The organism is Streptomyces sp. NPDC096176 (genome assembly GCF_044763255.1).
Classification (GTDB): domain Bacteria; phylum Actinomycetota; class Actinomycetes; order Streptomycetales; family Streptomycetaceae; genus Streptomyces.
Genome location: NZ_JBIWFV010000021.1, coordinates 1 through 57,671 on the forward strand (window position 1 = coordinate 1; position 57,671 = coordinate 57,671).

General features: G+C 69.3%; 46 protein-coding genes and 1 CRISPR repeat array (1 of these 47 running past the window's edge). Of the genes, 20 read left to right on the top strand and 26 right to left on the bottom strand.

What is annotated here, in order from left to right:
* Positions 1 to 126: 126 nt before the first annotated feature.
* Positions 127 to 648, bottom strand: coding sequence for an ATP-binding protein (locus tag ACIQ7Q_RS33575; protein ID WP_403870799.1), 522 nt, complete (start codon positions 646 to 648; stop codon positions 127 to 129).
* A gap of 253 nt (positions 649 to 901) precedes the next feature.
* Positions 902 to 1,225, bottom strand: coding sequence for a Uma2 family endonuclease (locus tag ACIQ7Q_RS33580; protein ID WP_403870802.1), 324 nt, complete (start codon positions 1,223 to 1,225; stop codon positions 902 to 904).
* Between ACIQ7Q_RS33580 and ACIQ7Q_RS33585 the strand changes: the two genes are divergently transcribed.
* Positions 1,218 to 3,896 carry an ATP-dependent RecD-like DNA helicase gene (locus tag ACIQ7Q_RS33585; protein WP_403870804.1) on the top strand — a complete coding sequence of 893 codons (2,679 nt, stop codon included), beginning with the start codon at positions 1,218 to 1,220 and terminating at the stop codon, positions 3,894 to 3,896. The genes ACIQ7Q_RS33580 and ACIQ7Q_RS33585 overlap by 8 nt on opposite strands.
* A gap of 754 nt (positions 3,897 to 4,650) precedes the next feature.
* On the opposite strand, the gene ACIQ7Q_RS33590 is transcribed toward ACIQ7Q_RS33585, so the two are convergent.
* Both ACIQ7Q_RS33590 and ACIQ7Q_RS33595 read right to left on the bottom strand, forming a co-directional pair.
* The gene (locus ACIQ7Q_RS33590; RefSeq protein ID WP_403870807.1) at positions 4,651 to 5,193 is read right to left on the bottom strand and encodes a hypothetical protein; all 543 of its coding nucleotides are present in this window, start codon (positions 5,191 to 5,193) and stop codon (positions 4,651 to 4,653) included.
* Between the two features lie 52 nt (positions 5,194 to 5,245).
* The gene (locus tag ACIQ7Q_RS33595) at positions 5,246 to 6,283 is read right to left on the bottom strand and encodes a peptidoglycan DD-metalloendopeptidase family protein (RefSeq protein WP_403870810.1); all 1,038 of its coding nucleotides are present in this window, start codon (positions 6,281 to 6,283) and stop codon (positions 5,246 to 5,248) included.
* 203 nt (positions 6,284 to 6,486) lie between these two features.
* Between ACIQ7Q_RS33595 and ACIQ7Q_RS33600 the strand changes: the two genes are divergently transcribed.
* The 11 genes from ACIQ7Q_RS33600 to ACIQ7Q_RS33650 all read left to right on the top strand — a co-directional run bounded on the left by ACIQ7Q_RS33600 (position 6,487) and on the right by ACIQ7Q_RS33650 (position 26,782).
* Positions 6,487 to 7,431, top strand: coding sequence for a hypothetical protein (locus ACIQ7Q_RS33600; protein WP_403870813.1), 945 nt, complete (start codon positions 6,487 to 6,489; stop codon positions 7,429 to 7,431).
* A gap of 13 nt (positions 7,432 to 7,444) precedes the next feature.
* Complete coding sequence (locus ACIQ7Q_RS33605; protein WP_403870816.1) at positions 7,445 to 7,825, top strand: hypothetical protein; 381 nt, start codon at positions 7,445 to 7,447, stop codon at positions 7,823 to 7,825.
* Complete coding sequence (locus ACIQ7Q_RS33610; protein ID WP_403870819.1) at positions 7,822 to 8,613, top strand: hypothetical protein; 792 nt, start codon at positions 7,822 to 7,824, stop codon at positions 8,611 to 8,613. Before ACIQ7Q_RS33605 ends, ACIQ7Q_RS33610 begins: the two co-directional genes overlap by 4 nt.
* Positions 8,614 to 8,932: 319 nt before the next feature.
* A complete protein-coding gene (locus ACIQ7Q_RS33615) occupies positions 8,933 to 10,462 on the top strand; it encodes a hypothetical protein (RefSeq protein ID WP_403870822.1) in 1,530 nt (509 codons plus the stop codon).
* Positions 10,463 to 10,465: 3 nt separating this feature from the next.
* The gene (locus tag ACIQ7Q_RS33620; protein WP_403870825.1) at positions 10,466 to 11,995 is read left to right on the top strand and encodes an SCO6880 family protein; all 1,530 of its coding nucleotides are present in this window, start codon (positions 10,466 to 10,468) and stop codon (positions 11,993 to 11,995) included.
* A complete protein-coding gene (locus tag ACIQ7Q_RS33625) occupies positions 11,995 to 13,548 on the top strand; it encodes a type VI secretion protein (RefSeq protein WP_403870828.1) in 1,554 nt (517 codons plus the stop codon). The genes ACIQ7Q_RS33620 and ACIQ7Q_RS33625 overlap by 1 nt, the downstream gene beginning before the upstream one ends.
* Before the next feature lies 1 nt (position 13,549).
* Entirely contained in the window at positions 13,550 to 15,307 is a 1,758-nt protein-coding gene (locus tag ACIQ7Q_RS33630; RefSeq protein WP_403870831.1) for a type IV secretory system conjugative DNA transfer family protein, read from the top strand.
* Positions 15,304 to 15,822, top strand: a complete 519-nt coding sequence (locus ACIQ7Q_RS33635; protein WP_403870834.1) for a hypothetical protein — start codon at positions 15,304 to 15,306, stop codon at positions 15,820 to 15,822. The genes ACIQ7Q_RS33630 and ACIQ7Q_RS33635 overlap by 4 nt, the downstream gene beginning before the upstream one ends.
* An 81-nt stretch (positions 15,823 to 15,903) precedes the next feature.
* Positions 15,904 to 16,320: a DUF6292 family protein gene (locus ACIQ7Q_RS33640; RefSeq protein ID WP_403870836.1), complete on the top strand. Its 417-nt coding sequence runs from the start codon at positions 15,904 to 15,906 to the stop codon at positions 16,318 to 16,320.
* Positions 16,321 to 16,397: 77 nt separating this feature from the next.
* On the top strand, positions 16,398 to 26,288 hold the full coding sequence (locus tag ACIQ7Q_RS33645) for a hypothetical protein (protein WP_403870838.1): 9,891 nt from the start codon (positions 16,398 to 16,400) through the stop codon (positions 26,286 to 26,288).
* A gap of 5 nt (positions 26,289 to 26,293) precedes the next feature.
* On the top strand, positions 26,294 to 26,782 hold the full coding sequence (locus ACIQ7Q_RS33650; RefSeq protein WP_403870841.1) for a hypothetical protein: 489 nt from the start codon (positions 26,294 to 26,296) through the stop codon (positions 26,780 to 26,782).
* Positions 26,783 to 26,831: 49 nt separating this feature from the next.
* On the opposite strand, the gene ACIQ7Q_RS33655 is transcribed toward ACIQ7Q_RS33650, so the two are convergent.
* On the bottom strand, positions 26,832 to 28,184 hold the full coding sequence (locus ACIQ7Q_RS33655; RefSeq protein ID WP_403870844.1) for a zeta toxin family protein: 1,353 nt from the start codon (positions 28,182 to 28,184) through the stop codon (positions 26,832 to 26,834).
* Positions 28,181 to 28,450 (bottom strand): hypothetical protein, encoded by a 270-nt coding sequence (locus tag ACIQ7Q_RS33660; RefSeq protein ID WP_403870847.1) that lies wholly within the window; start codon positions 28,448 to 28,450, stop codon positions 28,181 to 28,183. Before ACIQ7Q_RS33660 ends, ACIQ7Q_RS33655 begins: the two co-directional genes overlap by 4 nt.
* 100 nt (positions 28,451 to 28,550) lie before the next feature.
* Between ACIQ7Q_RS33660 and ACIQ7Q_RS33665 the strand changes: the two genes are divergently transcribed.
* Complete coding sequence (locus ACIQ7Q_RS33665) at positions 28,551 to 28,748, top strand: DUF397 domain-containing protein (protein ID WP_403870850.1); 198 nt, start codon at positions 28,551 to 28,553, stop codon at positions 28,746 to 28,748.
* A gap of 72 nt (positions 28,749 to 28,820) precedes the next feature.
* On the opposite strand, the gene ACIQ7Q_RS33670 is transcribed toward ACIQ7Q_RS33665, so the two are convergent.
* Together ACIQ7Q_RS33670 and ACIQ7Q_RS33675 are read right to left on the bottom strand one after the other, a co-directional pair.
* Positions 28,821 to 30,395, bottom strand: a complete 1,575-nt coding sequence (locus ACIQ7Q_RS33670) for a hypothetical protein (RefSeq protein ID WP_403870853.1) — start codon at positions 30,393 to 30,395, stop codon at positions 28,821 to 28,823.
* 3 nt (positions 30,396 to 30,398) lie between these two features.
* The gene (locus ACIQ7Q_RS33675) at positions 30,399 to 30,809 is read right to left on the bottom strand and encodes a hypothetical protein (protein WP_403870856.1); all 411 of its coding nucleotides are present in this window, start codon (positions 30,807 to 30,809) and stop codon (positions 30,399 to 30,401) included.
* A gap of 144 nt (positions 30,810 to 30,953) precedes the next feature.
* On the opposite strand from ACIQ7Q_RS33675, the gene ACIQ7Q_RS33680 reads away from it, so the two are divergent.
* Both ACIQ7Q_RS33680 and ACIQ7Q_RS33685 read left to right on the top strand, forming a co-directional pair.
* On the top strand, positions 30,954 to 31,325 hold the full coding sequence (locus tag ACIQ7Q_RS33680) for a hypothetical protein (RefSeq protein ID WP_403870859.1): 372 nt from the start codon (positions 30,954 to 30,956) through the stop codon (positions 31,323 to 31,325).
* Positions 31,326 to 31,332: 7 nt separating this feature from the next.
* Positions 31,333 to 31,680 (top strand): DUF6233 domain-containing protein, encoded by a 348-nt coding sequence (locus tag ACIQ7Q_RS33685; protein ID WP_403870862.1) that lies wholly within the window; start codon positions 31,333 to 31,335, stop codon positions 31,678 to 31,680.
* Positions 31,681 to 31,723: 43 nt separating this feature from the next.
* On the opposite strand, the gene ACIQ7Q_RS33690 is transcribed toward ACIQ7Q_RS33685, so the two are convergent.
* Positions 31,724 to 33,046, bottom strand: coding sequence for an XRE family transcriptional regulator (locus ACIQ7Q_RS33690; RefSeq protein ID WP_403870865.1), 1,323 nt, complete (start codon positions 33,044 to 33,046; stop codon positions 31,724 to 31,726).
* A 224-nt stretch (positions 33,047 to 33,270) separates the two neighbouring features.
* Here ACIQ7Q_RS33690 and ACIQ7Q_RS33695 point away from each other — a divergent pair, with 224 nt between their 5' ends.
* The 4 genes from ACIQ7Q_RS33695 to ACIQ7Q_RS33710 are packed head-to-tail and all read left to right on the top strand — an operon-like array spanning position 33,271 to position 37,125.
* On the top strand, positions 33,271 to 34,473 hold the full coding sequence (locus ACIQ7Q_RS33695) for a radical SAM protein (protein ID WP_403870868.1): 1,203 nt from the start codon (positions 33,271 to 33,273) through the stop codon (positions 34,471 to 34,473).
* The gene (locus ACIQ7Q_RS33700; RefSeq protein ID WP_403870871.1) at positions 34,470 to 34,751 is read left to right on the top strand and encodes an acyl carrier protein; all 282 of its coding nucleotides are present in this window, start codon (positions 34,470 to 34,472) and stop codon (positions 34,749 to 34,751) included. The genes ACIQ7Q_RS33695 and ACIQ7Q_RS33700 overlap by 4 nt, the downstream gene beginning before the upstream one ends.
* The gene (gene fabV, locus ACIQ7Q_RS33705; protein ID WP_403870874.1) at positions 34,748 to 35,962 is read left to right on the top strand and encodes an enoyl-[acyl-carrier-protein] reductase FabV; all 1,215 of its coding nucleotides are present in this window, start codon (positions 34,748 to 34,750) and stop codon (positions 35,960 to 35,962) included. The genes ACIQ7Q_RS33700 and fabV overlap by 4 nt, the downstream gene beginning before the upstream one ends.
* 17 nt (positions 35,963 to 35,979) lie before the next feature.
* Positions 35,980 to 37,125, top strand: coding sequence for a polyprenyl synthetase family protein (locus ACIQ7Q_RS33710; RefSeq protein ID WP_403870877.1), 1,146 nt, complete (start codon positions 35,980 to 35,982; stop codon positions 37,123 to 37,125).
* 201 nt (positions 37,126 to 37,326) lie between these two features.
* Here the strand turns inward: ACIQ7Q_RS33710 and ACIQ7Q_RS33715 are convergent, their stop codons facing one another.
* From ACIQ7Q_RS33715 to ACIQ7Q_RS33740, 6 genes are all read right to left on the bottom strand, one after another.
* Positions 37,327 to 37,923 (bottom strand): hypothetical protein, encoded by a 597-nt coding sequence (locus ACIQ7Q_RS33715; protein ID WP_403870881.1) that lies wholly within the window; start codon positions 37,921 to 37,923, stop codon positions 37,327 to 37,329.
* Between the two features lie 283 nt (positions 37,924 to 38,206).
* A complete protein-coding gene (locus ACIQ7Q_RS33720; RefSeq protein WP_403870883.1) occupies positions 38,207 to 39,097 on the bottom strand; it encodes a hypothetical protein in 891 nt (296 codons plus the stop codon).
* 103 nt (positions 39,098 to 39,200) lie between these two features.
* Positions 39,201 to 40,064 (bottom strand): S1 family peptidase, encoded by an 864-nt coding sequence (locus ACIQ7Q_RS33725; RefSeq protein ID WP_403870886.1) that lies wholly within the window; start codon positions 40,062 to 40,064, stop codon positions 39,201 to 39,203.
* Positions 40,065 to 40,851: 787 nt separating this feature from the next.
* The gene (locus ACIQ7Q_RS33730) at positions 40,852 to 41,067 is read right to left on the bottom strand and encodes a hypothetical protein (RefSeq protein WP_403870889.1); all 216 of its coding nucleotides are present in this window, start codon (positions 41,065 to 41,067) and stop codon (positions 40,852 to 40,854) included.
* Between the two features lie 499 nt (positions 41,068 to 41,566).
* Positions 41,567 to 41,935, bottom strand: coding sequence for a hypothetical protein (locus tag ACIQ7Q_RS33735; RefSeq protein ID WP_403870892.1), 369 nt, complete (start codon positions 41,933 to 41,935; stop codon positions 41,567 to 41,569).
* Between the two features lie 465 nt (positions 41,936 to 42,400).
* Positions 42,401 to 43,294 carry a hypothetical protein gene (locus tag ACIQ7Q_RS33740; protein WP_403870894.1) on the bottom strand — a complete coding sequence of 298 codons (894 nt, stop codon included), beginning with the start codon at positions 43,292 to 43,294 and terminating at the stop codon, positions 42,401 to 42,403.
* Positions 43,295 to 43,542: 248 nt separating this feature from the next.
* Here ACIQ7Q_RS33740 and ACIQ7Q_RS33745 point away from each other — a divergent pair, with 248 nt between their 5' ends.
* Entirely contained in the window at positions 43,543 to 44,472 is a 930-nt protein-coding gene (locus ACIQ7Q_RS33745; RefSeq protein WP_403870896.1) for an ADP-ribosylglycohydrolase family protein, read from the top strand.
* Between the two features lie 176 nt (positions 44,473 to 44,648).
* Here ACIQ7Q_RS33745 and ACIQ7Q_RS33750 read toward each other — a convergent pair whose 3' ends face one another.
* From ACIQ7Q_RS33750 to cas7e, 11 genes are all read right to left on the bottom strand, one after another.
* On the bottom strand, positions 44,649 to 45,986 hold the full coding sequence (locus tag ACIQ7Q_RS33750) for a hypothetical protein (protein WP_403870900.1): 1,338 nt from the start codon (positions 45,984 to 45,986) through the stop codon (positions 44,649 to 44,651).
* Between the two features lie 73 nt (positions 45,987 to 46,059).
* Positions 46,060 to 46,275, bottom strand: a complete 216-nt coding sequence (locus ACIQ7Q_RS33755; protein ID WP_403870936.1) for a recombinase family protein — start codon at positions 46,273 to 46,275, stop codon at positions 46,060 to 46,062.
* Positions 46,276 to 46,388: 113 nt separating this feature from the next.
* A complete protein-coding gene (locus ACIQ7Q_RS33760) occupies positions 46,389 to 47,006 on the bottom strand; it encodes a recombinase family protein (protein WP_403870939.1) in 618 nt (205 codons plus the stop codon).
* Between the two features lie 305 nt (positions 47,007 to 47,311).
* Positions 47,312 to 48,688, bottom strand: coding sequence for an MFS transporter (locus ACIQ7Q_RS33765; protein WP_403870903.1), 1,377 nt, complete (start codon positions 48,686 to 48,688; stop codon positions 47,312 to 47,314).
* A complete protein-coding gene (locus tag ACIQ7Q_RS33770) occupies positions 48,685 to 49,329 on the bottom strand; it encodes an ArsR/SmtB family transcription factor (protein ID WP_403870906.1) in 645 nt (214 codons plus the stop codon). The genes ACIQ7Q_RS33765 and ACIQ7Q_RS33770 overlap by 4 nt, the downstream gene beginning before the upstream one ends.
* A 115-nt stretch (positions 49,330 to 49,444) precedes the next feature.
* A complete protein-coding gene (locus tag ACIQ7Q_RS33775; protein WP_403870909.1) occupies positions 49,445 to 52,486 on the bottom strand; it encodes a Tn3 family transposase in 3,042 nt (1,013 codons plus the stop codon).
* A gap of 141 nt (positions 52,487 to 52,627) precedes the next feature.
* A CRISPR array of direct repeats spans positions 52,628 to 54,121; the repeat unit is 29 nt; unit sequence GGGACCATCCCCGCGGGCGCGGGGAGCAG.
* 92 nt (positions 54,122 to 54,213) lie between these two features.
* Positions 54,214 to 54,570 (bottom strand): type I-E CRISPR-associated endoribonuclease Cas2e, encoded by a 357-nt coding sequence (cas2e, locus tag ACIQ7Q_RS33780; RefSeq protein WP_403870912.1) that lies wholly within the window; start codon positions 54,568 to 54,570, stop codon positions 54,214 to 54,216.
* Positions 54,567 to 55,535 (bottom strand): type I-E CRISPR-associated endonuclease Cas1e, encoded by a 969-nt coding sequence (gene cas1e, locus ACIQ7Q_RS33785; RefSeq protein ID WP_403870915.1) that lies wholly within the window; start codon positions 55,533 to 55,535, stop codon positions 54,567 to 54,569. The genes cas2e and cas1e overlap by 4 nt, the downstream gene beginning before the upstream one ends.
* 4 nt (positions 55,536 to 55,539) lie before the next feature.
* Positions 55,540 to 56,319: a type I-E CRISPR-associated protein Cas6/Cse3/CasE gene (gene cas6e, locus ACIQ7Q_RS33790; protein WP_403870918.1), complete on the bottom strand. Its 780-nt coding sequence runs from the start codon at positions 56,317 to 56,319 to the stop codon at positions 55,540 to 55,542.
* The gene (gene cas5e / locus ACIQ7Q_RS33795) at positions 56,319 to 57,038 is read right to left on the bottom strand and encodes a type I-E CRISPR-associated protein Cas5/CasD (RefSeq protein WP_403870920.1); all 720 of its coding nucleotides are present in this window, start codon (positions 57,036 to 57,038) and stop codon (positions 56,319 to 56,321) included. Before cas5e ends, cas6e begins: the two co-directional genes overlap by 1 nt.
* A protein-coding gene (gene cas7e, locus ACIQ7Q_RS33800) for a type I-E CRISPR-associated protein Cas7/Cse4/CasC (RefSeq protein WP_403870923.1) crosses the window boundary here: on the bottom strand, positions 57,035 to 57,671 show its 3' portion. It continues 557 nt past the right edge of the window; 637 of the gene's 1,194 nt are visible here — the last part of the coding sequence; its start codon lies off the right edge, out of view — the gene reads right to left on this strand; the stop codon is at positions 57,035 to 57,037. The genes cas5e and cas7e overlap by 4 nt, the downstream gene beginning before the upstream one ends.

Below are 57,671 nucleotides of genomic sequence, written 5' to 3' on the forward strand. Positions count from 1 at the left end.
GGTCGAGAACCCGTCTACCAGGAGCTTCGTCGTTCCGTACAACCCAAGCCCACCAACGCCCCCGCACTGCAGTCAGGTTGGAAAGGGCTCCATGTGTCACCGGTAGCGAAGATCGACGGGCGGACCTCAACTGTCGAGGGTCTCCGCGATCTGCAGGGCGACCGCGGCGGGCGTGAGGTGCGTAGTGTCGACGACCTCGGCCTCACCGTGCAGCCACGTGCGGGCCGCCTCGGCGTACGCCTCGAGGTGTGCGAGACGGAACGGGGAAGGACCAAGGTCCGTATCCCCCTTGATGCGCCCGCGGAGGGTGTCCTGGTCAGCATGGAGAACGAAATGCCGTACCGGAATCGCATGTTGCGCGAGGCCCGAGCTGATCTCGCGCCAGTACTGCTCGACCAGGACAGTCATGGGCATCACCAGAGTGCCACCGGTGTAGTCGAGTACGCGGCGGGCGGTCTCGACCACGAGCGGCCGCCACGGCGACCAGTCCTGGAAGTTACCCGTCCAGGGCAGCCCCGGCTTGATGTCCATGAGCGTCTCGCCGACCTTTTCGGCATCGAACACCCGTGAATCCGGGATCAGCTGCTGCACGAGTGCACTGGTCGTCGTCTTGCCTGCACCGTGCGTGCCGTTGAGCCATACGATCATGGAACCAACGCTATCGCCGTGCGAGACGCAAGCGGTCTCAACCGCCAAGATCAGGTGCCGCCTGTCACGAAACGGTCGCATTGGCTGGGCATGCCTCCCAGTCGGTGACAAAAAGCCTGCCCCAGTGCCAACTATCGCGCTTCGGCTCAGAAGACGCCCTCGCAGCCAACCTGAGCAACGAGGGCACATGCTGCCGCTGCCCAGCACCGAGAACTCCCCTGCTGTCGCTGGAAAGAAGCAGCGGGGGTGCTAGCTAGCGGGTCAGGTGGCCGGGGTCGAGCGTGATCTGGAACGGGGCTGCCAAATCGGCGGATCGGCCAGCCTGGACAACGCGTTCCTCATAACCAACGCCCGCGCGGGTGCCGAGGTAGAGGCAGGGAGCGGGTTCCAGATCCAGGCGCCAGTAGTGGGCGATCCCGGCCGCCGCGTACAGAGACGGCTTCATCGTGCGGTCCGTGACCCGCGTGGAGGGGGAGGCGATCTCGACGACCAGGAGCACGTCGTGCGCGTCGATCGCGAGACCCGCCTCGGCGGCGGCCCACTGGCGCCGGCGCGCCGAAGCCCTCGGCATGGACATCGACGCCATGGTCGCGGCCGCCGCCCCCGGGCCCGGGCCGGACGCAGGCCTCGCCGCCGGCGGACCGACCGGACCGCAGATCCCGCCGCCGGACGCGATCGCCCGGGAGGTCTTCGACCCGGAGCGCGGACTCACGAGCAGCGAGAAGGAGTTCCACCGCGCCCAACTGCTGGCCGCCGTCGCCAACTCCTGCCCGTACGGCCTGAACACGGACGCGCTCGACCAGCTCGCCGACCAGGTCCTGGCCGTACCCGGCTTCGCGCGGGCGCTTCCCCATCGCGGCTCGGTCGCCATGAGCAACACCGACCGCTACACCACCCAGGACATCCTGGATGCCGAGCAGGTCATCGTCGACCAGGCCCGCTTCCGCTACGCGGACGGTTCGGCGCAGCTGACCGCAGACCAGGCCGCGGCCGCGCTCGGGGTCTTCGAGGTCGCCTCCGGCTTCGCGCTCGGTGACGAGCAGCGCGCCACCGTCCAGCGGCTGCTGACCGCCGGTCACGGCGTGGACGCGGTCATCGGCGTCGCCGGATCGGGCAAGACCTCGCTCATGGAGGCCTGCCGCACCGGCTGGGACGCCGTCGGCATGACCTACGCGGGCGCCTCCCTGTCCGCCGTGGCCGCGCAGAACCTGTTCGAGGGATCCGGCATCCCCGTGCGCACGGTGGCGTCCTGGCTGCAGCGCATCGAGAGCGGCGCCGGGCTGCGGGGCATCGACGTCCTGGTCCTCGACGAAGCGGTCATGACCGACGACCGTTCCCTGGCGCGCCTGCTGACCGCCGCCGCCGCCACGGGCACCAAGGTCATCGGTGTCGGCGACCCGCAGCAGCTGCAGGCGATCGGCCCCGGCGGCGGATTCGAGGAGATCCACCGGCTGATCCGCGGCACCGTCCTGCACACCAACCGGCGCCAAAAGGACGCCGCCGAGCGCCTGGCCCTGGAGGTCTGGCGCGACGGCGCCCGCGAGCAGGCCCTGCGGCTGCTCGCCGACGGCGGCCGCGTCCACGCCACCGACACCGCCGAGCAGGCGCATGCGCAGATCCTGACCGCGTGGAACGAGGCACGCAGCCGCTGGCCCGACGCGCACGACACGGTCGCGAACCTCGTGGTGCTGGCCGCCCGCAACGCGGACGTCGATGTGCTCAACGCCGGAGCCCAGGCCATCCGGCGCGCCGCCGGCGAACTCGGCACCACCCACACCTACGCCCGCCCCCGGGGCGAGAAGCTCACCCTGGCCGTCGGCGACATCGTGCGCGTGCGGCAGAACGACTACCGAAGCCGACGCGGCGCCGGACCCGACGTCCTCAACGGCTACCGCGCCGTCGTCACCGCGATCGACGACGCCCGCAACGTACAGATCACCTGGCGGCGCGAGAGCGGCACCTACGGACAGGCCTGGCTGAACCCCGGCCAGATCGCCCACGGCGCCCTCTCCCTGGGCTACGCGATGACCATCGCCGCCTCCCAAGGACTCACCACGGACACCGCCCTGCTGTACGGGCTCGGAGCGAACGCGTTCGCCCTCTACCCCGGCATCACCCGGGCCCGCACCGAGAACCACCTGTGGCTGCCCACCGCCGTCCTCGAGGACGAAGAGACCCGCGCCCATCTCGGAGACCCAGGCAGCGAGGCCGAGCGCCTGGACCGGGCTCTGCACGCCTACGCGAAACTGCTCAAGCAGGACCAGCCGGACGGCATGGTCAGCGACCAGCTGCGCGCCGCTCCCGAACCCGTCGCCCCTGCACCGAGCGACGAGCCGGAGTTCCCGTCGTGGGACGACAAGACCGCCCGCCCATGCGGCGGCTGGGCCTATTCACAGCTGACGGCGAAGCTCACCGAGCTGACCCGTCGTGCCGCCCATGCCGAGCAGGCCGCAGGCGAACGGGCACGCGAAGTCACCGCAGGGGCGGTCGAGCTCGCACGCCAGCCCTCCCCCGGCCGCCGCATCGCGACCGAGACCTCAGTTCTGATCGACAGCGCGGAGCAGCTGAACAAGCTCGCCCAGCAGCACGCCGACACCGCGGCTCGGGCGGGCGCCGATGCCGCACGCGCCCGCGAGATTCTCGATACGGTCCAACGTGCATCAGAGCGCAGCAGGATCGCGCTGCGCCTGGCCGGCACATCGCGTGCGGAACAGCAGCAGTTGATCGCTCAGTACACAGCCCAGACCGACACCGCCGAACAGGCACACCAGCAGGCCGTTCAGGCGGCCCGAGAGGCGCAGCACCAGGCATGGGAGACGATCAGCGCCTCTCCGCTCGCGAGCGCCATTCGTGGCTCCATCGCCGACGGGCAGGTGCCCACCGCTGCCGTGCAGCTCGAGCTGCTGGCGCGGATGCGCACCCAGTTGCCCGCCCTCGAGGAGCGCATCAACGCCGACCGTGCCGAGACGGTCCGGCGAGCTCGTGCGCAAGTGGTCGAACTTCGGGCAAGCGTGGAGACGTTCCGCGCGGACGCGGACGTGATCAAGGCGGAGCAGGAGCTCCGCCGGCGCATCGCCGAGCAGGCTCCCGGCCAGCATCAGCGGGAAGCCGCAGCCCGCGATGAGGCCCTCCAGCATCAGGCCCGGCGCATGACGGCACAGCGACGGGCAGTCGAACCGCTCCACCGTCAGCCTGTGCTGAGCGACCGCTCTGGTCCCCAAGTTCCCCCTTGGGGCGCTTCAGTCTGACATCCCCGGTTTCACAACCCATGGTGAAACCGGACCTGTTCGCGAGAGAGCCGCTCACCTGCGTAGACGTGGAGCACATACCTCCATCGAGGGAAGTCTTCGATGGGTCGGCCTGCCTGGTTTGCTGTGGTATCGGCCTTGTGACTTGACCCCGACCGGATCGGCTGTCGGTAGGGCACCGGTAGGCTTTGGCCCGTCTTCTTCGAGCGTGTTGTCGCAGCCGTCAATTGGGGTTGTCGACAAGGTGGTCCCTCGTCTGACGGTCCGATCCCGCAGACGCCGCTGGACTCCCGTCCGGGAGCTCAGGAAGGAGGTGGACCTTGACGTTCCTACGGGAGCTGATGGGTCGTTGGAGGAAGCGCGTGAAGCCTCCTGCGATCACGCCCGAGTGGATTTCGGCGGCGGCTGGTGTCGCCGGCCTTACCGCCTGGATGGTGGATCGCTGGAGCTAGCGTGCCGAAGCAAAAGGTCCCAGCCGAGGATTCGACTAGGACCTGATGCGCTTCGACGGACGAGGCCCCATCCCTACAGCTGGCCAGCATCGCGGGGTGGGGTTTCGTGCTGTTGTCTAGCCTTCACTGACTGAAGTGGAAAGGTAGTTTCCCTTCGGCCGGTGAGTAGCTGCGTCCACGGTACCGACTCTTAAGACATGCCTCCACAACCGGGAGGCGTCTGAACACCCCGACTTCGCGTATCTGCCCTGGTCAGGGCAATGTAAAACGGGTACACAAGGCTCTTGTGCACCCCTTTCGCGTCAGGTGGACGCGGGTTCGGTGAGTGAGGCCAGTCGGTGTCGTGTGCGGATGGCTGCGGGCGAGTCCGGGCCGTGAATCTCCGTGAGTGCCGTGAGGAGCTCCGCGCCCAGACGCTGGGCGTCTGCCGATGGCAGCGTTCGCCACAGGCTGTAGACGAGCTTGGTGGCGTGAGCAGTATCGGCGTGTCCGCGGCCTTGCACGGTGGCGCGCAGCCGCGCGGTGTGCAGGTACCAGCCGACCGCACCGGCATGGTCGCCGGCCAGGTGTGCCAGGTGTGCGCGCACTTCGCGGATCTGGATCGTGTGGAGATGGGCCTCGCCGTGCTGCGCGGTGATCTGAACGTCGAGGCGGTGCGCGCTCGCTGAGGCCTCCGCAAGGTGCCCGGCCGCCCCGGCGGCCGCAATGGCGGCGAGCTCCTGGCGTACGGCTTCCGGTACCGGAGGCGGCTCCGCAGCAGGGAGAGAGGGCTTCGGCGAGCCGCCCGTCTCCCAGAAGGTCGGAGTGACGGTGCCCCACGGGAGGTAGAGGTCTTGCTCGGACACTGCTGATCTCCCTTGGGGCGAGGTCTGTGCGATGTGCTGCTCATGGCGGTGGTCAGATGTTCAGGCCATGCTGCCGCAGGTACGGGATCGGGCTGATGTCCGAGCCGTAGTCGGGGCCGGTGCGCACTTCGAAGTGCAGGTGGGGTCCGGACACGTTGCCGGTGGCGCCCGACAGGCCGATGCGGGTCCCGCCCTCCACCTTCTGCCCCGCCCTGACCTCGAGCCGGGAGAGGTGGGCGTACTGGCTGTACATGCCGTCAGGGTGGCGGATGACGACCTGGGTGCCATAGGGGCCGCCCGGGCCGGCCGTCACGACGGTGCCGGGCCCGATGGACCTGAGCGGTGACCCGACGGGGACGACGAAGTCGATGCCGGTGTGGTAGCCGCTGGACCACATCGGCCCGCGCTGACGGTACGGGGTGCCTGCGGGACCGTCGGTCGGCAAGGTCCAGCCGCCGGAGGCGTCCGCGCCGCTCGCCGCCATGTCGGCAGACATCGCCATGATGTTCTTGACGTAGTTGTACGTCTCGCCGTTGGCGAACGTGACGGGCGGCACGCCGCGGTACTGGTCGACGCGGCCCCATCCGGCGTTGTAGCCGGCCAGTGCCTGCTCTATCGGGCTGCCTCGATACTCGGGGTGCTTCTTGCCCTTCTTCAGCAGCGAGCACATGAAGTTGGCCTGGGCTGGGATGGCGTCCTCGGGGTCCCAGACGCTGGCCTTGCCGTCGCCGTTGCCATCCACCTTCCAGGTCTCCCACGTACCGGGCATGAACTGCGCGATGCCCTGCGCGCCCACGGGAGATCCCGCGTCGGGCCTGAAACCCGACTCCTGCTTCAGCTGCGCCGCCAAGATCGCGGGTGGCAGGCCCTGGTCACACGACGCGGAGGCGTCCAGAACCAACTGCGCGTACTGCGGCGGAACCCCGTTCTTGCCGATCCTGAGCCCGCTGCCGGTCGGCTGCTGAATACTGCCGCCCCCACCGTCTTCGTCATCGAACACGGCGATCAGCATGACCACTCCGAGCCCGAGCGCCACGGGGGTCATGACCGCTCCGGCTCCCACGAGCGCGACCACGCGCTTGAACCCCACCAGTCCCCCCTCTGGCTTGTTTCGTTTGCTCACTGAAAAGGCGCTCTCCCCAGCGCCAGCCCTATGCCCTACCAGGCGAATGACCTGTGAGCTCGCGTGACACTATGCCATCTGGGCACGCCAATAAGGATGGTGATAATCCGTCTGCTGGGCTCAAGAGGCAACGTGTAGGGTTTCGATGCGCTCTGCATGCGCTCGCGAAAGTGCGACGAATTAACGCGCGCGAATATTTGCAGCATTATTTCGGGGGAATAGTGGCGAAACGGGGTAATTCGGCGACGCCGAAACTGCCGGAAGCTGCTCGCTTGATGGTGCCGGTCATGGCGGCCACCGGCGGCAGCGGGCGGTCGACGGTGGCCAATCTGCTGGCCTGTGGTTTGGCGCTCTCCGGCCGGACGGCGGTACTGGACACCGGGCCTCGACTGTCGTCGCCGTGGCCGGCCTGGACACACGGGCAGCCGGTACAGGGCTTGTCGTCATTGCCTTCCGACCGTCCGCTGTCGCGTGCCCTGGTGCGCCAGGCTGCAGCACAGCGGCCGGGCTTGGCGGCGGAGACGTCGTGGCAGGTCCTCACCGACGCCCGCGAGTGGCACAGTGCACCCCTCTCACTTCCGCAGGACCCTGCCGCATGGCACCAGTTGGCAGCGATCGGCGGCTGGCAGTCTGTCGTCGCCGACACCTCGCACCCGGTCGCCCACGACGTCCTTGCTGCCCGCTGTGAGGACCGCGTGGGCCTGACGCGTGGCTGGTGCAACCTGCCGTTCGCCATACCGGTTCTGTGCGCGGCCGCCACCGCGAGCGGAGTCCAAGCACTTCAGCAGGCCGTGATGGCCATGCACGCCGAAGGCCTGCCGCTGCAGCGCACGGTCGCGGTACTGGTGAGCAGCTCCGACGGACGTCCGCCGGCGGTCGTGCGGGCCGGAGCCACCATGCTCGACCCCCGAGTTTCCGCCGTGGTGCAGCTTCCTCACGATCCGAGCATCCGCGCCCACGGGCTGCGCGAACCCTCTCGGCTGCGCTCCCGCACCCGCCAAGCGGCCACCGCACTCGCGGACGCCGTCCTGGCCGCGGCGCACTCCACCTGGGGAGAGCCACTACCCCATGCGCCGCGACCCCGCCCGCTTTCCCCTTCTGTCCCCACATTTTGACGAGGTGTCCGCTATGAGCCAGATCATGGAAGCCCTGACCAACATCGCCGCCGACCCTCATTGGCAGGTCCTCGCCGCTGACGATCCGAAGAAGGACGGCGGCACTGGTGGCGGTGGCGGCCCCGTGCCGGGGGTGACGCCGGCTCTGCCGCCCTCGGTCTCGAACCCGGTCAACACCATCCTCGCGTGGACGGCCGGGCTCGGTCTGGCCGGTGCCGTCCTCGGTGGTCTGCTCGGCTGGGCTTTCGTGGCCGTCGGCCACAACACCGAACGCGCACAGCTCGCCGCCCGCGGTAAGCAGGGCATCCTCTGGAGCCTGATCGGGGCGGGCGGTATCGGTGTGACCAGCGCTCTTGTCCTGGCCTTCTACAACATGACGAAGGGCGGGGCGTGACCGTGGATGCCCATGACCGCAAGGCCCGCCGGGCGAAACTCACTCTGATCGGGCTCGGAACGCTGGTCGGCGCGGCCCTTGTCGGCGGCGGAGTCACTGCGTTCCTCCTGTTGGGGGGCGATGAGTCGTCCGGGACGTCGGGGAAGCCGTCCGCAACGGCCAAGCCCTCTCCCTCCAGCTCTGCCGGCAACGGGGCAGGGAAGGCGATGACCCCGGAGAAGGCGCAGAAGATGAAGCTGGTCGCTCCGACCGGCCAGAAGAACGGCGTATCCACCGGCTTCCCGCACACGGCGATGGGCGCCATGTCGGCGGCGGTGTACTTCCACGAGGAGTACGCCTGGCTGGATGACCAGAAGGCCCGGCAGCAGCTCGAGGTGGTCACCTCGCCGGACGCCCCCGGCTTCATCGACGAGCAGATCTCCGAAGTCCGCAAGCTGCGCGAGGGCGTGGGGCTTCCGCCGTCCGGGCCGGCGCCCGTCGGTCTGACCTTCACCACCACCGTCGAAGCCGTCCGCGGCAGAAGCATCAGGGCGTCGGGTGTTCCGTTGGGCGACGTGGTCCATGTGTGGCTGAACTTTGACCGCTATGCCACGAGCCCGGACGGCGGCCCGGACAAGGACCCGCTCAAGGGGGACGCCACCGACTACATCCTGAAGTGGCAGGACGGGGCGTGGCGGCTGACCAACGAGCCGCAGTACTGGAGCAAGCGCACGTTCCCGGTGGCCTACGACAAGGACAGCCCCTACGCCTGGGACGATGGCTGGTGGCAGGTGCGGCGTGCGGACTGAACGGGTCGTGAGACCTGCGGGTCAGGCGCTGTCCCTGCTACTGGTTCTGATCTTTTCCTTCGGCCTGAGCGCTGCCGGGGCATCTGCGGCAACAGTGGCCAAGCCTGACCCGCGCACGAATGCCGACTACGGTCCGCCCAAGCCTCCCCCAAAGGAATGGGGGGAAGGCGGCCAGGTTGCTGGCATCAACGACGAGGGCAACTGGTGCATCGTCGGCGAAGCCGACAACTGCACCCTCGTGCCTGGCGACGTCCCCGGCACGTGGGATCGGTGCCACGAGAATCCTGACTGCTCCAACGAAGACCGGCACGCCTATGAGATGCGCGAGCTGGAGAAGTGGCGCAAGGGCTACCACGACAAGACCGCGCCGGAGTTCAAAAAGCTGAACGAGTACGTCACCGAGTGCGTCGAGAAGGGCGGCATCTTCCGTGACTGCTTGGCGAAGGGCCACAAGCTCTACCCGCCACCGTCCAAAGGGCCACTGGAATGGGTGGGCGGCAAGATCTCCGAGATGGCATCGGACGCCCTGAAGGAAGCGGCGAACTACATCGGCAAGGCCGTCGTCTGGCTCCTGTCCGAGTTCGCGCAGATCTTCAACTCCTCGTCCACCATCAAACTCGACGAGACCGGCATCGGGTCGGTCACCGGCATCATGACCGCGCTGTCCGCCGTGATCGCCACGTTCCTGCTGTTGCTGCAGTTCGGCAAGGTCGGCCTCAGCCAGAAGGGCGAGCCGGCCGCCACTGCGTTCGTCGGCCTGGCGAAGTGGGCCGTCATCTCCTCCGTGTACTGGATCGCGACCCAGACGGCACTGAGCTGGTCGGACGCCGTGAGCAGCTGGATCATCAACTACACCTTCGAAGGCGGCGGCAGCGGCGAAGCCGACGCCACCAAGGCCATGCAGCAGCAGCTCGGCACCCTTTTCGGCAGTCTGATCGGCGGCGGTGGCGCCGCGTCCGTCGGCGGGGCCGTGCTCGCTGGCGAAAGCATCACGGCCGCCGCGGTGGGCGCCATCATCGTGATCGGCATCGTGTGCATCCTTGCCATCGGCGCCCTGTGGATCGAGGTCCTGCTGCGCCAGGCGGGAATCATGATCCTCGTCGCGACCATGCCGGTCGTACTGGCGGGACAGCTCTCGGACGCCACCTCGGACTGGTGGCCCAAGGCCCGCAATGCCCTGATCGCGCTCATTCTGATGAAGCCGATGATCGTGGTCTGCTTCGCGATCGGCTTCGGAGCGATGGCCGAGGGCAAGGGCGCGCAGAACATGTTCGTCGGCCTGGTCATCTTCCTGCTGGCCTGCTTCGCCTGGCCGGTGATCGCCAAGTTCATGACCTTCTCCACCGTCGGCGGCGGCAGCTCGGTCGCGTCCGGCCTGATGAGCTCCATCGGATCGTCTGCCGCGTCCGCGGGTGGCTATCGGCCCGAGATGGCCGGAGCCGGCACGGTCGGCGACGGCAGCGGCTACACCCGAGCGCTGGAGCAGGACACTGCCCAGACGATGTCCAGCGGCTCCAACGCGGCCGGACGCAGCTTCGGCGCCAAGGTCAGGGGCTCGATCGGCCTGCCCCTGCAGGTCCTGGCCGCCGGCAAGGACGTCATGGAATCGGGCATGGCCAACACCGCAGCGCACGCAGGGCTGGACAGCGGATCCCCCGGCGGCCGCCACGCCGTCATCGCCCCCCGCCGCAGCGGGAGCCCCAGTGCCGCTTCGGCACCTGCCGAGGACGACGTGCCCGCCCCCGCGGGCCCGGCCGCGCCGCCACCCGTGCGGGAATCGGTTCCGCCGCCCGCCCCACGACCGTCCGCTCCCAGCGACGGCGCAACACCCAACCGGAATGGGGGCTGATCCGTGGCGAATTCACAACCCGTCACCTACGGCGGCTGGCAATCGGAGAAGTCCGGCTTCATCGGACGGTTGTCCGGACCCGGCTTCGCCCTGGTGGCTGCCGCGTCGGTCCTCGCGCTCATCCCGATCAACATGGGCAGCTGGAGCGCCGCTCTGCTGTGCGTGCCGATGTCCCTGCTCCTGCTCCTGCTCGCCTTCGGGCGGGTCATGGGCCTGAGCGCCGATGAATGGATCGTCCTCGCAGTAAGGCATCAGATCGCCGTGGCAAAGAAGCAGAACCTGTTCTTCAGCGGGGCGTTCGCTCCCGCCTCCAAGACGACGGGCGAGCAGCCCATGGACCTGCCCGGCGTTCTGGCCCGGCTGCGGATCCTTCAGGCCCCGGACGGGCTCGGCGGGCAGCTCGGCGTCGTGCACGACCCGGTCGCCGGCGTCTACACCGCCGTAGCCCGCATCACCTTCCCCGGCCTGGCGCTGGTCGACACCGACAAGCAGAACGCCCGGGTCGCCGCCTGGGCCGGGCTGCTCCGCTCGTTCTGCACCGAGGACTCCCCCATCGTGCGGATCTCGGTGCACCAGCGGTGCCTGCCCGACGACGGGGCCGCACTGCGGTCATGGACCGCACGCCATGTCACCCCCGACGCCCCGGCGGCGGCGGTCACCGCACTGGCGGAGGTCATGGAGGGAGCCGGCCCGGCCGCCACCTCCAGGGAGACCTACCTGTCGGTGACGATGTCCGCCGCCCGCGCTCGGCTCGCCATCAAGGGCGCCGGCGGCGGCCAGGTCGGCGCAGCCGCCGTCCTGGTGCGCGAAACCACCGCCATGCTCGGCGCCTTGAGCACCGCGAGCCTGCAGGTCGTCGAATGGCTCTCGCCGCGTGCCGTCGCCCAGACCGTGCGCACCGCCTACGACCCCGATGCCCAGCTCGAGCTCGCCACCCGCAACGCGGCCGCCGAGGAAGAAGGCTGGACCGGCACCCCGCCCGGCGTCGACCCGGCACTCGCCGGACCGGCGGCCGCCGAGAACGCCTGGGGCACCTACCGCCACGACGGAGCCTGGACCGTCAGCTACCAGGTCCGGACCTGGCCGCAGGCCGAGGTCTACGCCACCTTCCTGCAGCCCCTGCTGCGCCCCCGGCAGAACGCTCGCCGCTCCATGAGCCTCGTCTACGAGCCCATCGGCCCCCGCCGTGCCCGCCAGGAGCTGGCGCGCGAGAAGGCCAAGCGCAGCTCCGCCCGCCACCTGCGGGCCAAGACCGGCCGCGACGAGAGCGAGGACGAGCGGCGCGAGGCGCTCATCGCCCGGACCCAGGACGCTGCCCGGGCCGCCGGCCAAGGTGTGGTGCGGATGACCGCGGTCCTCGCCGTCACCGTCACCAGCGTCGACGAGCTGGAGACGGCGTGCGCCGAGCTCCAGGCCGATGCCGCCTCCGCCGGGCTGGAGCTGCGGCGCATGTGGGGCGCCCAGGACGTCGGCTTCGCAGCCGCCGCGCTGCCCCTCGGCCAGGGCCTGCCCGATCGACGAATGGGCTTCTGATGGGACTGCTCTCACGCCGCCGCACCGGCGGCGACACCCTCCTGGAGGCTGCCGGGCTCGGCGAGGCCACCGGACTGAAGAACCGCAGCGTTCCCGCGCAAGCGGCGCAGTCCGCCCGCGAACAGCGCCGGGCACGGCTGTTGGAGAACCCCGACACCGTCATGCGGATCGCCCCGCGCAAGGGATGGCCGCAGCCGTTTGCCGGCCGGGCCGCCGCTCTGCCGCGCACCGAGGTCGTCCGCGCGGACACCACGACGGCGGCCGGGGCCTACCCCTTCCTGCACGCCGCCACCCTGCCGCCGGTCGGCGCCTACATCGGCCAGAACACCCTGACCACTCAAGCCTTCTCCGCTCACCCCGCGGTGTGGGTCAGTGAAGGGCTGTGCACCAACCCGAACGTGATGATCACCGGTATCCCGGGGTCGGGGAAGTCCGCGCACGTCAAGGCACTGGCGTTCCGGCTGATGGCGTTCGGGCACCGCACCCTGATCGCCGGGGACGTGAAGGGAGAGTACGCCGGACTCTGCCGCCACCTCGGTGTCGAGCCGGTGAGGCTCGGTCCCGGGCTGCCCGGCCGGCTCAACCCGCTGGACGCAGGCCCGCTCGGTGTGGGGCTCGAAGACGTACACGATCCGGCGGAGTTCCGCAGCCGCCTGCAGGAGATCCACCGCCGTCGCCTCACTCTGCTCAAGGCCCTGCTCGAGCTCCAGCTCAAGCGCACGCTGCAGCCGCAGGAGGAGGAGGCGCTCGACGTCGCGGTGCGCGAGGTGACCGGCGAGCTGTACGGGCAGTCCCGCCTCGCCGTGCCGACACTGCCGCTGGTCTACGACAAGCTGCGCGACCCGAGCGAGGCCATGGCCCGCGAACTGCGGGTGCGCGACGGCGAGGTGCAGCTCGCGCGCGAGCAGATGGTCTCCATCCGCTCCGCGCTCGGCGGCATGGTCAACGGCCACCTGGGCGGCCTGTTCGACCAGGAGACATCGATCGGCCTGGACTGGGACGCCCCGATCCAGTCCGTCGACATCAGCGCCCTCGAGGGGTACGGCGACGAGACCGTGGCCATGGTCCTGTCCTGCGTCTCCTCCTGGGCCCAGTCCGCCATCGACCGGCCCGGCAACCGCCCCTGGGTCGTCGTCCGCGACGAGCTGTGGCGCCAGATGCGCTCCGGCGGCGCCTCTATGGTCAAGAAGATCGACGCCGACCTGCGCCTGTCCCGCGCCACCGGCACCATCCAGGTCCTGGCCACCCACCGGCTCTCCGACTTCGAGTCGGTCGGCGCGGCCGGCTCGGAGGCGGTCGCCGTCGCCAAAGACCTGATCTCCTCCTGCGAAACCCGCATCCAGCTCGCCCAGGACACCCGGCCCCTGCAGATCACCCGCGAGGCCATCGGGCTGACCGACGCCGAATGCGACCTGATCGGCTCATGGGGCGCCGGGCAGCGCGGCCGCGCCCTGTGGAAGGTCGGCCGCGGCGGCGGCTCCCACGCCGTCCAACTCGTCCTGTCCCACACCGAGGAGAAGCTCTTCGAGACCGACGAGAAGATGGTGATCTGACATGGCCGCCGAGAAGACCGGCCGGGGCGCCGGCGGCGCGGCCCTGGACGACAACAGCCTGCTCGCCGCCTACGGCGCGGGCCTGGTCCTCACCGTCGGCATCGCAGTCCTGACGGCCGCCCCGCTTGCCGCACTGCTGTCCGGCCGCGGCTGGGCCACCAGTGACAGCCAGATCCCCACCACCGTGCTCAGCGCCGTCGTACGAGGGCCGGCCTCCGTCTACGAACCCGCCCCGCCGAGCTGGCTGTTCTACCTGCTCCTGGTCCCACTGGTCGTAGTCATCTTCGCCCTGGTGCTCAAAGCGGTCTCCGCGCTCAACGGCTTCGGCCGCACCGGCGGGGCCCAGTGGGGTGGCGCGAAGGTCGAGAGGAAGCTCGCCGCCCCCCAGGACCCCAAGGCCCGGGCCAACCGCCTCACCGCCGGGCGCGGACTGCGCACAAAGAAGATCGTGGCCGCGAAACCCAACATCTCCGCCACGGTCTTCGGCGTGCCCGGCTCGTCGAAGACGACCGGCCTGGTGCTGCCGAACGCGGCCGAGTGGCAAGGGCCGCTGGTGGTCACCACCACCAAGGCCGCCGACCTGGACATCATCTACGCCCGCCGCCGGACGCTCGGACCGGTCTGGGTGATCGCCCCGGCCGGCATCCCCGGCCGGACGTCCAACAAGTGGTCCCCGGTCGACTACTGCAGCGACGCCAAGGCCGCCGACCGGATGGCCGCCTGGATGGCCGAGGCTTCCTCATCGAGCGACGACAAGCGCGCCGCCCCCTGGATCGACCAGGCCAAGAACGTCCTCAAGGGCGTGCTGCTGGCCGCGAACCTCTCCGGCGGCGGCGTCGCCGCGATGCGCCGCTGGCTCGGGCTCGGCAAGGACGCCGTCGACCACGTCCGCGCCGTCCTGCTGCAGCACGGCTACACCGAAGTCGCCGACGACTACGCCTCCCCCTGGCTGCGCCTGCACGAGGACGGCGTCGGCTCCATCCAGTTCAGCCTCAACGTGCTGGCCCGCGTCTACGCCGACGAAGAGGTCCGCGAGACCTGCTCCGGCACCGACTTCACCGTGGAACAGCTGCTGGAGAAGAACGGCACCGTCTGCCTGATCGCGTCCGAGGCGGACGCCGAGCGGTTCGCCCCGCTGCTGACCTCGATCATCGCGTCGATCATTCACGGCGCCGAGGTCCGCTACAACGCCACCGGCAAGCCGCTCGACCCCTCGCTGGGCGTGCTGGTCGACGAGGCCGGCAACATGCTGCGCTACCCGCGGCTGCCGAACATCCTCACCACCGGCCGGGGCATGGGCATCGACGTCCTGACCGTGTGGCACGACCTGTCCCAACTGCGTGACCGGCTCGGCACCCAGAAGGCCAACACCGTTCTGAGTGCCTCCGGTCTGCGGATGCTGCTGCCCGGCTGCGGCGACCTGGAGACCCTGCGCTACTTCTCCGGCCTGTACGGCCGCACCGAGATCGAGCGGACCTCCCACGGCCGCTCCGGCGGGTCCTTCTCCACCAACTCCTCGCCGACTGAGACCGACCTCGCCCCTGTCCACTCGCTGCAGCAGCTTCCCGACTTCACCGCGATCGCCCAGTACTCCAACCTGCCGCCGATCAAGGTGAAGATGCGGCTCACGTTCCGGGACAAGGACCTCAAGAAGCTGCTCGCCGCCGCCCCGCCCGCCCCCGCGGCCGCAGCCGTCGAGGCCGAGGTCCCTGCCGCCCGGCGCGCAGCGGTCCCGCTGGACAAGGAGGTCCGGCCGTGACGGATCCCCTGGACAACCCGGCAGCTCTGTGGCCCGACATGCCTGCGGCCGCCGATGCTCCGGAGCCGCGGCGCTGGGTGTGGGCGGCCATGTCCCCGCCCGATCGGCGCGCGCGGCTGCGGGAGATGGCCGTCTGGGTCGACTGGTTGCGCCGCGCCTTCGAGCTCCACAACGTCATCCCGCACTGCTGGTACCGGCACTCCGCCGTCGTCGAGCACCTCACCGCCCTCTACGTGGGCTGGGTACGCACCTACGCCGGCGAACAGGGGCCCGGACGGGACCTCGCCGAAGCCGACTGGATCAACACCCTGCACGCCCTCACCCCACGCCTGCAGCTGGCCGCCTGCGCCACCGGCCGCCACGAAGAACCACCGCTACCCCCACCGGCGCGCCCCGAAGAGGCCGAGGAGTTCGAGGCCTACCTCCTCACCTCACCGGCCACGACCGATCCCGCCCAGCACCCGGCCGCGGCCGAGGTCAACCGGGCGATAGCGCAGCTCGACGCACCGCTGTAGCCACTTACAGGCCCTGTTGGTCCAACAGGGGCGCCCGGGTCGACCAGGCGTGATGGAACCACCACAGAAGGAGTAGTGCTCATGACGATCCGCACCGATCACCAGCCCTACGTCCAAGCCGCGGTCGCCGAGATCGAAGACATCGGCTTGACCGTCGCGGGACACGCCGTGACCGGCCGCCCGCCGGCGGTGCGCACGGCCGTCGTCACGCTGGAGGTGCCGGACGGCGGTCCGTACGCCGACGAGGACGATGACCTCGAACTCGTCTGGGACGAGGCATACGGCTGGGTGCTCCACCTGCCCGCCGAGGCAGGTACGAGCGACTGGTTCATGGGCGAGGACCTGGTGCCCGCGCCCGCCCGGGTCGCCCGCTGGGTCGACATGGTCCTGTCGAACCCCGGGCTGACGCCGAGCCGGGAGGACGGGCCGCAGCGGCTGCCCGAGAGCGACGACGACGCGTTCGAGGCGCGTCTGTCGGCCTACGCCCCGTCGGCCTGACGCGCTCGCTGTCCTCCCGACCGCCCTCGGGACGTCGGCGCTGAGGCTGCGCCGGGCCCGCCGCTTTGGAGAACGACATGTCCGTCACTCCGGTTGCCCCTGCCCCCGAAACGCCCGAGTCGGAAGCCCGTCTGGGGCCGATCGGACGCGCCCGCGCGAGCCTGACGGCGATCGAGACCCTGCTCCGGCTGCGCGAGGACCAGACCGCGCCCACCGCCGAAGACCTCGCCGCCCTGCGTCAGTGGCCCGGCTGGGGGCCGCTCGCCCCCGCCCTGTCGGACGGCCGCGAAGGAACCTGGGCGGAGATCGGCGAGCAACTGCAACGTCTGCTGTCCCCACGCGAGTACCGGCAGGCCGAACAGGGCACGCCGACCGCCTACTACACCCCCGACCGGATCGCAGAGGCCTGCTGGACGGCCCTGCGCGATCTGGGCTTCCGCGGCGGCCGCATCCTCGAACCCGGCTGCGGCGCCGGAACCTTCATCAACCACACCCCCGACCGGATGCCGGTCGAGTGGTTCGGTGTCGAGCGCGACCCGACCACCGCGGGCATCGCCGCCCTGCTGCACCCGGACGCGCAGATCATCAACGCCCGGCTCCAGGACGCAGGACTCCAGTCGAACAGCGTGGACGCCGTCCTGGGCAACGTGCCATACGGCAACTTCCAGGTCCACGACAAGACCGCGCCGAAGGCGGTCACCGACTCGATCCACAACTACTTCATCTGGCGCTCGGTGCAGGCCTTGCGGCCCGGCGGCGTCGCCATCCTGCTGACCTCCCGCTACACGATGGACGCCGCGGACGACACCGCCCGCCGCGCCATCGCCAAGCACGCCGACCTGCTGGGCGCCGTCCGGCTGCCCAACGGTGCCCTCGCCGAGGGCGGCACCGGCGTCTTGGCCGACATCCTCATCGTCCGCCGGCGCGACACCGACGGCCCGCTGGACGACAGCTGGATGGAGGTCAGCGAGGTCCCGACGATCTCCGGCCAGTACGCCAACAACTACTTCCTTCAGCACCCGGAGAACGTGCTCGGCACGTTCGAGCAGAGGCGGGCCGCCCAGTTCGGCCACACCCTGGCGGTGAAGCCCCCGGAGGGCCAGGACCTCGCGGCCGCGCTCGGCGAGGCCTTCGACGGCATCACCGCGGCGGCCCGCGACGCGGGTCGCGACTGGCGGGTCGCGATCGGCGCGCAGCCGTTCACGGAGGACACGCTGCCCTTCCCCGTCCGTGAGGACGGTCGGAAGGAGGGCTCGTTCCATCTCGTGGACGGCAAGCCGCACGAGGTGGTCGACGGCGAGCTGGTCGCCGTTGAGCGCGCGGGCAAGGAACTGCCCAAGCTCATCGCGCTGCGCGACGCCACGCTCAAACTGATTGAGGCGGAGACCGACCACGACACCCCCGACGAGCAGCTCGACCCGCTGCGCGCCGAGGTGAACCGGCTGTACGACGCCTACGTCAAGGCGCACGGCCCGATCAACCGCTTCACCCTCACCGAGGGCCAGGTCGATGAGGAGACGGGCGAGAAGGCGGTCAGCCGCCGCTACCCGCGTCTGGGCGGGTTCCGCCGCGACCCGGACGTCGTCTCGGTCCTCGCCCTGGAGGACTTTGACGACGAGACGCAGAAGGCGGACAAGGCCCCGCTGCTCCTGCGCCGGGTCAACCGCCGTATCGAGCGGCCCACGGCGGCGGAGACACCGGAAGAGGCGCTGTCGCTCTGCCTCAACTTCAAGAACAAGATCGACGTCCCCACCATCGCGCAGCTCCTGGGGATCGAAGAGGACCAGGTGCCCGGGGCGCTCGGGGAGTTGGTCTTCCCCGACCCGGACAGTGGCGAGCTGCTGACCCGGGGCGCGTACCTGTCCGGGCCGGTCGTGGACAAGCTGGAGCGCGCCGAGTTCCTGCTGTCGCAGGGCCGCGAGGACCTCCAGCGGCACGTCGATGCCCTGCGCGAGGTGCAGCCCGAACCGCTGCCGCCGGAGGACATCAAGGCCAAGCTCGGCGCCCCGTGGATTCCGGTGGAGGACGTCACCGCGTTCGCCGAGGAGATGCTGGGCGTACGGGTCGACATCATCCACGTGGCCAAGACGGCGACGTGGAACGTCGACATGCCGATGACGATCCCGGAGGCCGCGACCAGCGAGTGGGGCACGTCCCGCGTCAACGCCTTCGAGCTGCTCGACCTTGCGCTGAACGGGCAGGCCCCGAAGGTCTACGACACCTTCCGCACGGCCGACGGCGGATCGCGGCGGGTGCGCAACGACAAGGAGACGATGCTCGCGGAGTCGAAGATGACGGCGCTGATGCGCCGCTTCGCGAGCTGGGTGTGGGAGGACCCCGACCGGGCGGACCGTCTGGCCGCCGACTACAACCGCACCTTCAACAGCACGGTCCTGCCCAAGCACGATGGCTCCCACCTGACGGTCGACGGCATGGACCCGGAGTTCAAGCCGTACGAGCACCAGTGGGACTTCGTCCAGCGCGTGCTGAGCGCGGAAGAGGGCTCGCTGTGCCCGTACCCGGTTGGCGCCGGTAAGACGGCCACGATGTTCATGACGGCGGTCAAGCTGAAACAGCTCGGCCTGGTCAACAAGCCGATGATCGTCGTCCCGAACCACCTGCTGGAGCAGATCTCCCGGGATGGCAAGAAGCTGTTCCCGAACGCCAAGATCCTCATGGCAGGTAAGAAGGACCTCGCCGACGCCCGCTCGCGCATGCTGTTCGCGGCCCGGTGCGCCACCGGCGACTGGGACGCCATCGTGATGACGCACAACAGCTTCGGCCGCCTCGGGGTCCACCCCGTCACCGAGGCCACCTACCTGGAGGAGCTGGCCAACGAGTACCGCGTGGCGCTGAGCGCGATCGACGGCGACGACGCCAACCAGCGGCGGATCAAAGAGATCGCCAAGATGGTCGACCGGTTCGACGCCCGCGCGTCCGACCTGCGCTCGAAGGCCACCGACGCGGGTGTCACGTACGAGAACCTGGGCGTCGACTTCCTCCAGGTCGACGAAGCGCACCTGTTCAAGAACCTCGCCCTGCCGGCCACGACCGAGGGCATGTCGCTCGGCAAGCCGTCCAAGCGGGCCACCGACCTCGACCTGAAGCTCATCGTCACCCGCGAGCGCACCGGCCGGGACAACGTCGCCGCCCTCTACAGCGGCACGTTCATCTCGAACTCGGTGCGCGAGATGTACGTCTTCAAGCACTACACGATGCCCAAGCGGCTGGAGAAGCTGGGACTGGGCAGTCCCGACGCCTGGGCGGCGAACTTCATCCAGTTCGAGTCCCGGCCGGAGGTCGGGGTCGACGGTGTCAGCTTCCGCCTCAAGCGACGCCCGGTGGAGTACACCAACGCCGACGAGGCCCTGGCCATGTTCGCGGAGGTCGCGGAGCTGCGGCCCCGCGAAGCGTTCAAGATCAAGCGGCCCAAGCGCGTCGACCGCTTCGTGGAGGTCGACGCCACCCCGAACCTGGTCCAGTACGTCAGCTCGATCTCCGACCGCATCGACCTGATCCAGCAGGGCAAGGTCAAGCCGTTCGAAGACAACATGCTCAACGTCATCACGGACGGCCGCAAAGCCGCCCTGGACCTTGAGCTGGTCGGGATGGAGCCGGACGGCCCGGGCAAGGTCGGGGCCGTCATCAGGAACGTCCTGGAGATTCACGAGCGCACCAAGGACCTGAAGTTCCCCGGCTATCCGGACGACGTCTCCGGCGGCCTCCAGCTCCTCTTCTGCGACCTGGGCACCCCGAGCAAGGAGCGCGGTAGTCAGGTCTACGGCAAGATCCGCCGGGGGTTGATCGACGGCCTGCCGGAGGAAGGGCTGCCGGGCATCCCCCGCGAGCGCATCCGCCTCATCCACGACTACAACAGTGACCTCGCCAAGGAACAACTGTTCAGCGACGCCCGCGCGGGCAAGGTCAGCGTCCTGTTCATGTCCTCGGAGAAGGGCGGGACGGGCGTCAACGTCCAGACCCTCGGCATCGCGCTGCACCACGTCGACCCGCCGCACAAGCCCGCCGAGTGGGAACAACGCGAAGGCCGACTCGACCGGCCCGGCAACCTGCTCATCGACCTCGACATGGAAGTCGAGTTCCTGCGCTACATCGCGCTGAACAGCTTCGACAGCTACATGTTCCAGCAACTGGAGCGCAAGCAGCGGCCCATCGTGCAGATCATGTCCGGCCGCAAGGTCGGCCGTGTCATCCAGGAGATCGACCCCGTCGGGGCGGGCTTCGGGCAGGCCAAGGCCGTCGCCACGGGCAACCCGATGCTGCTGGAGCTGGCCGACGTCAACGGCGAGCTGACCATGCTCCTCAACGAGGCCGACGGCCACCGGCAGGCGCAGGCCCGCATGAAGCGCAAGGTCGAAGTCCTCTCCGACCAGATCCGCGACGCGGAGCGCACCCTGCCCGCCATGCGCGCCATGGCCGACGCGATCACCGCCGCCGGGGACGACGACACATGGCGCACCGCCGACGGCCGCCTCATCGACCCCGACGACGTCGCCGGCGTCCTCGCGCAGACCGCACAGGGCTCCAAGCCCACCCTCGACCTGGACGCGGGCTACCTCTGGCGCGGCCTGAACGTCGGCTTCACCTGGCACCGGCGCCAACAGTTCGGCGGGATGTCGTACGAGGGGTGGGCGCACCTGGTCGCGGGCGGCCACCAGGTCGACGTCCGCCTGAACCTGAGCTGGTTCGGCAAGGGCCAGTCCTGGCGCATCGTCAAGGCGCTGGGGGAGGCCGCCGACGAAGCTGTGACCGCCCCGGTCGAGATCGAGCAGAGGGTCGTCAAGCAGCGTGCGGCGCTGGAGGACACCCGGTCCCACATCGGGCGCCCCTTCGAGAAGCACACCGAGCTGGAAGCGGTCCGCGAGCGCAAGGCCGCCCTGGAGGAGCAGATCTCGGGGGCCGCCATCGCCTCCGGCCGCGAGAGCGGGTCGGGCCCGCAGTTCGATCCCGGCGCCGCCGCTGACGGCGGCCGCGAGATGACCGAGGCGGAGATGGCGATGCACGACGCCACCGCCATGGCCGGGATGCTCGGCGGCACCGCCGTCGTCGTCAGCGAGGGTCAGACCATCGGTGGCGCCCGCGTAGTCGACCACACGGACGTGGACCTGCGGACCCCTGATCTGACCGATCCGCGCCAGTGGGACGAGGCTGTCCGTGCCTTCACCACGGCTGCGGCCGCCGACGCTGACGTGCAGGCATGGGCGCAGATCGACACCAACGGGGGTGAGCCGTTCCGCGAGGGCTTCGCCGGATGGGCACAGGAGTGGGCCCTGGAGCGCGCCAACCTTCCCGAGGACCGTCCGGCGTGGCTGCGCGCCTGGCTCGACCCCGAAGGGGCCGACACGCGCCAAGCGATCCTCGCCGAGGCGGCAGGGATCGCCTGGCGGCAGGCCCGGGCCGCCACTGATCCAGACCCGGCGCCCGCCCCGGAGATGTTGCAGGTCGCTGCGGTCCTGCGGTACTACGAGCCGCTGTTCCGGCGGCACGGCCTGTTCGGCACGGCCGCGGCCGCCGTCTACATCTCCCGTCCCGGCTACGGCTACGAGTACGACGCCGACAATCCGCTGCCCAACCTGGTCGCGCGCATGGGCGAGATGGCGAACCGACTCGGGGGCATCTACCGCGACGGGCCCGCCGTCGATGACTGGGTCATGTACCACGTCGGCCTGCCGCGCTTGCAGGCAGCGAACCAGCTCAGCGACGTCGCGATCAGCCTGACGAACCTGATGACCGAATCCGGGTCGGCCGTCGGCAGCGTCGACCTGGAGGCCATCCTCGCCGCCCCGCCCGGCACGGTCATCGACCTTCCGCCACTGCCGGATCGCAACTCCGGGCAGCCCGCTCCCGGCCCCGAGGCGAACCCGTACGCCGACGCTGAGCAGATGCCACCGGACCCGGGCCTTGCCTCGGAGCCGGTACCGGAGCCCGCGGAGTCCGCCACGCCTCTCGCGCCCCCGCAGGCCGGGCCGGAGGCCCCGCAGGCGCCCGCCGAGGACACGGCGGAACCTGCCCCCGCCCCGGCGGACCCGTCGACCGACGCCGCCGGACAGGCACCCTTGCAGGACCTGGTCGACGCCTTGGGCGACCGCGTCATGGTCGGCCACATCGGCGGACCGCAGCCCGCCCGCACGCACCAGTCCGCCGGGTGGGCCATCATGGCGATCCTCAGCGACGACCAGGTGCACGGGCTGGTCAGCGCCGTCGCGGTCGACGGCCAGCCGGTCAGCACGGAGCCCGGCGTCATGCCCACCGACCGCGTACGGGAGTGGATCACCGAGCAGCAGCAGACGCCGACGACCGCCTTCTACGCCTCGACCAGCAGCGAGCTGCCGCCCGCCCTACGCGGCGACGGCGATGTCCACCTGTCGACCCGCGCGGACGGGCTGACCATCGAACAGGGCGATGTCACCACCACGATCCTTTGGGAGGAACTCCCGGCCTGGATCGACGCCGCGGTGGCGCACAACACCGCCAACCGCGACCCGTACAAGCCGTGGTGGCAGTACGGGAACCTGTCCGCAGAGATCCACTTCCGGCGCGACGAACGCAACCAGGCCATCCGCACCGCGATGGACGCCCTGGCCGACGCGCTGCGCGAGACCGTGCCCCCGACCGACGAACAGCTCGCCGAGGCACGCGACCGGTACGCCCCGCCGCCGGCGGCCGCGCCCGCCACGACCACGGACCCCGTGGTCGACGCCGAGCACACCTACGCCGAGGAGAGCGTGCCGGAGGAGTCCGCGCAGCTCCCCGAGGATGCCTCGCTGGTCCCGGGCGCCGAGGGCTACCACTACACCGAGGAAGGCCGCACCGTCCGCCTCTACACCGAGGTGGGCGAAGAGGTCGGCACGGCGAAGTGGAGCTACAGCAAGTACCGCTACCTGGGCGACGTCCAGGGTGACATCGTCCGGGGCACCGAGGATGGCGCCACCGTGGCCAAGCGCATGGCCAACCACCATGCGGTCGTCTACGGCAACCGGGTCCACCGGCCGACGCTCGATGACCAGGGCCGTGACCCGGTCTGGATCTTGCACAACGGTGCCGACACCCTCGTCTTTGGCGTACGGCCAGAGGATGACACCGCCCGGGCGGCGATGTGGACCGGCGGCGGCTTCAAGGAGTCCCGGAAGGTCGGAGGCTGGTACCTGCCCCGGACCTGGAAGGAGCCGACGCGGCGGGCCCGCGTCGATACCGCGGTGCGGGTCCTTGCGGCCGCCGGCCGGACCGTCGTCGTGCACGCCACCCGCGACGAGCGGCAGCGGGCCGAGCAACCCGTGCGTCTGCCGGTCCTCGACGTCACCCCTCCGAACCTGGAGGAGCTGCCGACGTTCTTCGACGCCCCGCCGTACACCGACGACAACGACATGGAGCAGGGCATCGACCGGCTGAACACCGCCTTCGAGCAGTGGAGCCAACTGCCCACCGTCCAGGCCTACAACGCCCAGGACCGCGACGCCCGCCCCGACGGCTTCGGCACCCCGGAGAACCCGATCGCCGAGCTGCGCGTGGCTCACGCGCAAACCGCGGGCGCGCTACGGGGTGACGCACTGGGCGGCCCGGAGGAGATCCTGCGCCGAATCTATGCGGTGGCTGCCTGGAGTCAGGCCCTCGAGTCGGCTGTCGACGACGAACTGCTCCACCCGCTGCAAGAGGTCTACGAGGCGGCTCACCTCCTGGCCGCCCGTACCCAGGCAACGGTCGCCGAGCTCGCCCGAGCGGCGGAGCAGTCCGCGGCCGCCGAAGGGGCCTCCGTGACCGAGTCGGCTCAGACGCCGCCCGTCGTACCAGAGCAGCAGGAGAGCGCCGCGCAACAGCCGCTCGCCCCTGCCGCCGAGCCCGCGGCGGAGCCTGCCGAGGCTCCCGTGTCCCCGCAGGCGTCACCTGCGGGTCCGGACACGGCTGCGGAGCTCGACGGAGGGGAAACGCCCGCGGCCGCCGCCCCGGTCGAACCATCCCTGCCGGCGGCCGACGCCGACGACGAACAGCCCGACCTGACTGCCTCCTCCGACGGCCCGCCCGCGCCGAGCGAGCCGCTGCCGCCGCAGTCCACGCCTTCCCACGACGGGCAGCTCGATCTGTTCGGAGCCACCGGCGACTCCTCCCCAGACCAGCCCGCGCCCGCAGCCTCCGCCGAAGCTGACCGGGCGTCGACGGCCGAGGAGACTCCGGCAGCGCAGAACGTGGTGGACACCGCGGGAGTCGCGGAACGTAAGCCGAGGGCAGTCGACGACGGCGCGCCCCCAGTGGGGAAGGCCGCGCCGGAAGCCGATGCCAGCGAGCGCGAGGACCAGGACGCCGCCGCCCCCTCACCCGAACCGGCCGAGGCCACAACCGCAGAGGCCGCACCTAAGGCGGCCGAACTGGCTGGCGAGCCGGAGGCATCCCCCGCCCCCACAATCCCGCCAGAGCCCACCCCGGGCGAGCTCGATCTGTCGGATGTGCCGACCGAGTCAGCCGGGGGGCCGCCGGGGGAGGCAGTTGAGCAGTACGCCCGCACCGGACGCATCCCCCCTCGATTCGAGTCCCTGGAGGCATGGCTGGGCAGCGCAGCCGAGGAGGCGCGCAACCAGCGCGAGGAGTACCTCGAAGCTCTCGTCACCGAAGAAGCAGAACGCCAGCAGACCCAATCCCCTTCGCCGGCGCTGGTGGAGCCCCCTCGTCATGCCCCTGCTGAACCGTCGCACGAGGAGCCGGCCAACCTTTCATCCGCCGACGGCACGACCACCGACAGACCACCCCTAAGCAGGGAGAAGCCGATGACTGTCCAGCCAGAAGAGGCCGCGCGGGCCTCCCGTCCCGACCCCGCCGCGTCCCCGGGCCAGCCGCATGATGACGTCTTCCCGTGGTGGATCGGCTTCGAGTCTGCCGACCCGATCGAGCCGTCCGACCTGGATGCAGCAGGAGCCGAGCTCCGAGAGGCTTTCGACGACCACGTTCCGGACGATCAGGCCATGGCGGACGAGATGTGGGAGTCCGTCAAGCCATTCCTGGACTTCCCCACGCCCGAAGATGCAAAGGAATGGCGAGCAGCGGAGAGCGCTCCACCCGTCGACCAGCCCGATGGTGCAGAACCGACCCACCCGGTGCCCGATCGCCAGGAGGCGGCAGAAGCGCTCAACGAGGCGATCGCAGGAGCCGAGCGCCACGAGGACGTCAGGAGCCTCCCGGAGTGGCAGAAACTCCAGACACTGCGAGGCGCCGCAGGCCACGTATGGAATGTCCTGCGGGAGAAGGCCGGCGCCTACTTCGAACAACTCCGCGATGACGTGCGTGTCCAGGGCTTCATGCGCGCCCTGTCTGTCCGGGCCTGCGAAGCGATCGCCCGCGTCGCGCAGGCGGCCGCCGACCGGCTGCGGGCCGGAGCCACCACGCAGGAGCTGCCCAGCGCCGAAGCCCTGCTGAAGGTCAGCAAGGCAGCGCTCACCTACAGCAACCCCCAGCACCAGAGCCCGGAAGCGGCCACGGCCGCACAGCCGGCCAGCGATGTCCGGGACCGCCAGATCCTGACGGGCTACACCTCCCGTGAGGATGCGGTCAGCGCCTCACGAGAGATCGCCCAGCAGTTCCATACCTGGGCCACCACGCCCATGGGCGAGGAACTCGCGCGCTCTGCGCACCCCCTGGTGAGCGACTTCCGTCGATCGTGGCAGCAGCTGCCGACTGCGGATCTGCCGGACGGCCCCGGTCCGGCCGCAGGCCCCTATGGCGCGGTCGCCGAGCAAGCCAACGCGGTCGTCATGAAAGCCCTGGAGCAGCAGGGCCGCTTCGCCCCGGCCGACGTCGCCGCGTTGAAGACCCTGGCTGACCTCGCTGCCGTCCACGGCGGTCGCCTTGCCGTCACTCTGCCGCCGGGTGTTACGCAGGCGGCCGTGCCGCAGCAGATGGCACCTGCGCCCAGCGTGGCCGTACCGGCCGCGGCTGCGGCCAAGGGGCCCAGGGCGTCGCTGTAGTGAGCATGGGAGCCCCGGAACCGCAGCGCGTGGCGCCTCTGGCCCTGGAGACGCCGCTGCCTCTGCGGCTGCTGACCGAGCAGGAGATAGCGGAGCGGGCGGCACGTCTGGCACGTGCGCAGGAGGCCACCCGCCGCATGGCGAGCATGCCGCCAGTGCCAAGCGGGACGTTCGACATCGTCCAGAGACTGATTCAGCAGGGAGCCCCTCCCGAGGCGATCGACCGGGCCCGCCGCGCGATTCAGGAGGATCAGCAGTTCGCCCGCGAACAGACAGGCCGCGCCGGGGGCCATGCGGCCCAGCTACGCAAGCACGTCGAACAGGTCAGTACCGAGCGGCAGCGACGTCAACAGCTCAGCCCTGCCGAGCAGCAAGCCGAGGACGCCGAGCGCGCTCGGCGCTCCTTCACGCCGCCGCCTCACCGCCACTCGCCCCCGCCGATGGTGGCACTACCACTCGCGGAAGCGCCGCGTCAGTCCGGCCGCACCCGCTAGCCACGGGGTTGGCCCTTTGGCCCCAACAGAGCCAACCCCGCCCGCGTGACTACAGCGACTGGCCGCTGCTGGGATGCTTCGGCTGCGGGAGACTGATCCGCATGCCAGCCGCCGGAGACTGCGAGCGTGTCGGTGCTGGAACGGTACGCAACTGCTGCCGGACGACGGCTTCCGCAGTACGACGCGCGGGCGGGAGGCTGGCACGGCGGCCGATCTCCGCAACCGTTGCCTCTTGCTGGCCCTGAAGCCGGGGCGCCTGCTCGCGGCCGCGGGCAGCCTCGCTCTGGGCATGGTGGAGATCCTCACGGGCCGACGCTTTCGCCCGCGCGACAACCTCGTCCGGCGCACCCTGTTCCGCGAGCCTGCGGATCACGTCCTCCGTACCGAGTGACGGCGGCGCAGGATCGGGACGGCGCGCACTGCCCAGCGCACGGCCGAGTTGTCCCGACCACTCCGTCAACTCGGGGTCCGTCAGCATCTGCAGGAGCGGCCCTTGCCCGGAGGTCCCGCGCCACTGGGCCCTCTCGAACGCCTGCGCGGCAGCCGCATCCGCCCGTGCCAGGCGATCTCCCCACTCCGGCCACCTCGCCATCTCCAGCTCGGTGCGCTGCTCGAAAAAGAAGGACATCGTCTTCCGGTCCCAGGGCCGCTCCCGCGCCTCGAGGAAGGCCTCGCGGACGCTTGCGCCAGGGTGCCAGACCCCGTCCTGATCCCGTTCCTTGCTGAACACGACACCGTCCCTGGTGATCACGTGGAGCGCGTCAGCCAATCCAGTGCGCTCCAGGTTCTCCAGGATGTTCGGCACCTCCTCGATCCCCATGTCGTGGAACTCGAGCGGCGGCAGGAGAGCGTGGCCCGCCCCGCCCGGCTGGAGAGCGCCATGATGCCGAGAGACCATGGACAGCTGACTGATCGCAGAGTGCACAGCCAGGTAGGCGAACTGCACACGGTAGGGCCGCACATCGTCGTTCCAGTCACGGATGGAGGGCTCGATGTGGTCTGGGCCGACGAACGGGCCGATGACGACAGCGTCCATGCCCTCGGCGCGTAGATGTTCGCGCAGCAGGCCTCTGATCACTGCCACGTCCTTCGCACACATCTTCATGGCGAGCGACACGTCTCCATCGTGCTCTCGCACGAGGTCCTGATAGTGCGGGTGGAAGTCGTAGAGATCATCGCCCTCGAGTTGGAAGGCATCCCGCAAGCCCAGCTGTTCCGCGACGACGTTCTTGGCCGAGGACTTTCCCGATCCCTGCGGACCTCCTAGGAACAGGACGGTGGGCGTCTCCGAGCTGGACCCGGCAACGGTCGGCAGCACCGACTCCATGAAGAGTTCGTCGATCCCCCCTGTGCCTTCCGTGGGCAGGCGCCGCGGGAACGGGTCTTCTGAGGGCTGGCTCACTGCTCCCCTTCCCGGACACGCCGCAGCAGAGGGGGATAGTCGTCCAGGATCCGCTGGATCTGGGCCCGGTCATGGACGCCGAGTTGGCCTCGCTCCAGAACATAGGTTCGTTGCTGGTTCCTCAAGATGGCAGCGTCCTCGCGGGAGGCCTTTCCAATGCGGGACGAGTACGCGGCGATCACCGCGCTGACGAGGGCACGCGCACGCTCGTACCGGTTGGCCTCTTCCAAGGTCCAGCCACTCCGGCCTTGGGTCGGTTCAGTCATGGTTCCCCCTTCTCGGATGTCCTCTTGATCAAGTCGCCGCACTCCTAGACTCCCGACGAGCCGTCATGGATCCCTGAGCCCACGAGAGAGCAGGTGCGAAATGCAGCGAGACATTCAGCAGCCATCGGGGTGGCTGAAGAGCTCCTACTGCGACAACCACAACGACGCATGCGTTGAGGTCTCGTTCACCGAACGCGGCGTACACGTCCGGGACTCCAAGGACAGCGCCATCCCGAGCGCCGCCATCAGCAAATCCGGTTGGATGGCATTCCTCGACCACATTGCCGCACGCCGCTGAACGTCGGCGCGGGACCACCGTCGCCCACCGGCGACGGCCTGGTGCCGGTGGTCACTCCCACCGTGTCGCCGGCTACAGGCTCCGTCCTCGCGGCCTGCGCACCGGCGGCTCCACATGCCGCACTGCCTCGCGCTGCTGACGTACCGCGGGCCGAGAGGCCTGCTGTGCCCAACCGCCGCGCTCCGAAAGGAGACGGTGCGCCGAAAGGTCGAGAAGAGCACGGGGTACCGGCGTCCCGGCTGCTTTGGCGACTTCCAGGAGGGCTGCGGCCGCCGCCTGCTCGGTCGTCAGCACCTTGCGGTACGCACTGTTCAGCTCCTCCAGCTGACGGGGGCGGACGGGATAGAAACGCATCCGGGGATCGAGCTCGCGCGGGCGGTGGTCGATGGAGTCGGTGACGAGGCCGGCCTGGCTTCGGCGCACCATCACCGGGGCCGCTGTGGCAATCTGCCAGCCCGTCGCCGGCAACCGGTACAGCGAAGCGGCGATGCCCCCGACCTCCCGCGCGTCGTCGAGGATCGCCTGGGGTGGCCGGGCCTCGCCCGGCTTCTGTTCGGGTCGCCACTGAGCCCCGTACAGCAACTGGCCCACCCGGACGACGGAGGTGTGCGCGATGATCGTGGCCGGATGCGGCATGACGCTGGGCAGCTTCACCACCTGGCCCAGTCGGACGATCTCGTAGCTCGGCGGCGGCAGCTTTGGATGTGCTCGCGGATCGGAGACGTCGACCACGCGGTGCCAGGCGGCCGCGGCTTCCTGCCAGGCCTTCGCCGAGCCTCTCAGTGCTTCCGCAGCCCCCTGCAGAGCTTGTGTCGCCGGCGCATCGTGGCTCTGCTCGGCAACGCGGAGCAGTACCCGACCCGACAGCAGCCGGGCCATCGCCGTCCAACGGGACAGCTGCTGAAGATCTGATCCGCTCATACGGTGCTCGGACCGGTCGTGAAGTGTCTCGAAGGCCACCCGGCTCAGGCGATCGCAGTCCTCGCCGAGGCGAGCGGTAACGGCGCTGGTCGCATCCGACGAACTGGCCTGCACCGGTTCGACCGGCAGTGCGAGCGGCATGGCCCCCACCCCTTGGTCGGCCTCGCGCGTCTCTGCCCGGCCGAGCACGCTGGCCTTGGCGAGGAAGCCGCGGGCATCCTCAAGTGCGGCGACCACGCCCGGGTCTGCGACATCTTGCGTCAGGGCGTGTGCGACCTGGCCGGCCTCCCATGCCAGTTCCGCAGACCGCTGAGCCAGATAGTCGTGAGCTGTCCGCGTGCTGAGGGTGTAGGCGTAGGCCGTCACCGGCGCCCCGTCTGCCCCCCGATGGCTCTCGATCAAGTCCCGCACGGCGGCCACCGCCTGCCCGGCACCGATCAGTTGCTCCTGGCCGGCGCCGAGGTTCCCCTCGGATTGCCCAGGTAGCAGGCGATCCGCCGTTCGCAGTGCTTCACGTGCCCATTTGAGATTCAGCATGAGGTCCGCCGCGTTGGGCGACGCGGCAGTCCCGTCGGGCCCGGCCAGGTTGCTGTGCAGATCGCCGAGGAAGCGATCAAGTTCCTGAACGGCCCGGCGGTGCACCGGTTCTGCATCGGTGAACGACGTACCTGCCGCAGCTCGAAGCCGCACGCCGGCGACGTCGAACAATTCCCCCAGAGTCGTCATGTCCTACCGCCCCCATACGAGAGCCAGGGCGTTCGCGGCCGCCAGGGCGTGGTCGGCCGCCTTCCGCAGGGAGTCCTGTGCTGCTGCGTCTCCTTCGGCCGAGTCGGCCATTGTGATCAGCGCCGCGTGCGTGCGAGACATCAGCGCCACGAAGGGCTCGAGCGCTTCGGCATCGGCGGGAAGCGTTGGCACCTCCCGTGGACTGCCAGTGGCCGGCAGGGGAAGCAGGGCACGTCCGGCAGAGCCGGCCGCAGCTGCTGCCAGCGCCTGCAGCTCGTCTCCTCCCTGCCACGTGATCGCGTCCGCGACACGCGTGGCCAGATCGAAAGCGTCCCAGGCTGCCGTGAGGACGGTTGAGTCGTCGACGGCGTCGAGCGCAGATTCCAGGTCCTGTACAGGCGTGGATTTGACCACCGATCGCTCCCTTCTCGATGTGAGGACTTGATCGTTGCACCGCCGTCCGGGACGGCCTAACGGGTTGTGCACAAGGCCGCCCCTGTGGATAACCGGCGTGGCGCGACTCGCCTCGCTAAATCGAACAGGAGTATGATTCTGGCCATGGCCGATACCGATTTCCCCGACGACCTGCATGCCGCGCAGACCCGCCTCCACCAGGCACTCTCCAAGTACGCCGCCCTGTGCCGCACCCTGCCCTGGTCCGTCGACCCGATGGCTGGGTGGGCAGGCGAGGAGCACCCGCACACCGGTGTCGTCACCGGCGGCCGCGAAGACTCTCCCGGCTACACCAAGCCGCAGAAGGCAGACGAGGCCCAGCTCCGCGCCGAGTGCGTCGACCTGTCCGTCGCCGTCACCACACATCCGTACTGGGAGAGCGTGGACCGGGAGAAGCTGGTCGCCGAGCGGCAGCGGCTGAAGACCGTCACCAGGCTCACGGCCGCGCCTGCCCTGAGCGTCGTCCAGGCCGCATAACCGTGCCATGGCCGATCCTCGTTCCGACCTGTCCCGCCTCGACAAGCTCCGCATCGTGGCCGAGTACCAGGCCTACCAGCTCGAGCGCACCCAGCAGGCCATCAAGGACGAGGAGGCCGCGCTGGAGCAGCGTCGGCGGCGGGAGAAGGTCGCTCGGGAACAATCGTCATGGAAGCTCGAGCCGAAGCGCGCCCAATCGGATGAGGCGTTCGCTGTGCTGCACCGCGGCGGCTGCACCTTGTACCGGGGCTTCGGCGCGTTCTTGAACCGGGAGGAGGCGCTGATCGCCTCGTTGGAGCCGGACATCAAGCCCTGTGAGATCTGCCGGCCGGACACGGGTCTGCGGACCGACTGACGGGCAGCGTCGGCACTGATAGCGGCGGACTCGCCGGCCTTGGTCATCGACCGGCGTGGGCATAGAGGCTGGCGACCGCTGGGTGGGCCCGGTGCCGTGAGAAGCCGTCGAGGGTCGTGCTCACGAGACCGATGCATCGGGTGGCCTGGGTGGCCCGGGCAGTGTCGAAGGCCTCTCGGGCGTCGGCTGCCGCGGCGTCGACGTCACGGCGGGCGAGCGCTCCCTCCGCTCGGTAGGCGAGGACGACGGAACGGGTCCGCTCGCGGGCCGGGTCGAGGAGGCTGAGGCCCTCGGCAAGGGCAACGTCCGCTCGTTGTGGCCGGTCGAGGTCGAGCCAGCAGCGGCCGGCGTCGACGGCGAGGTCGGCGGGCGACATCCAGGACACCCACGCCGGCGTGGATCCCGAGCGGGCGCGGTCGAGGTGCCGCTCGGCCGAGACGAGGGCACGGCCGGTGGCGTGCTGGTCACCGATGACGGCCAGTGCACGGCCCCGACGCAGGTCGAGCAGGGAGCGAGCGGCCGGAGCGTGCGTGCGCGTGGCTGCGTGCTCCAGGATCTCGACGGCGATGCCTGGCTCGTTCAACCAGGTGGCGGCGTATGCCAGATCGGACAGCACTCCAGCGCCCTGATCGCGATCGTCCGCGGTGTGGGCGGCGTGCAGTGCGGTCCTCCAGTGGCGCTGACAAGCGCCGTGCTCGCCCTGGTCGAAGTGGAGCCAGCCGGCGCACTGAGCGGCAGAGGCAGCGACCTGGAGCAGTCTGCGGCCGGTTGGCTCGTCGTACACGCCGGTGCGGATCAGTTGGATGCTGGTCTTCAGAAGTGCGTGGACGAGCGTGGTGCACTCGGGTGCGCTGGTGTTGGTCAGCGCCCGTAGCTCGATGGTCTGGGTCTCCAACCAGGCGAGCAGGGTCTTGTCGACGCGGCGGCCGGCGAGCGCGCCGGTGAGGCGCTCGGGTTCGATGGTGGCCCAGTCGGCGGCGAGTCCGGCGAGCCCGCCGGTGGTCAGGACGAGGAAGCCGCGGCGATCGGGGTGGTCCAGGGCCACGAGTACCTCCGTGAGGGCGGCGTGGGTGCCGCGGGCGGTGAAGGGGTGCGGGGCATCGAAGGCCGGCAGCCACCACGGCCAGCCGAGCCCGGCGACGTCGTCCTGGCTGATGCCGAGGACATCGGCCAGGAGCATCTGATAGTCGTCCCCCGGACTCGCGAGGCCGTGCTCCCACTTGTAGACGCGGTCCCGGCCAGGCTGCTTCAGCATGCCGCGGCGGCGCGCCGCGAGCGCGAGGAGACGGGTCAGGCCCTCCATGCTCCAGCCCCGCTGCTCGCGGACGTACGTGAGCGGATGCCGTTGCGCCCCGTCCGCGCCCATCTCCGACTCCCGACTTCCTCGTCTGCCGACCGGTCTCGGGTCCAACGGTCCCGCCCCGCCGCGGCGTGGGGCAAGCCCGCCCGCCGCGCTCTGGCGTCGGGCATACACCGGGCATACAGACGCGCACCGCGGCTCGTGGAGACGCTGGGTCCGGCGCCAATGCGGGTGCCGATCTTCTCCGTTGTCCCGCCACCTGGCCGTGAGCCGGGGTGAAGGAGCGTGTCGTGATCAAGGAAGGGTCGTATCTGTTCGTCGAGGGCCAAGGCCCCGTCGAACCGTTCCGCGGCAAGTACGCGGTGAAGTCGGCGGATGTGTTCGAGCGCGTCCGGGCCCGGTGGGCTTCGGTGGGGCTGGATCCAGCGTCGGCGTACCTGCCGATGCGGATCGAACTGGAGCTCACGACGAAGTGCGACGACTCCTGTCCGTCGTGCGGGATGGGGGCACTGCCGCTGGCGGAGGGCCGCACCCTGACCGATGGGCAGATCCGGTTCCTGCTGCAGCAGTTCGCGTCGATCGGGCTGCCCTCCATTGCGGTCACGGGCGGGGAGCCGTTCACCGCCTGGCGGGCGCTGCTGAAGCTGATCGAGGGCGCCAGCGAACACGGCATCGACATCTCGAAGCTGACCACCAACGGTTCCTGGGGCACCGTGGCGCGGTGTCCGCGGGTGTTCGAGCGGCTGGAGAAGGCCGGCTTTCTGGACGGGACGCTGTTCGTGCCGCTGCTGATGATGTCGATCGGCGAGCAGAACACCCCGCTGGAGTCGGTCGCGCGGATCCTGCACCATGCGGTGACCCACTACAGCAAGCGGGAGCTCAACGTCGCGGTCTCCTCGCTCGCCGACCCGGCCACCCGCAGGCACAAGGTCGACGACCTGGTCGCCGTCTACGAGTCGGAGTACGGCCAGTTCCCGCACGAACGCGTGCACTCCACGATGCGGGTCTACCTCACCAACGACCGGATCGGCGGCCAGGCACCGGTCCACCGGCCCGGCCACACCCCGGTCGCGAAGTGGATGGACCACTGCTTCGACTGCTTCGCGCCCACCGTCGGCGCGTACGTCCTGCCCACCTCGCTGCTGAAGAACGACGGCAGTTGGTACACCTGCGCCGCGTTCAACGTGCCGGAGAAGCTGGCGTTCGGGAACCTGCTGCGCGAGCGCGCCACCGACGTCCTCGCGCGGGCCGCCGCGTCCCTCTACGTACAGCGAGTCCGGGCCGGCGGGGGCCTCAAAGCCTTGCACGACGTGGTGCCGCGGGAGTTCACCGAGAAGACGACCTGCACGTCGTTCTGCGACACGTGCGCGCTGCTGATCGACCAGTTCGACGAGAAGGCCGACACCACCACCGGCCACCGTTCCCCGACGTTGATCCCGCCCGCAGCGCTGATGGCCCGGACGAACCGCGCAGCCGCGGAGAGTCAGCGATGAGCGTCGACACCGCCGCGGTCGCGGTCGAGGCGCTGGTGTGGGTGACCGGGCGGGCGCGCGAGGAATGCGCGCGACGTGAGGCCGAGCTGGAGCGGGACCTGGGCGTGGACAGCCTGTCCCTGCTCGAACTGGTGGTGACCCTCCAAACCCGACTCACGATCTCTGTGCCAGATGAAGTCACTGCGCGTATCCGAACGGTCGCAGACTTGCAGGATGCGGTGGCCCCTCTCGTGGCGGCCGCGCCCTCGTCCGAGCCGACCCCAAGGACTCCCTCGTGAGCCAACGCGTCATCAACCCCCGCAGCCGCGGGTTCCTCTTCCTCGACTCCCACCCGGCCGGCTGCGAGCGGCTCGTCGAAGACATGTGGCAGGCGGTGCCGGCACCGCGGTCCGCCCCGGACGGGGACGGGCCGGTGGCGCTGGTCATCGGCTCCTCCGCCGGGTACGGCCTCGCGGCTACGATCGCCGGACTCGCCCGGGCCGGCATCCGCGGTATCGGCGTCTGCTTCGAGAAGGCACCCACCGAGCGGCGCACCGCCACGGCCGGCTGGTACCGGACCGCTGCCACTGCCGAACTCGCCCGCAGCCACGGCCGGGACATGGTCTTCCTCAACGGCGACGCGTTCAGCAACGCCATGAAGGACCAGGTCGCCGACCTTCTCGCCGAGCGGTTCGACGGCCGACTGGACTACCTCATCTACTCCGTTGCCGCGCCACGGCGTACCGACCCGGACACCGGCACCACGTACGCCTCCGTGCTCAAGCCGATCGGCCAGACCTACCGCACCAAGACCCTCGTCTTCGACGGCCAGGGCGCCCCCGAGGTCAAGGAAGTCGAGACCGCGCCGGCCGAGAGTGACGACATCGAGCAGACCGTGGCCGTAATGGGCGGTGCGGATTGGGAACGCTGGATCGACCACCTCGCCGACCGCGGTCTGCTCGCCGACGGCTTCACTACCGCCGCCCTGTCGTACATCGGCTCGCCACTCACCGCCCCGATCTACCGGCAGGGCACCATCGGCGCCGCCAAGGCCCACCTGGAAGCCACCGCCCGGACGTTGGACGAACGGCTCGGCAAGCTGGTCGGCGGCCGGGCGGTGACCTCGGTCAACGGCGCGGCCGTCACCCAGTCCTCCACTGCCATCCCCGGCATCGCCCTCTACGTCGGCCTGCTCCGCGGCGTCCTCGGCCAGGCCCTGGTCCCGCCGATCGGGCAGCTGGTCAAGCTCTGGGACCAGCTCACCGGCGCCCACCCGCTCACCCTCGACGACGAAGGCCGCGTACGCCTCGACACCTGGGAACTCACCGACTCCGTACAGGCCCAGGCCGCCGAGCGCTGGAAGACGGCCACCACCGACACCATCGGCCACCTCGCCGACCTGGACTGGTTCCACGCCGAAGTACGGCGCCTGTACGGCTTCGCCGTGCCCGGCATCGACTACACCACGCCGGTTGAGACAGACGTCCTCTGGCCCAACCCGACCACCTGAACCCCTGGAGGAACGCCATGCCTGTGCCGTCCAACGAGCAGCTCATCCGCTGGCAGCAGCACCTTGAAGACGCCCTCGCGCGCTTCGCCGACACCGATCTGCGCCAGGCCACCGCCAGGGCCAGCGCATCAGAGGTGCACGACGCGGCCGCGGCCTACCTGGTCCGGCCGTCCAAGCGGCTGCTCGGCATGGCGTTCCTCCACGCCGCCCACACCCTGGCCGCCGACACCGACGTCCACCCCGACGACCTGACCGCGATCGCCGCCGCGCTGGAGATCCGGCACGGCGCGATCCTCCTGCACGACGACATCGTCGACGGCGACACCACCCGCGGTGGACACCCCACCGCCCACCACGCCCTCACCGCCGCCTTCGGAGCCCGCGAGGCGACCAGCGCCGCCCTGTTCGCCGGCGACATTCTCGCCGGCCTCGCGCCCCTGCCGATCCTGCACGCCAGCCTTCCCGCACCGCTGCGCTCACGGCTCACCGAGCTGTTCCAGAACACCACCGCGCACGTCGCTGCCGGCCAGACAGAGCAGCTCCACCTCGACGTCCGCCAGGACCCGAAATCGGTGACCGAGGCGGACATCCTGCGCATCCACGCCGGCCAGTTCGCCCCGTACCTGCTGTGCTCCATCCAGCTCGCCGCCACGCTCACCGGCATCGACGACGACGCCCTCCACCACATCACCCGGGCTGGCATCCCGCTGTGCCAGGGCTTCCAGGTGCAGAACGACCTCGCTGGGTACACGGAGCTCGCGCGCGTCCTGGCCGAGAACGCCAACACGACCGAGACCCTGACCCTGGCCAACACCTCCGACCTCGCCCGGCGCCGCCGCACCGTCCTCGTCCGCGCCGCCCTCGACCGCCTCACTGGCGTCAAGAAGCGACGACTGCTCGCCTACCTCGACGGCACCGACGACGACCTGATCGCCATCGTCAGCATCATCGACGCCTCTGGCGCCGCCCGCCACTGCACTGGCCTCATCACCGACCTCCACGCCCAGGCCCGCGCACGCATCACCACCGACCCGCAACTGCCGCCCGCCGCACGGACCGCGCTCAGCGCCACCTGGGGCTACATGACCGCCCTGTACGACCCGGCATCCCCCACCAGCCGCCTCTACCTGCAGGTCCGCAGCGACCTGCAGGCCACCAGCTGATACAGGGTGACTTCCACATCGAAACCAGTTGCCCCTGCCCAACAGGGACAACAACGTCTGACGGGCGTAGTAACTCCCGGTCGCCGCGGCCGTCGCTGGCTTCGGCAACTGCTGGTCAGTCCGGACCGGTCCCGCCATCCCTGAAGTTCAACGCCCTGCTAAATGGAGGAGGAAGAGCGGAGCCGTCCGCGCGCGTCAGGATCATCCGTCAGGGGGAATCTTTGAATGGGAGGCACCACGGGCCTTCGCTGTCGCTGTCATTGCCGCGCAGAGCGAGGCATGGGCGAGTGCCGTGGGAACGGCGACCGCCGTCATCGCCGACGCCGGCAACCAGGACCGCAGGAGCCACGGATCGGCCTCGGCGGCGCGGGCGTGCACGGTGTGGGTGTAGAAGCTGGAGCAGGCGGAGAGCAGGTTGGCCCGGGAGGCGTCCGAGCGCGGCTTGCCGGTCGGCGCCATCTCCCCGCACCTGCCGCCTCTGACTCGGTGCAGGGTCGGCGCGGTCTCCAGGTGGCGGGCGAAGGCGTCGGCAAGCGGGAAGCCGGCGGCGAGCACGTGGCCGCCGCGCCCGCGTACGTACTCTTCACAGACCCGGAATCCGCGGGCGTACGTGCACCGGGTGTTGACGGAGGGCCAGCGAGCGATCCATCCGCCGGCGACGTCAGGGAGCATGTCGGCTGTTCCGTACGTCTGCAGCAGTTCGTCGCGCAGAGCGCGGGCCTCGAAGGGCCAGTCGTCCCGCGGGTCGAATAGGCCCGCGACGACCTCTGCTTTCCCACGGATCTGCAGCTCGGTCATCGGGTCGAGTTCCAGTAAGTCAAGCGGCCGTCCCTGGGGGGCGCCGGGACGTCGCACGAGTAGCCCCGATCCCACACCGCGTCAGATCCGTGGTGACCCGCAGCGCCCGCTCAGCCAGAAGCCCGTCACGGCGCTGACGGAGACACTGTCCTACGACCCGCGGTTTAGTCCTTCACGGAATCGAGTCTCTATCTGAGCCGGGGCGGTTCATCCCTTGCTGCTGGCCTCGGTGGCATGACGCCGGCACCAGGACTCGTCCGGCCGATCATGCTGCTGGTCAGGCTCAGCTCCAACTCGGCGAGAGCTCGTTCGGCTGGCTGTATGGCACTGGTCGGCCTGTGTGCGCATCGAGCAGGACGCGGTCGCGCACGGGGCGATCCAACTTCACCGTCACTTGTGTCTTCTTCGCCTGGGCAGTGCAGTCACCCGTCTTCGGGTCCTTGACGAAGGCTGACAACACCACGCTGCCGCGGGTTTCCAGGACATCCACGGCTGGGCCGTCGTCGCAGACGCCATGGATGGCGATCACGGTCACGGATCGCTCAGCTCCTTCAATCTTGACTAGCCGGTCAAGCGGAGCCAGTTGGCCGACGGGGATGTCGCCGGCTGGCTCAATCGGTGCTTGGGGCAGTTTCGACGGGCGGACAGCAGCGACCTTGAGAGGGGCGGCATAGCCCTCAAGCGTGAAGAACCAAGCTGGGACCGTCGCGGGCCCGCGGCTGGTGGTCAGGACCATCTCATCCAGCTTTGCCCCGGTCACGGTAAGGCGTGGTAATCCGTCGACCCGGGCGCGGGCCAGATTGGTGTAGGCGTCCTGTGCCTGCACCAATGGCCGTGTCAGCGACTTACCGCTCGCCCAAGCCACCCGGCCTTCCCTCGGCCGGGTGGTGGGCAGTTCGCCTCGCAGGGCATAGTTCTGAGCCTGATAGGCGCGCTTGTCGGCTTCGCGCAAGCCGCCCTGCGGCAGTTGGACCGCCTCGTCCATCGGGTAGTAGCCGGCCCGCCACGCATCAGCGGCCTGTGAACCGTCCCACGCTGCGGCAACCTGCCGGGCACGGTGCGTGGCCACCTCGGCCGCCGGGCCCTCCTTCTCACTGCCGCAGCCGGAAGTAGCGCTCGTGGAGAGGGCTACCAGAACAAGCAGGCGAGCCATTCGCGATGCCCTGATGTGCATATGGTCTCCCTGGGAACGACGGTGTCGTGCTGAGCTCTGTTGCCCCTCTGACGCGGTCGGTCCAGGACAGGTTCCACGAGTGAGGCCCCTGCACAGCGCACGGTCAGTAGACGTGAAGGCCGCGTTCGTTCAGAACGTCTTGGACCCTGGTGTAGTAAGTGCGGCGGTCAGCTTGGCCGTGTGAATCACCGCAGGGCTTGTCGGCGTAGCTGCCGCCGGAGAAGATGCCCAGGGCGGTCGAGCCGTGGAGCAGGGGCCCTCCGCTGTCACCGTGCATGCCGCACAGATTGGATTCGTACATGCCCCTCAGCACCGTCCCGTCGGTGAAGGTGACGGTCGCGCTGGTCTTGGTGAGGTTACCGGTCGTGTCTTGACTGGTGCGTCCGACACGGTCCACGTCTTCGTTTTCGGCCGCGTAGCGGGAGTTGGAGATCTGTGCACTCGGGCCACCCCAGTATTGGACGGTCCCGTAGGTTGCGAGGGCGGAGTTGTCCTTTTTGATGATGGCCCAGTCGCATGCGCGACCAGCACTGTCGCAGGTGCCCCCGTACCTGTACGCGGTTTGGGTGCCGATGCGGGTGTGGGGCTGCGTGACGTCATTGAGGTTCCAGACGTTGCCGGTAGCCTCTACGCAGTGGCCAGCGGTGAGCGTGTACACCGTCCCCGACGAGTTCGCGGTATTGAACGCGGCAGAGCAATTCCAGCCGCTGGACGTTATCCCATAGCCGCCGCGGAGGACGGCCGCTGCTGCCTCCAACTTGCCGCCGAGCCTTTCGATGCGCACTGCACCGGGATGAGCCGCAGCAACCCTTTCGATCCGAGCGCGGTCGGCGGCGGGCACTCCGTCGTAGATCGCTACAGACACTTGGTTGTTGCGGGCCTCGGCCCCCCAGGCCGTGTTGGGGATGCCTTCTAGCTCATCGAGATCGCCTTGGATGGATGCGAGCTCGGCTGTGCTGCGAGTCACGAGCTTGGGAACTCCGCCCGCGTCCCGGACGGTTCGCGCGGCGGCCGCGTCAGTGACCGTGACCACGAGTCGCCCGTCTTGGTAGTACGTACCGCCGGTCCGGTCGGAGCCCAGTTGAGCCGCCAGTGCTGCCGCCCGGGAGGGGTTAGTAAGCGGCTTCGGGCTCTCGCTGGCGGACGTTGGATATGCTGCGGCGACGGTGACCAGGAGTCCAGCTAAAAATGCCTGTATGAGTCTCTTCTGGGCATGCCTCATTGTGCGAACTCCAGGTGGCTTCTCGGCATCAATGGAACGTTCGTGCGAACTTCTGTGACTCTAGGGGCAGGCGCGGGCCCTGATGCATTCGTTCCAACGAATGGCTTGAACTTGCGCGTTCCATGGCCGGTGCCGACCGCACCCATGACGGAGGCCATCGGACCTGGGGTGATTCGTCTGGTGGCATGTGTGCCGATGTGGGGATGACAACTTTTGGGCACTGTACAAGTCAGTTAGTTGCGGGTAACTACGTGGCGAGACGCAGAAGAAGAAGCGGCCCCTCGGTCTTCCCAAGAGGGTCGTCCCGATGGCGACGCCGGACGGCTGACGGTAAGAAGCCGTATCTCAACCGATCTTGGAACGTGCGAGTCGAACGGAGTTCCTGGTCGGGTGATCTTCCGGTCGTGCGCGCATGAAGGCAGGGCCTTCTGGTAGTTCGGGGGTGCGGCCTCATTTCCGAGCGGTTCCCGGAGGCTCTGCCGCAATGCGAAGGCCCGGAGGTAGATCGCGGTCTCCGGGCCTCTCCACTGCGCTAGCGCTTGATGTTGACCGTCACTCGGATACCGCCGGCTGCCGCGCAGATGGCTGCGCCGATGCCTGCGACAGCGGTCGCTTCCTGCCCATGGCCGGTCATGGCCAGGATGAAGGTCGCGATGATGGCGACCAACGCAGTGAGCGCTGTGATCCAGGCGAGTAGCTGCAAATCAGCTCGGGCACCAGGTGCGGTACCGTCGGTGGGCAACGTCATGGAACTCCGTTCTCTTCACGTAGGCGGGTGACCATCGACAGGCGAGAGGGAGATCTCAGCGAGGCCATAGCTTTCCGGGCCGGCCTCGACGAGGGGTCTCCCTTCGTCATGTCGAAGGGCTTGTCATTGGACAGAAGCCTGGCACACGCACCGAGCCGATGCCCCACCCCACAGTTCCCAAAAACGGGACGAGAGACCGCAGTTGGGCTCCCTTCTCATACCACCCCGCACCGACAAATGCCGATGCGCCGAAAGTCCAGCTCAGGCCACGTTTTAGGGGGAAGGCCCATTTCTGCGGTGCTAGCTCAAAACGAGCAGGACACACCTCAGCTGTGACCAACGCCACTTCTGCCGGTAACTGCGCACGCACCTGACGGCAACTCTGACATACAGCGGCTCGGCAAGGACCGTAGGACCTGACCTGCAAAGACGCGGAGTGCGAGAGACCAAAACACAGAATCCGGCGTCCGGATGACACGATCTGCGCTTAGCCCCGGCGTCAGGACGGGTCCGTCACCGGCACAGCGAACCACGGACTGTCGATAGCCGCGGTCTCTTCCAGGTGCATGGCAGCCCGCAGCAGCGCCACAGTGTGCCGTGCGGCGGCCCGGGACGACTCGTCTCCGGCCGTACGGGCCGTCTCCTCGAGTAGCACTGCGGCGGCCTGGAGGACGCCGACGTGTACGACAACGGTGCGCAGCGCGGCGAGGGCTGCGGCGGCCTGATCCGCAGGCGACGCCGTGGCGCTCTGTGGAATGAGTGTGCTGGCGCCCCGCCCGAGGGCTCGGTCGCGGGAGGTCTGTGAGGTAGAGGCGATGGTCACGGGCCAGGTGTCCTGTAGTACGTCGACCGTCTTGACGACCTTCATGGACGCGTCGTCATGGGGCCATCGGGAAGGCGGCCTGAGCAGGCTGCCCTGTTGGACGCTTAGTGTCCCGTTTCATTCGATCTGCCTCCGGGCAACGCCTTGACCTGCGGAGAGGCAAAGTCGGGTGAGACGCCGAAGTCCTGGCATTTCACTTGAAGTTGTCCGCCAAATGCGTTTCCAAGGCTGGCGGCCGCCGCGGTGGTCGGGTCGGCGGCCAGCTCGCTGACGAACTGGCAGCTCGGCTTGGTCGCCGCGCTGGCCGTGGCCGGGCTCGGCGTACGCCGGCTGTGCCGGCGTGGCCACAACAGCTGGGCGGTGGGTGCCGCCGGGGAGGCGCGGACGGGCAAGCTCCTGGCTCCGCTCGTGCGCAAGGGTCACGCCGTAGTGCTCCATGATCGGGCGATCCCCGGGAGCCGGGCGAATATTGGTAACCCCGGCTAACAGATCCTGCGCAATAGCAGCGGTTTAGCGGCCCCTGAGCCAGTCCTCGTCAGGCTCCCAGTAGTCCGCCGGGTCGAGGTGGAACTCCTCGGCTAGACCTCTCAGATGCGAGAGCTGTTCGCCCTCGACTTCCAGGTCGCAAGCGCTGCAAGTGAAGATGTGCGGGGTCACGACCAAAACGCTGTGATCATCAACCTCACCCCAGCTCGTGTCGCCAGCAAGCCACCCTGGGGAGTCGCAGGCAGGGCAGCGCCTCTTCGCTTCGTGTTCCATGACGACTCGCGGCCCCTGGCTGGCGATCGCGGCTAGCACAACCTCCCGCTCCTTCGGAGCCAGGTGACTGTAGCGCTGTTGAAAGATCGCTCGCGCCTTGGCGAGCATGCTTTCCATCTGGATGCGGGCTTTCTCCACCTGCTTTGCGATCAGCATGTCGTGGAGTTGCTCGTAGCTGCCCCAGTAGGTCTTGGGGTCGACCTTCAGTTCCGTGAGCAACGGATCGATCAGTCGGAGGCATGTGGTGAAGACGGTCTGGACCTCAGCGACATCATGGATTCCGCTGTGAGCGACTCCATTGCGTGCATTTGCGACCGGGGCGAGGGCCCGCTGGTCGATGGGGATCTGCTTGCGCAGGATCTTGTGCACTCGAGCGTGAGCTTCGACCAGGCCGATGGTCTTCGCTCGACTTGCAGGAGCCAACGCGTGGACGCCGTGGCCTGTGGCATGGAGCATTGAGTCGAAGTCCTTGGCCTCGACTATCAGCGCCGGGTGAAGGGCAGCAAGGTAGGCCTTCAGAAGGTGCTCTGCAGCGATTCCAGCGTGGTGAACCGCGAAGTCGTATGACCCCGGTCCCTGCGAGAACGCTGACAGCGCTGCGGTCATCCAGCGTTGCGAAGAGGCCTTGAGCTGTTCAGGTCGCATGCGCTGGACCCTAAGGCCGATGCGCCGAGGGCGAGGCCGGGTTTCTCGCCTTCAGGCTCGCGGGTGTGGCCGTCCGGGAATTCTGCGGCGTATCGAGCCCAGTGGCCGCCGGACCGGGTGCGTGAGCCTCTGCTTGCGTCACCTCAGTCACCTCCGTAGGACGAGACGCGTTCGCCACCGATGGTTCGGGGAGCCGAAGAAGGAATAGGGCCACGCGGCCGTCGGCGCGGCACAGATAACCTGCGCGAATGAAGCGGATTCAGCGGGTCACTGGTGCGGTCGTCGGCTCAGCGGTGGGTGACGCCCTGGGCGGCCCCTTCGAGTTCGGCCCCCAGGGAGCGTTCTCCGCGCGATTTCCGGCGCCTGGTGCTGGTGGCGAGATGAGCGGAGGCGGCGGCTGGGACCCGGGCGAGGCCACTGATGACACGCAGATGGCTGTCCTGGTCGCGGAGTCCCTGCTGGAGCGGGGCGGGCTGGATCTGCCGGACATCTTCGCCCGCTTCCAGCGGTGGGCGGCATCAGAACCCAAGGACATCGGCTTGCAGACCGAAGACGTCCTGGCCAACGGCATGCCCTGGGACCTCGCCGCCGCGATCCATTTCCAGGTCAACCAGCGAGCAGCGGGAAACGGCTCCTTGATGCGGGCATCGACCTCCGCGGTCCACTTCGCGCCCGGTGGCCAAGAAGCCACCATGGACGCGGCCCGCCGCATCGCTGCCCTCACCCACGGTGACCGCGCGGCCTGGGAAGGCACCGCGATCTTCCACGAACTCATCCGTGTCACGTTCGAGGACACCGACCCCCTCACCGCGCTCCCGGACATCCTGGCTCTTGTCCATCCCGACCACCGCGGCCGCTACGCCACAGTCCTCGCGCCTGACTGGCACCCCGATCAGGCGACCGAGTTCAACGGTGCCGTCTGGCCATGCCTGGGCTCCGCCGTCTGGTCCCTGCGTACCACCACCAGCTTCGAAGACGCGATACGCGCGGCGATCGACCTCGGCGGTGACACGGACACCGTCGCCGCGGTGACCGGAGGCCTCGCCGGGGCGTACTACGGGCTGGATGCAATCCCCGCCCACTGGACCCAGCCGCTCCATGTCCCCCTCCCAGGATTCGCCGGACGGGTGCTGCACCTGGCAGAGCTACTCCACCTTGCGCACCGCCTCGGAGGCTGAACCGGGTCTTGCTCATCAATCGATCGGTTGGTTGACAACGGCGCCTGGACATCGACACGCGCGGCCAGAAGCGACTTCCAGCGTCCAACAAGGGTGTTCAAAAAACTCCGGGCGTCCAAGTACCCTCTGGGGCCCTTTTCTGGCGGTCAGCGGTATCGCCGGCACCCTGCAACCGCTCAGCGCATCAATGCCGCATTAGCTCTCACGTCATCGGAGTCGAATATCACGGCGGTATCAACGTCCACGTCCACAACCTCATGTACCGCGGGCGCTTCGACAGCGTCGTACACATCGTCAACGTCAACGACGACGGGACGGCAGGAAAGCCCGGGCTGATCCGTGAACCATTCGCCCACCAGGTCCATGACGTCGTGCAGAGCCGCCAGCGGAAAGTACTCAACCCCTCGGGTGGACAGCCACCCTTCCGTGTCGAGTCCGTCCAGGACGAACCTCTCCAGCGCTCTCGCCATACCGACGGGCAACGCTGTGATCCGTAGATGCTGCGCGGTCAGTCCGTCCTCGGCGTGCTGCCGGAGCCTGTTATAGCCGCTCCCGGAGCTGATGCCGGGCTTCACCGTGTCCTCGCCAGTCGCGGTGTCCAATCCGCTCACGACGTAGTACACGTCGTGGGGTGGGACAGCGCCGCCGTACATACCCGGGGGACATCGGGGGCACCCACGCTTCATCTTGTTCGGGATCAGGCCGAACTCGTGCCCGGCGAAACAGACCGCCCGGTGAGGGCGTGACGCTGCCATCCACTGTGACTCGAGCACGGTGATGCCGAGGTCCTTGGCTCTCTCGGAGAGCTCCTCGAACTTGGCCAGCTTGTTGCAGGTGCCGCAGAAGTCTGGACGGATGGCCTGACGCCCATCCCGGCTGTCCACGTAAAACGAGTGCGAGTGGCCGCGACGGCACCTGACGTCGACGGCGTTGCGGTACTCCTTCACGACGGTGGATCGAGTCTCACGGACGACCGCCTCGACTTTGGCGAACCCCTCCGCGTACTCAGCAGCTTTCCGACAGTCTGGGCACAGGGTGCCGACGGGCTCACCCCGCCAAATCCTCACGTGGGCCCCGGTCGTTTTGAAGTGGTGTCCCTTCGAGCACTTCGCCGCGAACACGACATGGCCATCCCCTGACTCGTCTTGCTCGTCCGTGGCGGTCAGTTCTATACCCTCGGTCTTAGCCACCGACTTCAGAACGGCCAAACACTCCGCAACCCAGCCGGCGTTGCGGCACTTCTTGCACCACGGCTTGTTCGGGTCCATCCCAAAGGGTCTGGGGGTGGACAAGACGTCCCACGCACGGACTGCAAATTCGTGACCGACACTGCACGTGACATCCGTCCAGCCGACCAGGCCGCGCTCCTCGTCTAACGTCCACGCCTGCCGCCCGCATGCCTGCCGGAACAGGTCCATCAGTGCGTTGATGTGGACGGCGGCTTCCGCGCTGACGTCCGAGGGCTCCGGCTGGTTGCTCGTCATGCGGGCTTCTCTCTCGTTGTCGGCGATCACGCGCGCTCCAGGTAGCGGTAGATGGTCGGTTCCCGAACACCGGCAATGGACCGCCCTCCGCTGCGGGTTTTTGCTACGACGTGCGCTGGCGCGGGTACAGGGTCGGCGGCTTGTCGGTCGGGTTGGCGAGCATCCGGCGGACGGTTTCCGGGTGCCAGCGGTCTCCGCGCTTGGGCCGGATGCCTTCGGTCTCTAGCACCGCGGCGATCTCACGGAAGGACAGCTCGTCCTCGTCGCGGAGCTGGCGGGCGCGGGCCCGGCCGGCCTGCTCCGCTTCCGCCTCGGCCAGCTCCTTCTGGTGGGCCCGCCATCCGTACGGCGGGGCACCGTAGGCGTATCCGCCCTGTTCGGCCTTCTCGGGGTGCCGGTAAGAACCGTGTCACCAGCCGCAAACGGCGGTGATCAGTCCTTTGACCTGGAGGGTCGGGGCAGTTCTGCCGTGTTTGTCGACTCGGCGAGCGCGAGACGGCCGCCCTTCAGTTCAGGCACGTAGTTGTAGATGGTGTTGCGGGAGACCCCGAGGAGCTTCGCGATCGAGGTGACGGTGTTCTCAGGGCGGGCGAGCAGGTCGCGGGCGTGACGTACCTGTTCGTCGGTCATGGCCGGCGGGCGGCCGAGGCGGGCACCTCGGGCGCGGGCGGCATCCAGGCCCTCGTTGGTGCCCTGGACGATGAGTTCGCGGATGAACTCCGCGAGGGCCGCGAAGACATGGAAGACCAGGCGCCCGCCTGGCGTCGTCGTGTCGAGCGCCTCGTGCAGCGAGGTGAAGCCGACGCCGCGCTTCCGCAGGCCGGACACGATGGCGATGAGGTCCTGGAGAGAGCGGCCGAGCCGGTCCAGCGACGGGACGACGAGGGTGTCGCCCTCGCGGAGGAAGTCGAGGGCCTTCCACAGCTCCTCGCGCTCGGCGTTCTTGCCGGACTTCTTGTCGGCGAAGATCCGGATGCACCCTGCTTCGGTGAGCGCGCGGACCTGCCGGTCGAGCAACTGTCCTTTGGTGGACACGCGTGCGTATCCCACAAGGTCACCGGTCCGTACGGCCGGAACGGGGGCGAGGAGATCGGCGGTGTCGTCGTCCTGGGGTTGCTGCACCCGCCAGATCGTACAGAAAAGGGTGCTCCTCAAGTTCTTGAGCACGTCGACTTTCTGACACCGTTTTATGGGCATGATCCGGCGTAGATCCCGGCGCGCGCCGCAGCTTACCGATCTTGCTCATCAATCGGTCGATAGATGAGCGCCGTGCGAACGAACCGTGTGTGCGCGAACATGCTCGGCGCCTTAGCCGTCACTCGTGCGTTCGTGCGGTTTTCGGGTTGGTCCCGGCGCTACTGATCGACATGTTGCTGATGGAGGTCGGAGCCAGCGGTGCTCGTCGACGAGGACGACATGGTGTGTGGCTGAGGCGTTGCTGGCGGAGTCGGGGGTGTGGTCCCGCTGCGGTGAATCCACAGGAGAGTTCCTGCGAGCAGCACGGTGCCTCCCAGCAGCCAGGGCAGCGGGCCTGACGGAAGGAGACCAATGATCAAGCCGGTGAGAGCTGCCACCAGTTGCAGGGCGAGAGACTGGACGGACAGCGCGGTGGCCCGGCCCGAACTTGCGACACGGCGGTGCAAGAGGTCGTTCTCGCTCGGCCCCGCCGCGCCAAGCCCGAGGTAGACCAGGCCATAGCCGACGGCCGCGAGGACCATGGAGCCCACTCCGGCGAACGCTGCGGTGGCGCCGAGCAGCAGCAGACCGCTCGCGCTCGCGCCGAGGCTCACCATCACCGCACGCTCGCCACTGCCCGCAAGCCGGGCGGTCAGTGGTGCGAGGTGGCTGCCGATACCCGCGCAGATGAATCCGGCGCAGGCGAGAGCGGCAAAAAGCACCGCCCCCGACTCCGACGCGCCCGTGAGGGCTGCGGCACGGCCGGGCGTGAGCAGTTCGATCGCGGCCAGGGCACTACCGGCGGCTCCTGCGCTGAGGAACACCCGGCGGACCAGCGCATCGCGGCCCCCAAGGCGCAGCCCGCCCACGACAGTGGCCGGGATGCCGCGGAGTACGTCGCGCAGGGTGGCTGCCGGCCGGCGTGGCTCCGGCAGAGCAGTCAGGACATACAGCACGAAGGCGATCTCGACTGCTGCACCCAGCAGCATCGGAACGGAAAGGGGCAGCACCAGCCCGGACGTTGACTCGCTCAGTCGGGAGCCAAGGTCGGGGCCGAGTCCGAGCAGCCAGGGAAGGGCACCGCCGAGCAGGGTGCCCGTGGCGAGCGCGGCGGATGTCGCGGAGCCGCCGCGGGCCAGTCCGGTGCGCAGTTCGGCGTCGGGGCCGGAGTGTGCCTGGACGGTGTCGACGTACCAGGCTTCGGCTGGTCCGCTGGACAGGGCACGGCCCGCGCCCATGAGGGCCATGCCGAGGCCGAGCAGCCAGGGAGCAGTGCCCAGGCCCACGAGGGTTAAGGCGGCCAGGTTCAGCAGGCCTGCGGCGGCCAGAACAGTGCGGCGTCCGAGGACGTCGGATAGTCCTCCGGTGGGCAGTTCCAGCGCGGCGGCGGTGAGGGAGTGCGCGGCGAAGAAGCCCGCGATGGCCGCCATGGCCATGCCGCGCTCGGTGAACAGCAGGATCAGGGGAGCGATACTCAGTCCCAGCGGCAGCCAGAACAGAACGCAGACCGTGATGTAGCGGCGGCGTGCGGTGCCCATGTCCAGCGTCCCGGTCATGACGCGTCCTCGGCATCTGTCCCCGCTGGGGCAGAGGTGTCCGCCGCAGCGGCGGGGTCGCGCGGTGCCAGGGGCAGCCCGGCGGTGAGGAATACGACCTGCGCTGCGCGTGGATCTTCTGCGTCGCGGGTGGTCAGTTCCTGCAGCTTGCGGTCGAGCACGTCCCAGAGTTCGGTGAGCGACTCGGGGGTCAGGCGGGGCATCAGGTCGTTGATTCCGGACGGCTCCACCCACTCCTGACCCAGCCGCCCATCGGCGATGTCGGCCTCGTGCCGGGCGAGAGATGCCTCCAGGTGCTCGATCTGGGCTCTGCGCGACAGGCTGACCCAGGCATGGCTGCCCGGCGCGGCTGCCATTGCCTTGTTGCTCCAGGAGGTCACGGAGTGCACGGCCCGCCAGCGACGCTCCCGCCCGTCACGGTGCTCGGCCTCAGCGACGAACGCGTACTTCGCCAGAACCCGCAAGTGATAGCTGGTGGAAGCGGATGACTCCCCAGTGCTGGCCGCGAGTTCACTCGCGGTGGCCGGGCCGTCCTGCCGCAGCATCCCGAGCAGCCGGATGCGCAGAGGGTGCGTGAGGGCCTTCAGGGCTGCTGCGTCTTGCTCGGGATCGAGTACGCGTTTCTGCTCTTCGCTGACCATGACGGGAGGGTAGAGCAGCCCAGAGATTTTCCAAAAGCATTTTTGCAGAAATTCTTTTGGAAAATTGGTTAGCAGCCCGTGCCCGGCACCGCGTCGATGATGGGATTGGACAGCCTCACGCGCCCGTACGTTCCCCGGCCCGCTCCTCATCTCTCGCCGTACGGGGGCTGGGCACGCTGACCGCAGTAAGGTTGAGGCGAGCGGCCATGTCAAGGTTGACCTCGCCGTACGGACGCACGTGGGACCAGAACAGCGGGGTCAGGCCGCGCCGGTCGGCAGGGGTGAGCAGGTCCGCCCACTGCGGCTCGTCCAGAACGTCCTGGAGCATCAAGGTGTTCACGTAGACCAGGGCCGATTGCAGGATCCGCAGGCACAGAACGAACATCTCCTGCTCGTCGCGCCGGTTCGAGGCGATCTCCCCACCCATGCCGTAGGCGATCACGGAGTTCGCGCCGTTGGAGGACTCCATGACGTTCAGGCCCTCCTCGATCTCCCTCTGAAGGTCCCGAAGCCGCAGGTAGCGGGCCACGAAGATGGTTTTCTGGGCGCGACCGACCTCCAGCATCGCCGCGTAGGTGGGGTGGGACGCGTTCCGGGTGAAGCGGCGCAGGATCGCCTCAGTGGACGCGGTCCGGGTCCGGATCGCGGTCGCGTACTTGATCATCTGGTCGTACTGCTGGGCGATGAGTTCCCAGCGGATCGGGCGGGTCAGCGCCGGGGTCAGCTGCGGGTAGGCGTCAGGCTCGCCGGCCACCGGCCGGTACAGCTTCACCTTATTGATCCGCTTGATCCTGGGCAGCAGGTCGAAGTTCAGTAGCCTCGTGATGCCGAACCCGATTTCCGACTGGCCATGCGAGTCCGTGTAGTTGGCCTCGACGTCCATGGTGGTGCCGTGCCGCATCGCGCCCTCGACCATCGCGGCGACCTCGGAGGCGGTGCAGTTGATCAGCTGGGAGTGGATGGCCAGGGACTTCTTCTCCACGTGCCAGTAGATGAGCACCCCGCGCCCGCCGTAGCGCGAGTGCCACTCGGTGAACAGGTTCTGGTCGTAGGCGCGCACGTGAGTGGAGTCGGAGGCGACCGCTGTCGAGCCCTGTCCCCACAGGTCGGTGCTGCGGGCGGCGAAGGTGGCGTTCGCTATGTTCACGGCGATGGCGCGGGCGGCCTCCGCCGAGAGGTAGCGGCGCCGCACGTAGCGCAGTTCGTCCTCGGTGTGGCCGTGGCCGCCGGACGCGACGGCCTTGATCCCGGTGTTCGTGCCGTAGGCGTAGATCACCAGAAGCAGGCGCTCGGCCAGGACCTCCGCCGAGAGGCTGCCACCCCCGGAGACGGAGGTGACCGCATCGAGGCAGCCGGTGCGCAGCACCGCTTCCTTGAGCATGTCGATGAGCGGCACGACGCCCCACCGGCGCTGTACCTCGTTCTTGATCCGGCGCAGGTTGCGCGGCTCGGGCTGGGCCTCGGCCGGGGTGAGCCGGATTGCCCCGGACTTCCGCTCGGCGATGTCCAGCCAGGACAACTTGGGCATCTGGTCGTCTAGCAGCGTCAGCTCGGTGGTCATCTGCCCCCGCAACTCGTCGACGAAGTCGGCGGCGTCCAGCGGCTTGCGCAGCTCGCGGTAGTTCTCCTCGCGCCGCTCGGCGAAGTCCTGGGGAAGGTCCTCATCAGGGTTGCGCCACTTGTCGGCGCCGACGACCCAAATCTCCTTGCACTTGAGTTGATCGCGCAGGGCCTGGAAGGCGACGACCTCGTAGACCATGCGCACCACCCGGCGCCGGCCCCGCTTGTCGGTGCGGTGGACGACCTCCGCCCAGTCCCCGCCCATCGCCTTGTGCGCCGGGACCGTCTCGCCCAGCGGGTAGTACGTGGTGTTGCCCGCCGCCGCGTACCGGGCCACCAGCGCCAGGGCCTCGATCACAGGCCGGTGCGTGTGGTTGGACGAACGGAACTCCAGCACGTCCAGCAGCCGGATCAGCCCGCGCCGGTAGTGGTTGGTGTAGGACGCCTTCAACGTGGTCTGCACCGTGCGCCGGTAGACCGGACCGCGGGTCTTGAACTCGTGCACCAGCTCCCGCAGCGTCTGCTCACCACCCGACACCGCCGGATAGACGACCTCGCGGACCGTGCCCTCCGGCTCGCCGATCGACGCCTCGGCGAGCTTGAAGAGAATGTTCTCCTTGCCCGACACCTTCTTGAACGCGTTGACCAGCTGCTCGGTGACCTTCTTCTCCGCCCGCGCCCCGATCCGGTGCACCGTGGAGATCAGCAGCTCCACCAGCGTGTCCGTGATCTCCCGCTCCCGCTCGTGCAGCAGCGCGGCCAGCAGCGTCACCCGCAACGGCAGCGGGTGCGTACGCAGATGAGAGGGCGACTCCACCGCGGCCCGCGCCCGCCAGCCGGCCACCACCCTCGGCGCGACGTCCGTGAACAGATCCGGCGGAAGCCCGATCGCGCGGACCGCGAGCAGTTTGTCGATCTCAGTGAGCATCGTCTCCAGGCTGACGTTGCCGGGCGCTTCCTTGATCTTCCCCAGGACTGGCGGTCCGTCCTCGCCCTCGCCAGTCCCGGCGTCACCGGGTTCGGCGTCGTCCTCCTGGCCGGCGTCGGCGACCAGGGCGACGATCCGCTCGATGCTCTCTACCGTGATCCGTGCCGAGATCCGCGCCGTCAGCGTCTCCTCAGCAACCCGCAGCGCCGCCCTCACGATCCGGTCGCACCGCCCAGGGGTGGGCGGCTCGATGCACTCCGTACGACAACGGGCCAGCAGCTCCACCCGTACCTGCTCCGGCCGCCGCTCCTTGCAGGCGACGTGCTCGGCGAGCCAGGCCGCCAGCTTGTCCGCGTCCGCGACGCTGCACTCACGAAAGCCCAGGTGCTCACGGATCTGCGCACGGTGGTACTCGACCGTCCGACCGCTCCACTCATACGCGTCCAGCTCGGACGCGGGCACCTGTACCTGCCGGGCGACGAACTCCACCGCCTCGCCCGGCAGCTCGAACCGGCCCCGGGGAAACCGGCCGTACTGCGTATAGAACTTCAGCAACACCGCGAAGCCCAGTCGCGTCGCACCGCGCTTGCCGGACACGAGCCCCTGCTCGTCCTTCAACAGCGTCCAGTGCTCGACCAGGTCGTCCAGGTCTAAAGGGGTACGGGCCACGGTCGTCGATGGTCCTCCCGGGGCTTCACTCCGCGCAGCTGTACGACGCTGGACTCACCCACACGGGTGACACCCGCACAAGATCACTGCCGTTTGCGGCTGGTGACAGCGTTCTTACCGGCACCCGCTGTGGTGTGGGTGGGGACCATCCCCGCGGGCGCGGGGAGCAGCTCGACTTCGCGTCCAACACGGGCAACGCACGGGGACCATCCCCGCGGGCGCGGGGAGCAGACTGACGTGTCTATCGCGCATGTGTCGCACGAGGGACCATCCCCGCGGGCGCGGGGAGCAGCCCGGCTACACCCCGGGCAAGGACGTGCACAAGGGACCATCCCCGCGGGCGCGGGGAGCAGGTGGCGCAGGTCGATGGTTCGTCGCGCGTGACGGGACCATCCCCGCGGGCGCGGGGAGCAGGAGGAGTGCATGATGCCCCGCATCAAGCTGTCGGGACCATCCCCGCGGGCGCGGGGAGCAGCGTCTTGCCCGTTCTCCTTCAGGATCCGGGCGGGGACCATCCCCGCGGGCGCGGGGAGCAGTCCTTGATGACCTTGTCGGTCTCGTCCTCCGCGGGACCATCCCCGCGGGCGCGGGGAGCAGTCGACGTCGGCGACCAAGGTTCCGTTGATGCCGGGACCATCCCCGCGGGCGCGGGGAGCAGAAGACCACGTCCGCTGTCTGGCTGGCCCACGCGGGACCATCCCCGCGGGCGCGGGGAGCAGACCGGCGCTGCGGACGTGGCACAGCCCGTCCAGGGACCATCCCCGCGGGCGCGGGGAGCAGAGCGCAATGGGCGACGCCGACCGTAAGCGCTCGGGACCATCCCCGCGGGCGCGGGGAGCAGCTGGGAGGTCCGCGGGATTTCTACTCCGGCCTGGGACCATCCCCGCGGGCGCGGGGAGCAGTGACTTTGAGGACTTCGAGGGTCTGCTCGTAGGGGACCATCCCCGCGGGCGCGGGGAGCAGGCCGTTTCCAGACAGGCGAGTGCTGCCCCAAAGGGACCATCCCCGCGGGCGCGGGGAGCAGGACGCATAGTCGAGCACCAGACGCGGAGACTGGGGACCATCCCCGCGGGCGCGGGGAGCAGGCACACCCGGAATCGCGGTGACCGCGGTGACGGGGACCATCCCCGCGGGCGCGGGGAGCAGTCCCAGCCCGAAGCCCTCTCCGACGTCTCCGTGGGACCATCCCCGCGGGCGCGGGGAGCAGCCGTCGCCGTTGATGCGGTACTGCGGCACGTAGGGACCATCCCCGCGGGCGCGGGGAGCAGGAGAACGCGGCCAGGTCGAGGGTGACGGACTGGGGACCATCCCCGCGGGCGCGGGGAGCAGCGGTTCAGCCTTGCCGTGCCGGAGTGGCCGCCGGGACCATCCCCGCGGGCGCGGGGAGCAGGTCGACACGGAGCGCCAGGCGCAGCTCGCCAAGGGACCATCCCCGCGGGCGCGGGGAGCAGTCTTCGCTGCCTCCGGGGAGGCTGCCCGGACCGGGACCATCCCCGCGGGCGCGGGGAGCAGCTCCGTCGCCAGTTCGTCGTAGGCCGATCCCGGGGGACCATCCCCGCGGGCGCGGGGAGCAGGTCCCGATCGCGACCGCGATCGCAGCCGTTCTGGGACCATCCCCGCGGGCGCGGGGAGCAGACTGCGCGACCTGCAGCGTTACCGGTGACGACCGCAGTTCTGGAGTACTTTCGCCGATTCTGGCATTTCTCTGAAATAGCTCAAAGTGCACACTACCCACGCCCGAACCGGCGCCTCTTCGACGCCTTACTCCAGCCGCGGGGCGGCGCAGTCGCAGGGCTGGGCCCGTCAGGCTTCGGGTTCGGGCGGCGGATCAGGGTTACGCCCTCGTGGTCGATCGGGTGCCAGTTGTGATCGTGACTGCGGAAGGTGAAGCCCTGTTCGTTGTTCGTTGTGTGGGCGAGCAAGGCTCGACCTTGGTCGGCGTATTGCCGAACTTCGTCCCACAGCACGTCGCGGATGCGCGCTGACGGGTTGCCGATGAAGACGCCGGCGGAGATCTCGAGGAGCCAGCGGGTGAGAAATCCGCGGAGTCCTTCCGGGCAGTTGGTAAGGACGATCACGGTCACCAGGTCGTCTCCAAGTCCCCATCCGGGCCGCCGTAGTTGCGCCCTGCGGCGACACTGTTGCCCCCGTCGCTCTGGAGCGTGACGACGTCCCGGTCTTCGCCGGACTCGGTGGAAGACGCCGTGCCAGGGAGGAGGAGGCGTTTGATGTCGTCGACGCAGCGGTCCAGCAGGGACGTCTCGTTGATGCGGTCGCGCAGCGCGCGGCGAGTACGGGGGCCGACGTCCTCTTCGTCCTCCGCCGCGACGTCGAAGGCCAATGGGATGCCGATCTCGGTCTTGTAGAGGTCGGCGATGTCGAGGACGAAGGACAGTTCATGGCCGGAGTGGACGAACCCGAGGCCTGGGCTGCAGCCCAGCGATGCTACGACCGCGTGCGCGATGCCGTACATGCACTGGGCGGCGGCAGTGACCGCCTGGTTGACCGCGTCGCCGCTGGTGAAGTCGCCGGGAGTGTATTTTCGGCCGCGCCATGGGATGCCTGTGCGGGCCGCCTGCGCCTTGTAGCAGTCCTTGACGCGTCGGCCTTCGTAACCGAGGAGTTCGTGGCGGGTGAATCCGGAGGGGTCCTCTGCCGGGAACCGCAGTCGGTACATGGCGCGTGCGACGGCGAGTCGGCTGCGTGGGTTGGCCCATTGGCGGGCCTGGGCCTCCATGAGGGCGGATGAGCGGGTCAGGGCGCGCCCGCCTGCGTAGTAGCGCACGCCCTGCTCACCCACCCAGCACACGGCGGCGCCCGTTTCCCCCAGGACGCTCATTGCCTGGTGCGTGATGCGGGTGCCGGGCCCGAGGAGGAGTGTGCCGATGGTCGCTGACGGTATGTGGGTGGTTCCGTCGGCGTCCTCGGCGGTGATGGCGTTGGCGTCCCGGTGCACGGTGCATCGCTCGAGGTAGACGAAGGAGAGCCGTTCGCCGGTGCGGGTCAGGTGGCGTGGGGTGAGGGCGGTACGCCGGGAGACTGTCGTCACCGTCTCACCCCGTCACGCTGAGCGGGGCAAGAGTGAGCAGGCCGCAGCCGTAGGCCTTGGCCTTGCCGATCCCCTGTGTGAGGGTGCGACGCAGGAGTGTGGGGTCGGTGACTTCGAGCTGGCCGTCGAAGGTGACGGTGACCAGGCTGACGGGCGGTTTGCGGCTGCCCGGGCCGGCGCTGCGGGACTTGTCGAAGGCGAGGGACCGCTTGTCGCGGACGGCCAGTTCGTACCGGTCGCCGTGGTGCGGCTGCCGGGTGTGGGTGGTGCCGGCGGGCAGCAGGCGCTTGTCGTCCGGTTTCTCGAGGACGCGGAAGCCGCACGGTTCCTGTCTCTGGAGAAGCCAGCTCATTTGATGCACCGGGGTGAGGTGCGCCGTGCGCTTGGTCGGTTCGCCGTCCTTGCGGCGGGCGTGGTGGACCGGGTTGGCGGTGAGTCTGAACGCCCACCGGTCTCCGGGGGCCAGCCGATCGAGGAACGGGCCGTAGGGCCTGCTCTCCCAGCCGGGCCGGTCCGGGTCCGCGGCAGCCGCTGCAGGCCAGCCGGCCTGCTCGACGAGGTGGGTCAGATCGGGCCGGTCGGGGCTGACCACGTACAGCATGACCTCGGCTCGCGCTGTCTGGTCCGGGCGCCACAGCACGCGTGGCGCGTCGGGCGTAGGTGTGTCTGTGGGCAGGAGCGCGGGGAAGGACGACATGACGGCGGCGTGCATGGCCTGCGGCGAGGAGAGGAGGTGGCGGGCGCCGGGGCGCGCGGTGTTCACGCGGAAGCGGGTGAGGAACATCAGGCGCTCTCTTCGTCCAGGGCGTCGAACGGGTCGTGCCGCGGCAGTTGCCGGCCGGATGGGTTGGGGATGCGCACGCAGTCGCTGAGCTGAGTTCGCAGGGCGTGGCGGCGGTGTTCGGCGGCAAAGCTGAGGGGCTGGTCGCGCAGGACGTCGGCGGCCTGCTGCTCGTCCTCGCTCGCTTCGCGCAGCACGGTCAGCTCGATCTCGTTCCGGCCGCGGTACTGCCTGCGGTACCAGGCGGATGCCTGCCACGGCACCTCGCGCAGTACGTCCGTCAGGCCGCCTTCGTGGAGTCCGAGTTCGACGGGCAGGGAGGGCGGGCAGGAGCGGCGGCCGAGGAACGGCGCGTAGACGGGGGCGCGCAGCGCGGCGTGGAGTTCGCTGAGGAGCGGGCGGTCGCCTTCGAGGGCGGCGACGAAGACGGCGTCGGCGAGGTAGAAGCGCTCGGACAGCGGCATGGACTTGCCGGTGACGCTGTGGTGCGCGGTGTGGAAGTCTCGTACTCGGGTGCCGGGCTGGTCGATCCGTACGCCGAACTTCAGTGCGGCCAGCGGTGCGAGCCTCTCGTCGTCGCCGCGTTCGATACCGGCGGCGGCGGCGAGCATGCCGATGACGCCGCTCTTGGTCGGTGCGGCTTCGGTGGTGCGGCGGGTGAATCGGGCCGAGGCCCCCCAGGACTGCAGGGGGCCCGCGAGCCGCAGGGTGAGCACGCTCATGCGGGCTTCTCCAGGCGCTCTGCCACTGCCTGGCCGACGGCGGCGACGAGCTCGCCGATGTTCTGCGACTCGGTACCGATCCCGGAAAGCTTCAACGTGTTCGGGCCGACGCGAAGCACCCAGGTGGCGGTGGAGTCCTCGTCGCCGTAGGCGCGCTCGATGTCGGGGATGTATTCGGCCAGGCGCTCGGACGCCTCGCGGACGTGCCCGCCCGTCTCGCCGCGTACCGGTTCCTCGAAGGCGGCGACGAAGCTGACGGGCCGGGTGGTGCGCATTTTGACGATCACGGCGTCGGGCAGCGTGTGGTGCCCGAAGGTGTTGATCTTGCCGGTGGGCAGGGAGGCGACGAAGCCGTGCACGAAGGCCTCGACGGCGCGGCGGACGGGGTCGGTGCGCGGCTCGTCCTCTCGCAGGCCCTGGCCGAGGTTGGCGGCGAGCTGGTGAACGCCGAGGGCGGCGTAGCGGTAGAGGGTGGCGGAGTTGAAGTCGACGGTGCCGATCATGCCGGCGCCGGTCTCCTCGGCGGTGTTCTCGTCGTCGACGGCGGTGTAGTAGTCGGACTCGGTCTCGACGCGGTGGACGCTGATGGCGTGGGCGACCTGGACGGCGGCGTCGACGCTGATGTCGGGGGCG

What these genes read in the sequence shown, in the direction of transcription:
- ACIQ7Q_RS33575 (WP_403870799.1), bottom strand. Translation starts at nt 648, where the DNA reads ATGATCGTATGGCTCAACGGCACGCACGGTGCAGGCAAGACGACGACC.
- ACIQ7Q_RS33585 (WP_403870804.1), top strand. Translation starts at nt 1,218, where the DNA reads ATGGACATCGACGCCATGGTCGCGGCCGCCGCCCCCGGGCCCGGGCCG.
- ACIQ7Q_RS33580 (WP_403870802.1), bottom strand. Translation starts at nt 1,225, where the DNA reads ATGTCCATGCCGAGGGCTTCGGCGCGCCGGCGCCAGTGGGCCGCCGCC.
- ACIQ7Q_RS33605 (WP_403870816.1), top strand. Translation starts at nt 7,445, where the DNA reads ATGAGCCAGATCATGGAAGCCCTGACCAACATCGCCGCCGACCCTCAT.
- ACIQ7Q_RS33615 (WP_403870822.1), top strand. Translation starts at nt 8,933, where the DNA reads ATGCGCGAGCTGGAGAAGTGGCGCAAGGGCTACCACGACAAGACCGCG.
- ACIQ7Q_RS33625 (WP_403870828.1), top strand. Translation starts at nt 11,995, where the DNA reads ATGGGACTGCTCTCACGCCGCCGCACCGGCGGCGACACCCTCCTGGAG.
- ACIQ7Q_RS33630 (WP_403870831.1), top strand. Translation starts at nt 13,550, where the DNA reads ATGGCCGCCGAGAAGACCGGCCGGGGCGCCGGCGGCGCGGCCCTGGAC.
- ACIQ7Q_RS33640 (WP_403870836.1), top strand. Translation starts at nt 15,904, where the DNA reads ATGACGATCCGCACCGATCACCAGCCCTACGTCCAAGCCGCGGTCGCC.
- ACIQ7Q_RS33645 (WP_403870838.1), top strand. Translation starts at nt 16,398, where the DNA reads ATGTCCGTCACTCCGGTTGCCCCTGCCCCCGAAACGCCCGAGTCGGAA.
- ACIQ7Q_RS33650 (WP_403870841.1), top strand. Translation starts at nt 26,294, where the DNA reads ATGGGAGCCCCGGAACCGCAGCGCGTGGCGCCTCTGGCCCTGGAGACG.
- ACIQ7Q_RS33660 (WP_403870847.1), bottom strand. Translation starts at nt 28,450, where the DNA reads ATGACTGAACCGACCCAAGGCCGGAGTGGCTGGACCTTGGAAGAGGCC.
- ACIQ7Q_RS33665 (WP_403870850.1), top strand. Translation starts at nt 28,551, where the DNA reads ATGCAGCGAGACATTCAGCAGCCATCGGGGTGGCTGAAGAGCTCCTAC.
- ACIQ7Q_RS33670 (WP_403870853.1), bottom strand. Translation starts at nt 30,395, where the DNA reads ATGACGACTCTGGGGGAATTGTTCGACGTCGCCGGCGTGCGGCTTCGA.
- ACIQ7Q_RS33680 (WP_403870859.1), top strand. Translation starts at nt 30,954, where the DNA reads ATGGCCGATACCGATTTCCCCGACGACCTGCATGCCGCGCAGACCCGC.
- ACIQ7Q_RS33685 (WP_403870862.1), top strand. Translation starts at nt 31,333, where the DNA reads ATGGCCGATCCTCGTTCCGACCTGTCCCGCCTCGACAAGCTCCGCATC.
- ACIQ7Q_RS33690 (WP_403870865.1), bottom strand. Translation starts at nt 33,046, where the DNA reads ATGGGCGCGGACGGGGCGCAACGGCATCCGCTCACGTACGTCCGCGAG.
- ACIQ7Q_RS33700 (WP_403870871.1), top strand. Translation starts at nt 34,470, where the DNA reads ATGAGCGTCGACACCGCCGCGGTCGCGGTCGAGGCGCTGGTGTGGGTG.
- ACIQ7Q_RS33710 (WP_403870877.1), top strand. Translation starts at nt 35,980, where the DNA reads ATGCCTGTGCCGTCCAACGAGCAGCTCATCCGCTGGCAGCAGCACCTT.
- ACIQ7Q_RS33715 (WP_403870881.1), bottom strand. Translation starts at nt 37,923, where the DNA reads ATGACCGAGCTGCAGATCCGTGGGAAAGCAGAGGTCGTCGCGGGCCTA.
- ACIQ7Q_RS33720 (WP_403870883.1), bottom strand. Translation starts at nt 39,097, where the DNA reads ATGCACATCAGGGCATCGCGAATGGCTCGCCTGCTTGTTCTGGTAGCC.
- ACIQ7Q_RS33730 (WP_403870889.1), bottom strand. Translation starts at nt 41,067, where the DNA reads ATGACGTTGCCCACCGACGGTACCGCACCTGGTGCCCGAGCTGATTTG.
- ACIQ7Q_RS33735 (WP_403870892.1), bottom strand. Translation starts at nt 41,935, where the DNA reads ATGAAGGTCGTCAAGACGGTCGACGTACTACAGGACACCTGGCCCGTG.
- ACIQ7Q_RS33740 (WP_403870894.1), bottom strand. Translation starts at nt 43,294, where the DNA reads ATGCGACCTGAACAGCTCAAGGCCTCTTCGCAACGCTGGATGACCGCA.
- ACIQ7Q_RS33745 (WP_403870896.1), top strand. Translation starts at nt 43,543, where the DNA reads ATGAAGCGGATTCAGCGGGTCACTGGTGCGGTCGTCGGCTCAGCGGTG.
- ACIQ7Q_RS33765 (WP_403870903.1), bottom strand. Translation starts at nt 48,688, where the DNA reads ATGACCGGGACGCTGGACATGGGCACCGCACGCCGCCGCTACATCACG.
- ACIQ7Q_RS33770 (WP_403870906.1), bottom strand. Translation starts at nt 49,329, where the DNA reads ATGGTCAGCGAAGAGCAGAAACGCGTACTCGATCCCGAGCAAGACGCA.
- cas6e (WP_403870918.1), bottom strand. Translation starts at nt 56,319, where the DNA reads ATGTTCCTCACCCGCTTCCGCGTGAACACCGCGCGCCCCGGCGCCCGC.
- cas5e (WP_403870920.1), bottom strand. Translation starts at nt 57,038, where the DNA reads ATGAGCGTGCTCACCCTGCGGCTCGCGGGCCCCCTGCAGTCCTGGGGG.